The 57,671-nt window shown below is 60.7% G+C and carries 48 protein-coding genes and 1 pseudogene (1 of these 49 only partly in view); 21 read left to right on the top strand and 28 right to left on the bottom strand.

The features are described from left to right. The 8 genes from UCMB321_RS15595 to UCMB321_RS15565 form a co-directional block, all read right to left on the bottom strand. On the bottom strand, positions 1 to 11 hold the 5' portion of the coding sequence (locus UCMB321_RS15595) for an RHS repeat-associated core domain-containing protein (protein WP_052451247.1). The gene continues 4,708 nt to the left of window position 1, outside the view; only the first 11 of its 4,719 coding nucleotides appear in the window; the start codon lies at positions 9 to 11; the stop codon falls past the left edge of the window. Next, positions 8 to 778: a DUF4123 domain-containing protein gene (locus UCMB321_RS15590; protein WP_245220810.1), complete on the bottom strand. Its 771-nt coding sequence runs from the start codon at positions 776 to 778 to the stop codon at positions 8 to 10. Before UCMB321_RS15590 ends, UCMB321_RS15595 begins: the two co-directional genes overlap by 4 nt. Next, positions 768 to 2,798 carry a type VI secretion system Vgr family protein gene (locus UCMB321_RS15585; RefSeq protein ID WP_040068335.1) on the bottom strand — a complete coding sequence of 677 codons (2,031 nt, stop codon included), beginning with the start codon at positions 2,796 to 2,798 and terminating at the stop codon, positions 768 to 770. Before UCMB321_RS15585 ends, UCMB321_RS15590 begins: the two co-directional genes overlap by 11 nt. Before the next feature lie 144 nt (positions 2,799 to 2,942). Next, a complete protein-coding gene (locus UCMB321_RS15580; RefSeq protein ID WP_040068333.1) occupies positions 2,943 to 3,458 on the bottom strand; it encodes an Hcp family type VI secretion system effector in 516 nt (171 codons plus the stop codon). A gap of 90 nt (positions 3,459 to 3,548) precedes the next feature. Then, positions 3,549 to 3,842 carry a hypothetical protein gene (locus tag UCMB321_RS30735; protein WP_157015966.1) on the bottom strand — a complete coding sequence of 98 codons (294 nt, stop codon included), beginning with the start codon at positions 3,840 to 3,842 and terminating at the stop codon, positions 3,549 to 3,551. Positions 3,843 to 3,868: 26 nt separating this feature from the next. Next, positions 3,869 to 5,287: an efflux transporter outer membrane subunit gene (locus UCMB321_RS15575; protein ID WP_040068331.1), complete on the bottom strand. Its 1,419-nt coding sequence runs from the start codon at positions 5,285 to 5,287 to the stop codon at positions 3,869 to 3,871. Further along, positions 5,271 to 6,434, bottom strand: a complete 1,164-nt coding sequence (locus UCMB321_RS15570; protein ID WP_040068328.1) for an efflux RND transporter periplasmic adaptor subunit — start codon at positions 6,432 to 6,434, stop codon at positions 5,271 to 5,273. Before UCMB321_RS15570 ends, UCMB321_RS15575 begins: the two co-directional genes overlap by 17 nt. After that, positions 6,427 to 9,645: an efflux RND transporter permease subunit gene (locus UCMB321_RS15565; protein ID WP_040068326.1), complete on the bottom strand. Its 3,219-nt coding sequence runs from the start codon at positions 9,643 to 9,645 to the stop codon at positions 6,427 to 6,429. The genes UCMB321_RS15570 and UCMB321_RS15565 overlap by 8 nt, the downstream gene beginning before the upstream one ends. Positions 9,646 to 9,864: 219 nt before the next feature. On the opposite strand from UCMB321_RS15565, the gene UCMB321_RS15560 reads away from it, so the two are divergent. From UCMB321_RS15560 to UCMB321_RS15545, 4 genes are all read left to right on the top strand, one after another. Then, the gene (locus UCMB321_RS15560; protein ID WP_040068324.1) at positions 9,865 to 10,269 is read left to right on the top strand and encodes a PA0061/PA0062 family lipoprotein; all 405 of its coding nucleotides are present in this window, start codon (positions 9,865 to 9,867) and stop codon (positions 10,267 to 10,269) included. Positions 10,270 to 10,305: 36 nt separating this feature from the next. Then, on the top strand, positions 10,306 to 10,716 hold the full coding sequence (locus UCMB321_RS15555) for a PA0061/PA0062 family lipoprotein (protein WP_040068323.1): 411 nt from the start codon (positions 10,306 to 10,308) through the stop codon (positions 10,714 to 10,716). A 138-nt stretch (positions 10,717 to 10,854) separates the two neighbouring features. After that, entirely contained in the window at positions 10,855 to 12,390 is a 1,536-nt protein-coding gene (locus UCMB321_RS15550; protein WP_040068322.1) for a DUF7868 domain-containing protein, read from the top strand. 2 nt (positions 12,391 to 12,392) lie between these two features. Beyond that, positions 12,393 to 13,127 (top strand): copper chaperone, encoded by a 735-nt coding sequence (locus UCMB321_RS15545; protein WP_052451246.1) that lies wholly within the window; start codon positions 12,393 to 12,395, stop codon positions 13,125 to 13,127. Here UCMB321_RS15545 and UCMB321_RS15540 read toward each other — a convergent pair whose 3' ends face one another. From UCMB321_RS15540 to UCMB321_RS15530, 3 genes are read right to left on the bottom strand one after another with little or no spacing between them, the layout of a single operon-like run. Further along, positions 13,128 to 15,125, bottom strand: coding sequence for a hypothetical protein (locus UCMB321_RS15540; RefSeq protein ID WP_040068320.1), 1,998 nt, complete (start codon positions 15,123 to 15,125; stop codon positions 13,128 to 13,130). 16 nt (positions 15,126 to 15,141) lie between these two features. Next, complete coding sequence (locus UCMB321_RS15535) at positions 15,142 to 16,821, bottom strand: alpha-keto acid decarboxylase family protein (protein WP_040068318.1); 1,680 nt, start codon at positions 16,819 to 16,821, stop codon at positions 15,142 to 15,144. Next, a complete protein-coding gene (locus tag UCMB321_RS15530; protein WP_040068316.1) occupies positions 16,808 to 18,565 on the bottom strand; it encodes a flavin monoamine oxidase family protein in 1,758 nt (585 codons plus the stop codon). Before UCMB321_RS15530 ends, UCMB321_RS15535 begins: the two co-directional genes overlap by 14 nt. A gap of 155 nt (positions 18,566 to 18,720) precedes the next feature. Here UCMB321_RS15530 and UCMB321_RS15525 point away from each other — a divergent pair, with 155 nt between their 5' ends. Together UCMB321_RS15525 and UCMB321_RS15520 are read left to right on the top strand one after the other, a co-directional pair. Continuing rightward, positions 18,721 to 19,596 carry a patatin-like phospholipase family protein gene (locus UCMB321_RS15525; RefSeq protein ID WP_040068313.1) on the top strand — a complete coding sequence of 292 codons (876 nt, stop codon included), beginning with the start codon at positions 18,721 to 18,723 and terminating at the stop codon, positions 19,594 to 19,596. 116 nt (positions 19,597 to 19,712) lie between these two features. After that, a complete protein-coding gene (locus UCMB321_RS15520) occupies positions 19,713 to 21,359 on the top strand; it encodes a phospholipase D-like domain-containing protein (protein WP_040068312.1) in 1,647 nt (548 codons plus the stop codon). Between the two features lie 5 nt (positions 21,360 to 21,364). Here the strand turns inward: UCMB321_RS15520 and UCMB321_RS15515 are convergent, their stop codons facing one another. Then, complete coding sequence (locus tag UCMB321_RS15515) at positions 21,365 to 22,597, bottom strand: NADH:flavin oxidoreductase/NADH oxidase family protein (protein ID WP_040068311.1); 1,233 nt, start codon at positions 22,595 to 22,597, stop codon at positions 21,365 to 21,367. Positions 22,598 to 22,675: 78 nt separating this feature from the next. On the opposite strand from UCMB321_RS15515, the gene UCMB321_RS15510 reads away from it, so the two are divergent. Continuing rightward, a complete protein-coding gene (locus UCMB321_RS15510) occupies positions 22,676 to 23,101 on the top strand; it encodes a MerR family transcriptional regulator (protein ID WP_040068310.1) in 426 nt (141 codons plus the stop codon). A gap of 13 nt (positions 23,102 to 23,114) precedes the next feature. Here UCMB321_RS15510 and UCMB321_RS15505 read toward each other — a convergent pair whose 3' ends face one another. Next, the gene (locus UCMB321_RS15505) at positions 23,115 to 24,653 is read right to left on the bottom strand and encodes an MFS transporter (protein ID WP_040068309.1); all 1,539 of its coding nucleotides are present in this window, start codon (positions 24,651 to 24,653) and stop codon (positions 23,115 to 23,117) included. A 270-nt stretch (positions 24,654 to 24,923) separates the two neighbouring features. Between UCMB321_RS15505 and UCMB321_RS15500 the strand changes: the two genes are divergently transcribed. After that, entirely contained in the window at positions 24,924 to 25,808 is an 885-nt protein-coding gene (locus UCMB321_RS15500; protein ID WP_040068307.1) for a LysR family transcriptional regulator, read from the top strand. A gap of 208 nt (positions 25,809 to 26,016) precedes the next feature. Next, positions 26,017 to 28,098: a putative bifunctional diguanylate cyclase/phosphodiesterase gene (locus UCMB321_RS15495; protein WP_040068305.1), complete on the top strand. Its 2,082-nt coding sequence runs from the start codon at positions 26,017 to 26,019 to the stop codon at positions 28,096 to 28,098. A 3-nt stretch (positions 28,099 to 28,101) separates the two neighbouring features. On the opposite strand, the gene UCMB321_RS15490 is transcribed toward UCMB321_RS15495, so the two are convergent. Further along, complete coding sequence (locus tag UCMB321_RS15490) at positions 28,102 to 29,547, bottom strand: DHA2 family efflux MFS transporter permease subunit (protein WP_040068302.1); 1,446 nt, start codon at positions 29,545 to 29,547, stop codon at positions 28,102 to 28,104. A gap of 163 nt (positions 29,548 to 29,710) precedes the next feature. Beyond that, complete coding sequence (locus UCMB321_RS15485) at positions 29,711 to 30,211, bottom strand: contractile injection system tape measure protein (protein ID WP_040068300.1); 501 nt, start codon at positions 30,209 to 30,211, stop codon at positions 29,711 to 29,713. A 378-nt stretch (positions 30,212 to 30,589) separates the two neighbouring features. Between UCMB321_RS15485 and UCMB321_RS15480 the strand changes: the two genes are divergently transcribed. Next, positions 30,590 to 32,020, top strand: a complete 1,431-nt coding sequence (locus UCMB321_RS15480; protein ID WP_040068482.1) for a diguanylate cyclase — start codon at positions 30,590 to 30,592, stop codon at positions 32,018 to 32,020. Positions 32,021 to 32,498: 478 nt separating this feature from the next. Here the strand turns inward: UCMB321_RS15480 and UCMB321_RS15475 are convergent, their stop codons facing one another. Then, positions 32,499 to 32,765: a hypothetical protein gene (locus UCMB321_RS15475; RefSeq protein WP_040068298.1), complete on the bottom strand. Its 267-nt coding sequence runs from the start codon at positions 32,763 to 32,765 to the stop codon at positions 32,499 to 32,501. 324 nt (positions 32,766 to 33,089) lie between these two features. On the opposite strand from UCMB321_RS15475, the gene UCMB321_RS15470 reads away from it, so the two are divergent. Continuing rightward, a complete protein-coding gene (locus UCMB321_RS15470) occupies positions 33,090 to 33,875 on the top strand; it encodes a CHAD domain-containing protein (RefSeq protein ID WP_040068295.1) in 786 nt (261 codons plus the stop codon). A 101-nt stretch (positions 33,876 to 33,976) separates the two neighbouring features. On the opposite strand, the gene UCMB321_RS15465 is transcribed toward UCMB321_RS15470, so the two are convergent. Together UCMB321_RS15465 and UCMB321_RS15460 are read right to left on the bottom strand one after the other, a co-directional pair. Further along, entirely contained in the window at positions 33,977 to 34,159 is a 183-nt protein-coding gene (locus tag UCMB321_RS15465; RefSeq protein WP_040068293.1) for a hypothetical protein, read from the bottom strand. Positions 34,160 to 34,271: 112 nt separating this feature from the next. Next, positions 34,272 to 34,478 (bottom strand): hypothetical protein, encoded by a 207-nt coding sequence (locus tag UCMB321_RS15460; RefSeq protein ID WP_040068291.1) that lies wholly within the window; start codon positions 34,476 to 34,478, stop codon positions 34,272 to 34,274. A gap of 415 nt (positions 34,479 to 34,893) precedes the next feature. On the opposite strand from UCMB321_RS15460, the gene nspC reads away from it, so the two are divergent. Together nspC and UCMB321_RS15450 are read left to right on the top strand one after the other, a co-directional pair. Beyond that, positions 34,894 to 35,991 carry a carboxynorspermidine decarboxylase gene (gene nspC / locus UCMB321_RS15455; protein WP_040068289.1) on the top strand — a complete coding sequence of 366 codons (1,098 nt, stop codon included), beginning with the start codon at positions 34,894 to 34,896 and terminating at the stop codon, positions 35,989 to 35,991. 27 nt (positions 35,992 to 36,018) lie between these two features. Further along, complete coding sequence (locus UCMB321_RS15450) at positions 36,019 to 37,254, top strand: saccharopine dehydrogenase family protein (RefSeq protein ID WP_040068286.1); 1,236 nt, start codon at positions 36,019 to 36,021, stop codon at positions 37,252 to 37,254. A 201-nt stretch (positions 37,255 to 37,455) separates the two neighbouring features. Here the strand turns inward: UCMB321_RS15450 and UCMB321_RS15445 are convergent, their stop codons facing one another. The 6 genes from UCMB321_RS15445 to UCMB321_RS15420 all read right to left on the bottom strand — a co-directional run bounded on the left by UCMB321_RS15445 (position 37,456) and on the right by UCMB321_RS15420 (position 44,299). Continuing rightward, a complete protein-coding gene (locus UCMB321_RS15445) occupies positions 37,456 to 38,448 on the bottom strand; it encodes a LacI family DNA-binding transcriptional regulator (protein ID WP_040068284.1) in 993 nt (330 codons plus the stop codon). A 75-nt stretch (positions 38,449 to 38,523) separates the two neighbouring features. After that, positions 38,524 to 40,032, bottom strand: coding sequence for a glycoside hydrolase family 32 protein (locus UCMB321_RS15440; RefSeq protein WP_167337444.1), 1,509 nt, complete (start codon positions 40,030 to 40,032; stop codon positions 38,524 to 38,526). Further along, positions 40,029 to 41,174, bottom strand: coding sequence for an ABC transporter ATP-binding protein (locus tag UCMB321_RS15435; RefSeq protein ID WP_040068280.1), 1,146 nt, complete (start codon positions 41,172 to 41,174; stop codon positions 40,029 to 40,031). Before UCMB321_RS15435 ends, UCMB321_RS15440 begins: the two co-directional genes overlap by 4 nt. Before the next feature lie 27 nt (positions 41,175 to 41,201). Continuing rightward, a complete protein-coding gene (locus UCMB321_RS15430) occupies positions 41,202 to 42,044 on the bottom strand; it encodes a carbohydrate ABC transporter permease (RefSeq protein WP_040068279.1) in 843 nt (280 codons plus the stop codon). After that, positions 42,041 to 43,003 carry a carbohydrate ABC transporter permease gene (locus UCMB321_RS15425; protein ID WP_040068277.1) on the bottom strand — a complete coding sequence of 321 codons (963 nt, stop codon included), beginning with the start codon at positions 43,001 to 43,003 and terminating at the stop codon, positions 42,041 to 42,043. The genes UCMB321_RS15430 and UCMB321_RS15425 overlap by 4 nt, the downstream gene beginning before the upstream one ends. A 21-nt stretch (positions 43,004 to 43,024) precedes the next feature. After that, on the bottom strand, positions 43,025 to 44,299 hold the full coding sequence (locus UCMB321_RS15420) for an ABC transporter substrate-binding protein (protein WP_040068275.1): 1,275 nt from the start codon (positions 44,297 to 44,299) through the stop codon (positions 43,025 to 43,027). 165 nt (positions 44,300 to 44,464) lie between these two features. Here UCMB321_RS15420 and UCMB321_RS15415 point away from each other — a divergent pair, with 165 nt between their 5' ends. Next, entirely contained in the window at positions 44,465 to 46,030 is a 1,566-nt protein-coding gene (locus UCMB321_RS15415) for a carbohydrate porin (protein WP_040068273.1), read from the top strand. 122 nt (positions 46,031 to 46,152) lie between these two features. Next, positions 46,153 to 46,267, top strand: a pseudogene (locus UCMB321_RS31450) (carbohydrate kinase); the annotation flags it as partial. Positions 46,268 to 46,361: 94 nt separating this feature from the next. Here the strand turns inward: UCMB321_RS31450 and UCMB321_RS31445 are convergent. Continuing rightward, complete coding sequence (locus tag UCMB321_RS31445) at positions 46,362 to 46,676, bottom strand: LysR substrate-binding domain-containing protein (RefSeq protein ID WP_245220808.1); 315 nt, start codon at positions 46,674 to 46,676, stop codon at positions 46,362 to 46,364. Between UCMB321_RS31445 and UCMB321_RS31440 the strand changes: the two genes are divergently transcribed. The 6 genes from UCMB321_RS31440 (at position 46,653) to UCMB321_RS15380 (ending at position 53,520) form a co-directional block, all read left to right on the top strand. Further along, the gene (locus UCMB321_RS31440) at positions 46,653 to 47,387 is read left to right on the top strand and encodes a DMT family transporter (RefSeq protein WP_245220807.1); all 735 of its coding nucleotides are present in this window, start codon (positions 46,653 to 46,655) and stop codon (positions 47,385 to 47,387) included. The genes UCMB321_RS31445 and UCMB321_RS31440 overlap by 24 nt on opposite strands. A 564-nt stretch (positions 47,388 to 47,951) precedes the next feature. Next, positions 47,952 to 48,338: an ectoine synthase gene (locus tag UCMB321_RS30110; protein WP_084615053.1), complete on the top strand. Its 387-nt coding sequence runs from the start codon at positions 47,952 to 47,954 to the stop codon at positions 48,336 to 48,338. A 110-nt stretch (positions 48,339 to 48,448) separates the two neighbouring features. Continuing rightward, on the top strand, positions 48,449 to 49,735 hold the full coding sequence (locus tag UCMB321_RS15395) for an MFS transporter (protein WP_084615051.1): 1,287 nt from the start codon (positions 48,449 to 48,451) through the stop codon (positions 49,733 to 49,735). Further along, complete coding sequence (locus UCMB321_RS31235) at positions 49,732 to 51,267, top strand: class I adenylate-forming enzyme family protein (protein WP_040068269.1); 1,536 nt, start codon at positions 49,732 to 49,734, stop codon at positions 51,265 to 51,267. Before UCMB321_RS15395 ends, UCMB321_RS31235 begins: the two co-directional genes overlap by 4 nt. A gap of 48 nt (positions 51,268 to 51,315) precedes the next feature. Then, positions 51,316 to 52,308 carry a hypothetical protein gene (locus UCMB321_RS31230; RefSeq protein ID WP_040068266.1) on the top strand — a complete coding sequence of 331 codons (993 nt, stop codon included), beginning with the start codon at positions 51,316 to 51,318 and terminating at the stop codon, positions 52,306 to 52,308. Between the two features lie 165 nt (positions 52,309 to 52,473). After that, a complete protein-coding gene (locus UCMB321_RS15380; protein WP_167337443.1) occupies positions 52,474 to 53,520 on the top strand; it encodes an acyl-CoA dehydrogenase family protein in 1,047 nt (348 codons plus the stop codon). A gap of 102 nt (positions 53,521 to 53,622) precedes the next feature. On the opposite strand, the gene UCMB321_RS15375 is transcribed toward UCMB321_RS15380, so the two are convergent. The 3 genes from UCMB321_RS15375 to UCMB321_RS15365 all read right to left on the bottom strand — a co-directional run bounded on the left by UCMB321_RS15375 (position 53,623) and on the right by UCMB321_RS15365 (position 57,624). Beyond that, positions 53,623 to 55,023, bottom strand: coding sequence for an alkaline phosphatase family protein (locus UCMB321_RS15375; RefSeq protein WP_040068264.1), 1,401 nt, complete (start codon positions 55,021 to 55,023; stop codon positions 53,623 to 53,625). A gap of 60 nt (positions 55,024 to 55,083) precedes the next feature. After that, positions 55,084 to 56,418, bottom strand: a complete 1,335-nt coding sequence (locus tag UCMB321_RS15370; RefSeq protein ID WP_209437181.1) for a hypothetical protein — start codon at positions 56,416 to 56,418, stop codon at positions 55,084 to 55,086. A 150-nt stretch (positions 56,419 to 56,568) separates the two neighbouring features. Further along, the gene (locus UCMB321_RS15365; RefSeq protein ID WP_040068261.1) at positions 56,569 to 57,624 is read right to left on the bottom strand and encodes a hypothetical protein; all 1,056 of its coding nucleotides are present in this window, start codon (positions 57,622 to 57,624) and stop codon (positions 56,569 to 56,571) included. Positions 57,625 to 57,671 lie beyond the last annotated feature (47 nt).

Genomic DNA, 57,671 nt, shown 5'->3' with positions numbered 1-57,671 from the left:
ATGCGGTTCATCGTCTTGCCTCCCTGGCAAGGTACTCCGCGACCGCCAGTTCCCGGGACAGATAGGCGAGCAGGGCGGCTTGCCGGGTCGGGCCGGGCGCCGAGCGTTCCAGGAAGCGGGCGAGCTTGTGCCGCAGGTGGGCGACGGGCACGGCGTCATACAGCGCGGGGTGGTCTTCGCTCAGCCACTGCAGGCTGTTGTCGATCAGCGTTTCGGGACACTGCCCGGACAGGTGTTCCAGCAGCGCCGGCGGAACCTCCCACCAGGGATAGGTCTTGGCTTCGCGCCTGACCGAGTGGCTGAGGGCTCGTGCCTGGCCATTGATGAGATAGCGACTCAGGCCCGGCAGCAGCTCACTGGCCTCGGGACCGAGAAAGTCGAGGGTCGGCAGCCATTGACGGCCATCCCAGAAACGAAAGAACACCGGGTTGCCCGTCGGAAGCTTCACCTGGGTCAGGCCGCGCAGGTGCGCCATGAGCTGTTCCGGGGTGTTCGACGACAGCGCAAGCCAGCCCCAATCCCGGTATTCGGTGTCGGCGATCCAGGACAGAAACGGGCTTTGCACCCTGAGTTCGACGACATGGGGCATCACCTCAAGCCAATCGGCATAAGGTGTGTCTCTCCAGACCGGCAGGGGCGCCAGCGGGTTGCCGATCCTGCGCAAGGCGGCCAGTGGTCTGGCCTCGCTGGCGTCGCTGAGTATCAGATAGAGCCGCTCGTGAGGCGCCATCGGGGCCTGGGCCAACCAGCGCTCGGGTGTCAAAGGCTCAGCGCTCACAGACACCTGCCTTGCACTTCTCGCACTCTTCGCAGAACGCCGCGCCACGCAGCAGGGTTGCCAGTTGTGCCATGGACAAGGGCGCTGCGGGGAGAGGGCGGGTAACGGCCTGAAACAGACCGGGTAGCAGGGCGGCCACCCGGGTGCCAACACCCGGCACCGCCTTGGCATCTGCGTCCGGCTCCGGGCTCAGGGTGATGCCGTTGCCATCGATCTTGATAAAGCTGCCGCCGACCTTGAGGGTCAGTTCACTGCCGGCTTCGATCACCACCCGGGCAGCGCTTTTGAGGTGGATCTCCTCGTCGGCCTGGAGCAGATAGCTGTTGCCGAGTCGTACATGCCGGCTCTGGCCGATGTTCAGGTGATCGTCGGCCCGTATCTCGGTCTTGCGATCGGCCCGGGTGGTGCGATGTTCGTCGGCCTTGAGTTCGCGGTAGCTGGTGGCGGCCACGCTGTCGTGGCGTTCATGACCGACCTGGATGACCTGATCGTGTTCGACCACCTGTTGCCAGTCACGCTGGGCGCGCAGGTAGATCTGCTCCTGGCCCTTGCGGTCTTCGATGCGCAGCTCGTTGAAGCCGCCACCACCGGGTGAGCTGAGGGTCTTGAAGACGCTACGGGTCTTGTGGGCGGGCAGTTCGTAAGGCGGCCGGTTGAGTGCGTGGTACAGGCAGCCGGTAATCAACGGCTGATCCGGGTTGCCCTCGAGAAAGCTCACCAGCACTTCTATGCCGACACGCGGGATGCTCAAGGCACCATGGCCGTTCCCCGCCCAGGCCGAGGCGACCCTCAGCCAGCCACTGCTGGCCTCGCTGTGAGTCGCTGCCCGATCCCAATGGAATTGCACCTTGACCCGGCCATGGGCATCGCAATGGATCTCTTCTCCCGGCGGGCCGGTGACTACGGCTGTCTGGCTGCCGTCGATGCAGGGCTTCGGATGGGCCAGCGCGGGGCGAAAAGGCGTGTCGGCGGGCAGGGCGCGGAAGCTGTTTCGATAACCCTGCTGGAAACTGTCCGTCGTGTTGGCGCTGCTGGCGAGTTCCTCCAGGACTTGCGGTTGTCGGCCTTCGTGGCTGATCTCGGTCAGCAGCCAAAGAGCATTCCAGTCGGCATGCGGATGCTCGGTGAGCGTCAGCAGGTGCCCGCTCGACAGAGCCGGGATATCGCTTTGGCCGTGAGCTTGCCGGAAGGTGCAGCGGTGTCGCTCCAGGGCGCGCCGCGCCCGCTGCTTGCCTTGCTGCTGGTCGGTGCAGCGCGCCGGAAAGGCATAGTCTTCCAGGTCGGGAAGCTGTTCGCCGCAGCTGATATGTTCCAGAGGCCGAGTGGGATTGTCGAAATCGTAATCCCGATGAGTGACGCTTGTGCTGCGGGTTTCCAGGCGCACGCTGAAGCGGTTGATGGCTGCTGTCGGGGCTGCCAATCCGCTGTCTTTTTGGTAACGCCGAGGCGCTTGCGTTGGGAAAAAAGCCTGGTCGTCGCCGAACACCAGGGTGTGGCTGCCGCTGTCATGCTGGAAGTGGAAGTGCAGGCCTTCTTCTTCGCACAGGCGCTGGATGAAGTGCAGGTCGGACTCCCGGTACTGCACGCAATATTCCCGCGCCGGGTAGTGGCCGCTGAGGTGGAAGCGGTAGTGGTTGCCGAACAGACCGTGGTCGTTCAGCACCAGGGCGATGATCTGCGGGACGCTGAGGTGCTGGAAGATGCGCTGGTTGAGGCGATGTTCGAGGTCGGCAAGGCGTGGGCGCAGACAGACCTGGTAATGCGCCAGGCGCCTGCCGCGTGGCCCCTGGGCGACACGATAGAACTGTCCATGGATACCCGCGCCCGAGGTGCAGAGTCTGAGAAAGGCTTGCTTGTGCAGCAGGCTTTGCAGATCGAGGTCGCGCTCGCCCACCAGTTTCAGATCGAAGCTGAAGGGCTGGTTGAGCGCTTCGTGACCGGTGAAGGCGGCGACCTGCAGTGGGTGTTCGAAGTCCTCGATCGTCAGGCTGAAGTGAGGTTGATTGGCCGGCGCTGGCATGTGCTCCTCCTTGGAAAATGCTGTGGTGTGAAATCTGGGCCGTACGAAACCTTCGCCAGTGCCGAGGGGCCGCAGCGCGCCAAAAGGTTTTGAGGGAACGGCGCAAGGCGTCGCCGGCTAGGCCGAGCGACGCCCAGGTGGGAATCAGGACACTGGGGAGCGCCAGTCATTGGAGGCGGAGGTGCCCGCCACTTCGTGGGTCCAGGTGATCTTGCGGTAGCTGAAGTACACGTCTTCCAGATGGGTGAAGTGCGCCTGGTTCGGGTCCTGGCAATTGGGCATGCGCGATTTCACGTCGACGACGATGGCGTCTTCCAGTTCGATGGTGAAATAGTGCTCCTGGGTGCCGGAGGAGGAGGTGCGGTACCACTCCAGGCGGCATTTGGTCAGGGTTTCCCCGCTGGTCAGGGCGCTGAAGATCAGCGGCGAGGACTTGTCGAAGACCTTGCTGATCATCAGCGGATGGTGCACACGCTGGCCGGTCGGTTGTCCGGATTGCGGGTCGCGGGGGATGGTGATGTCGTGAGCGAAACCCTGGACCAGGATCTGGTCTTCATGACCTTCCTGGTAGATGTTTCCGACCGAGTCCTGGGTAAAGGTGCCCGCGGTGATCAGGCCTTGCTTGAGGCCTTGCAGGGTCAGGTAGGCAGGTGTTGGCATGGATGAATTCCTTGTCCGAAGAGGTGCTGTGTGCCATCAAGGGACGCTCGATGGGTTCACAGGTCTACAGATCAAGAGTTGTGCCTGTTTTTATTTTTTGTTTAAAAACATGTAGTTATTTTGTTTTTGCAGAATGGTTCTAGGTTTGGAGGGCGTTTCTTGAGGAAAGTGCGCAAGGTGTTGCGCATGATCGCGCAAGAAGTTGCCTGGTGGGTTGGAGGCCTTGTGTAGCAGGCATTGCAGAGCTGGATGAGGCGTTTTTAAGGCCAGGGATGGGGCAAAAGTTGCGCAGGCAGGAAATCGCCACGCGATCTGTGAGAGCCGGCTTGCCGGCGATGAGGCCAGCAAGCCTTGCATTGCCTGATCGGCCGCTATCGCCAGCAAGCCGGCTCCTACAGGGGCGCGCGCGTTCAGCCCTCGGGGCTCCAACCGCCACCCAACGCGGTCATCAGGCCGATGCTGGCCTGCAGCTGGCGGGTCTGCAAGGCCTGCAATTGCCGCTGCGCCTGCAGCGCCGCAGTCTGCGCCGTCACCACGTCCAGATAGTTCACCGCCCCGGCCTGGTAGCTGTTCATCGCCAGGGTCTGGGTGTTCTGCGCCGCACTCACGGCCGCCTGCTCATCCTGGACCTCCTGTTGCAAGTCGCGCAGTTGCGCCAGGTTGTCCTCGACTTCGCGCACCGCACGCAAGACTTGGCTGCGGTAATGGGCCGAGGCTTCTTCGAATTCGGCCTTGGCCTGATGCTCCTGGGCACTGAGGCGACCGCCGTCGAAAATCGGCAGGTTGACCAGTGGTCCCAGCGCCCAGTACCGGTTACCCGTCGACAGCAGGTTGCCGCTGCCCTGGGTCTGGCCGCCGAGCAGGCCGGTCAGGCTGAAATCCGGGTACCAGGCGGCCTTGGCCACGCCGATCCCGGCATTGGCGGCGAACACCCGCCGTTCCGCCGCGGCGATATCCGCACGCCGTTGCAGCAGGCCGCTGGGCAGGGCGCCGGGCACCTTGGGAATGGTCAGGAGCGCCTGGGTCGGCGGCAGTTGGAAATCACTGGCCGGCTCTCCCACCAATTCGGCAATGGCGTGTTCGGCCAGGTTGCGTTGGCCGCGCACTTCGTCCAGCTGCGCCCGGGCCTCGGCCAGCTGGCTCTGGGCGCGGGTCAGGTCGAGTTCCGAGGCGATCTGGCCCTGGTAGCGGTCGCGGGTCAGTTGCAGGGCCTGGGTGTAGTCATCCAGGGAACTGGTGAGAATCCGGTCCTGGGCGTCCAGGCCATTGAGCTGGACATACAAGGTCGCCAACTGCTGTTGCAGGCTCAGGCGCGCCACCGCCAGGTCGTCGCCGGAGGCCTGGGCCTGGGCGTCGCCGGCGGCCACCTGGTTGCGAATCCGCCCCCACAGGTCGAGGTCGAAGTTCAGGGCAAAGCCTGCGGTATTGCTGTCGTACACCGACGGCTGGGTGCTGCCGCGCAGCGGGCGATTGTCCGATTGGCGCTGGCGCAGAGGTTGCGCGCTGGCGCTGATCTGCGGGAACAATCCGGCATGCAACTGGCTCGCGTAGGCCTGGGCGCCGTCGTAGTGCGCGAGGGCGGCGGCCAGGTCCGGGTTGGCCTTGAGCAGGCGCTGTTGCAGGTCGTCGAGCTGCTTGTCCTGGAACAGCGTCCACCAGTGTTGTGACAACCGCTCGCCCGGTTGTGCCAGGTGCCAGGGGCCGTCGCTGGTCTGCTCGCGATAGTGTTCCGGCAGGTCGAGTCGGGGCGGCTGGTAGGTCGGCGCCAGGGAGCAGCCCTGCAAGCTCGCGATCAATAGCCAGGCGCTGCGCTTAAGCCTTGGGGACATGCTGGCCTCCGGCGTCGGCGAGTTTCACCGGGTCGCCTTCGCGCAGGGCGTCCGGCGGATTGTCGATCACGGTGTCGGCGGGTTTCAGGCCCTGGTCGATGACCAGGCGTTCGCCCAGGTCCAGGCCGATGTGGATGTCGCGCAGGTGCACATGGGACTGGGCGTCGAGCACGGCCACCTGGGTGCCCTGGGCGCGGAAGATCAAGGCGCTGGCGGGAATGCTGACGCCATGGGTGTCCGCCGGGATCGGCAGGGTCGCCTCGGCGTAGTCGCCCGGCAGCAGGGCGTTGTCCGGGTTCTCGGCGACGAACTGCGCCAGCAGGGTGCCTGAGCGCGAGTCGACGGCGGTGGAGTTGCCCACCAGTTTCGCGCTGAACTGCCGGCCAGGATGTTCCGGCACGCTCAGTTTTACTTCGAGACCGGGACGGATCACGCTGGCGTAGTTCTGCGGGATGGGCACGTAGAGCCGCAGTTGATGGGTGTCGGCGATGTCGAACAGTTCCGGGTCGCTGTCGCTGTCGGCCTTGATCAACTGGCCGATATCGGTGTTGCGGGCGGTGATGGTGCCGGCGAAGGGGGCGCGGATCGTCTTGTACGCTTCCAGCGCCGACAGCCGTGCGTAGTCGGCGCTGGCGGCTTCGGCATTGGCCTTGGCCGCGGCGGCGTTGGAGCTTTTTTCATCGGCTTCCTGGCGCGACACCGAATGGGTCCCCACCAGGTTCTGCCAGCGCGTAGCGGTGGTCTCGGCCAGGCGCGCATTGGCCTGTTCCTGCAGCAGGTGGGCATGGGCCTGGGCGACCTGCTGGTCGAGGTCCGGGCTGTCGATCTCCGCCAGCACCTGGCCGGCCTTGACCGGGCTGCCGATGTCGGTTTTCCAGTCCTTCAGATAGCCGCTGACCCGCGCATGGATCGGCGCCTTGCTCCAGGCTTCCAGGCGGGCCGGCAGGCGCAGGGTATCGCCGGCGGCGTTCTGCGCCGGCTTGAACACGCTGACCATGGGCACGGCGGCGGTTTCGGTCCAGGCGCTCACGGCCTGTTCATGGCGGGTCCGCGCGGCAATCCCGTTGGCGACCAGCAAGGCGGCCAGGGTCAGCCCGCCGACGCCCAGGTAAAGCAGGCGTTTGCCCGAGGGTTTGCGATCAGTCATGGGTGTTTTCTCCAGCTACGACGCGAATGGGCTGGCGGCCGTGCACCAGGCTGAACACCACGGGGACGAACAGCAGGGTGGCAGTGGTCGCCAGGATCAGACCGCCGATCACGGCGCGTCCGAGGGGGGCGTTCTGTTCTTCGGAAAGGGCCAGCGGCAACATGCCGATGATCATCGCCAGGGCGGTCATGCACACCGGGCGGAAGCGGGTGTAGCCGGCTTCCAGGGCGGCCTTGAGGGCATCGCCGTGTTCGGCCAGGCGTTCGCGGCAGAAGCTCACCACCAGGATCGAGTTGGCGGTGGCCACGCCCATGCAGAGGATGGCCCCGGTCAAGGCCGGCACCGACAGCGAGGTGCCGCTCAGGAACAGCATCCAGACGATCCCGGCCAGGGCCGCGGGCAGGGCGGTGATGATCACGAAAGGGTCGACCCAGGACTGGAAGTTGACCACGATCAGCAGGTAGATCAATACCACGGCGCCCAGCAGGCCGAAGCTCAGGCCGCTGAAGGCCTCATGCAGGGCGTCGATCTGGCCGTGCAGGCTGACAATCGCACCCTTGGGTCGCAAGGCGGAGGCATCGTCGAGGATCTTCTGGATGTCATGGGCCACCGCGCCGAGGTCCCGGCCTTGCACGCTGGCGTAGATGTCCAGGGTCGGCTGGATGTTGTAGTGGGTGACCACCGCCGGGCTCTGGACCCGATTGATGGTCGCCAGGCCGCCGAGGATCTGCGACTGGCCGTTGCTGCCGGTGACCGGCAGCGCTTCCAGTGACGGCAGGCTGTCCAGGCGGTATTGCGGAGTGGCCGCGACCACGCCATAGGAGACGCCGTTGGCCGGGTTGAGCCAGAAGGTCGGTGCCACCTGGGAGCTGCCCGCCAGCGAGGCGACCATGCTGTTGGTGACGTCGCGCTCGGTGATGCCCAGGCCTTTGGCGCGCAGACGGTCGACCTTCACTGCCAGCGACGGGTAGCCGACCGATTGCTGGATCCGCAGGTCGGCGATCCCCGGCACGTGTTGCAGGCGCCGTTGCAGCTCCAGGGCGAAGGTGCGGTTTTCCTCGGCACTGCGCCCGGAGATCTTCACGTCCAGCGGAGCCGGTGCGCCGAAGTTGAGGATCTGGCTGCTGATGTCCGCCGGGAGGAAGGCGAAGTGGCTGCCGGGGAAGCTTTCCGGCAAGGCCGTGCGCAGCTTTTTCACGTAGTCGGCGGTGGGCTGGTGATCGGCCTTGAGGGTCACCTGGATATCGCCGTCCTGCGGGCCGATGGTGCCGCTGCTGCTATAGGCCATGTCGATGCCGCTCAGCGGAATACCGATGTTGTCGACGATGTTGTCCAGTTCCTCGGCGGGAATCACTTCGCGGATCCGCGCTTCGATACGGTCGAAGGTGGCGGCGCTTTCCTCGATCCGCGTGCCCAGCGGCAGGCGCACGTGCAGGGCCAGGGCGCCGGCGTCGGTGGCGGGGAAGAAGTCCTCGCCCAGGCTCGGCAGCAGGCTGAAGGACGCCAGCACACAGGCCAGGAAACCCAGCAGGAAGCGCTTGCGGCAGCCCAGCGCCAGGGTCAGCAGGCCGTGGTAGACGTCGCGTACCGCGGAGAAGCCGCGCTCGAAACCCTGCTGGAAACTCAGTACGCCTTGCAGCAAGCGACTGCGCGGCTGGCTGTGCTGTTCGCCTTCGTGATGGTTGATGAATTCATCTTCGGGATGATGACCGCTGCCGCCCTCAACCACATGGGGCTTGAGCAGGAACATCGCCAGGGTCGGCACCAGGGTCCGCGACAGGATGAAGGAACTGGCCATGGCGAAGATCACCGCCAGGGCCATCGGCCGGAACAGGAAACCGGCAATGCCTTGCAGCATGAACATCGGCACGAACACGATGCAGATGCACAGCAGCGAGACGAAGGCCGGGCCGACGATCTGCTTCGCGCCGTCGAGGATCGCGTCCTTGACCGCCTTGCCCTGTTCCAGGTGCCAGTTGATGTTTTCGATGGTCACCGTCGCATCGTCCACCAGGATCCCCACCGCCAGCGCCAGCCCGCCCAGGGTCATGACGTTGAGGGTCTGGCCGGTGGCGGCCAGCAGGGCGATGGCCGAGAGCACCGCCAGCGGGATCGAGGCGGCGATGATCAGGGTCGAGCGCCAACTGCCGAGGAACAGCAGGATCATCGCGCTGGTCAGCAGGGCGGCGATGATGCCTTCGCGGGCAACGCTGCCCACCGACTGCTTGACGAACACCGAGGCGTCGCCCAGCAGTGAGGTCTTGAGTTCCGGGGGCAGGGTTTCGTTGATCAGCGGCAGCATGTTGCGGATGCCGTCGACGATCGACAGGGTGGAGATATTGCCGTTCTTCATGGCCGGCATCAGCACTGCGCGGCGGCCGTCGACCCGTACGATGTTGGTCTGTGGCGGCGAGCCGTCACGCACGTGGGCCACCTGGCCGATGGTGATCAGGGCGCCGTCGACGGTCTTGATCGGCAGGTCGTTGAGTTCTTCGATGACTTTCGGGCTGTTGTTCAGCAGCACGGTGTATTCGTAGGGGCCGAGTTTGGCGGTACCCACCGGAATGATCTGGTTCTGCGCGGCCAGGGCGTTGCCCACATCCTGCGCCGACAGGCCCTTGGCGGCCAGCGCCTGGGGATCGAGGTCGAGGGTGATCTGGCGTTGCTTGCCGCCCATCGGTGTCGGAATCGCCAGGCCCGGCACGGCGGTCAGCGGCAGGCGGATGTTGTTCTGCACCAAGTCACGGATCTTCGCTTCCGACAGGGTCGGGCTGGAAAACGCCATCTGCAGGATCGGCACCGTCGAGGCGCTGTAGTTGAGGATCAGCGGCGGGGTGATGCCCGGCGGCATCTGCTTGAGCACGGTCTGCGAGACGGCGGTCACCTGGGCGTTGGCGGTGCGGATGTCCACGCCCGGCTGAAAGAAGATCTTGACGATGCCCATGCCCGGCAGCGATTGCGACTCGATGTGTTCGATGTCGTTGACCGTGGTGCTCAGGGAGCGTTCGTAGGTGTAGATCACCCGGCCGGCCATGTCCTCGGGAGACAGGCCGTTGTATTGCCAGACCACCGCGACCACCGGAATGCCGATGTCGGGAAACACGTCGGTGGGGGTCCGCAGGGCCGCCAGCGGCCCGATGATGCAGATGAATATCGCCAACACGATAAACGTGTAGGGCTTGAGCAGTGCGGTCTTTACCAGCCCGAGCATGCCTGAACCTCCGGGGAGTGGAATTGCAAACACCGGCAGTCTTGCGTCTGGAACTTAACGTTCAGCTTTCACCAACATGAAGGGTTTTTTAGATAAGGACTGAAAAACCCTTCATGTGTGTTCATTTGTACAAGCCTCTCTACTTCGCCACTCTTGGCCTCGATCAGACGGACTTACCGTCCAGCGATACCGCCCTTGAATATGAGAGGAATTCATTCAATGACACTTAAACCACTGATGCTGATTTCGGCTCTTGGATTGGTTGGCCTGCTGTCCGCCTGCGCAGCGCCGGTACCCAAGGCCGATCCGAGCGAAGCCTGGATCGGTCTCGGGCAGGGCTCCAGTGATGACCTGCTGGCCGAGCGCGTGGATGGCAAGCGCGTCGACGACGGCCGCTATTTCGAAGTGGCGCCGGGCAAACACGATCTGAACGTGCTCCTGGTCCAGGGCGCCAACGGTAATAGCGAGCAGCCCGAGTGCACCGGCCAGGTGGAGTACGACCAGTTCAAGGCCGGCAAGCACTATCACCTGGTGGAGTCGGGAGCCGGTTCCAATGTCGGCGTCGCGCTGGTGAACGACCACGGCGCGACCGTGGCCCACTCCAGGAAATTTTCCTGCATCTGACAGCCAACAGTTTTTTCATCTTTGAGGTAGGACACCATGACATTCAAACCCCTGATGCTGCTTCCAACCCTGGGCCTGGCCTTTCTGCTGTCCGCCTGTGCCGGCCCCATGCCGAAGGCTGATCCGAGCCAGGCCTGGATCGGCCTGCAGGATGAAGCGCCGAACGACCTGCTCGCCGAGAAGGTCGATGGCAAGAAAATCGACGACGGTCGTTTCTTCGAGGTGGCCCCGGGGTCCCACAAGCTGGACGTGATGCTGGTGGAGATTCCCTCGGGCGACGGCAACCCGCAGGACTGCTCGGGCGAGGTCAGCTACAACCACTTCAAGGCCGGTGAGCACTACAAGTTGGTGGAGTCGAGCCTGGGCCAGGAAGTCAACGCCCGCCTGATGGATTCCCATGGCCGGCAAGTGGCCCAGACCGGTGACTTCCAGTGCATGCCGGGCTGAGGTGAAGGGCCTCTGATGTGCCGCAGGGACCGCCTGTCTACTTCGGCGGCGGTCTCGAGGCAGATTGATATCACCTGATCTAATGTTGCATTCGGGCCAGCAAGTCCCCGGCCCAATGGACTTTCAGGGAGAACGATCATGGCACATGTACGTCGCGATGTATGGAAGTTGGACCCGGGCTGGAACGAGACCTTGTTGTGGTATGCGCGCGCTGTTGAGGCGTTGCGCAAAAAGCCGATCACCGACCCTACCAGCTGGCTGTTCCTGGCGGCGATGCATGGCATTACCCGACCGCTCTGGGAAAGTGCCGGTTATGTGACTGCGCAGACAGTGTTTCCGCCGCAAGCCGAGCAGGACCTCTACTGGAACCAGTGCCAGCATCAGAACTGGTATTTCTTCCCTTGGCATCGAGGCTATCTGGCCTCGTTCGAGCAGATCGTGCGTGCCACGATCGTCGACCTCAAAGGTCCGGCGGACTGGTCGCTGCCTTACTGGAACTACAATGCCAGTGCCCAGGCCCAGGAGCTGCCGAAGTGTTTTGCCCAGCAGAGCTGGCCGGACGGCGCGCATAACCCGTTGTATGTCGAGCGTCGTTATGGGTTGGGCGTGACTCCGATTGTCGTTCCAGCGAAATATATCCGGCTGACGGCACTGCGCGATCATGTTTTTGCCGGCTCCGAAACCGGTGTCCCTCCCGGTTTCGGCGGGCCGGAGTCGCCCTTCATCCAACACGGCGTCGCCAACGGACTGCTGGAGTCCGAGCCGCACAACAACGTCCACGGCGTAGTGGGTGGCAGTTCAGGCGACATCCGGGGATTGATGAGCGTGCCCAACACGGCGGCGCTGGACCCCATTTTCTGGCTGCACCACGCCAATATCGATCGTCTGTGGGCGGTCTGGCTCAAGTCTTATGGCGGCAACCAGAACCCTGCCGATCCGGCCTGGCTGAACGGCCCTCTCGATTCAGGACGCCCTTTCATCGTGCCGCAAGTCGGAGGTGAACCCTGGACGTTCAAGGTGCGTGATGTGCTGGATACGCGCGCGCCCAAGCTGGACTATACCTATGAAGACACCACGGCTCCGCAAAGCAAACACCCTCTGCTTCAGCATCGTCTGTTGAATCTCGGAGCCAATATCGTGGCACCGGTCCCGGAGGCGCTGATGAGCCGCAATACCGATGTCGAACTGATTGGCGCCAACGCGTCTGTGCTCAATCTGTCAGGCGGTAGCGTCGACACCTCCGTGCAACTGGATAAACCCGGTTCGCGCAAAGTGCTGAACAGCCTGAAATCCACCGCGAACTTCTCCGTGAAAGCGCCGTCGCTGCCGGACCGGGTGTTCCTGCACCTGGAGAATATCCGGGGTAACAAGGACTCGGCGCTCTTCGAGGTCTACGTCAATCTGCCCCCGAACGCCGTTCCCGACGAGCATCCAGAGTTGCACGTCGGGACGATATCGCTCTTCGGTGTCGAGCAGGCCAGTCAGGCGGACGGTCGCCACGGCGGCCATGGCGTCAGCCATGTATTGGATATCACCGAGGTGGTGGATGCCTTGCATCTCGGCGGCGTCCAGGACCTGAACACACTGAACGTGCGGTTTGTGCCCGTTACGCCTGTCGGTCCCAAGGACCAGATCACGATCGGTCGAGTCAGTGTCTACCGCCAGGGCGATTGAGCATGGGGCGGTATCTGCTGCTTTTCCTGAGCAAGGGGAGCCGGCCCTGGCTGATACTGATCAGCCTGGCCGGTTGGGGTTGGCTGCTGGGCGGGGTGCAGAGGCTCTCGGGCCCGGCGTTCTGCGGCGCCTGGCCGTCCCTGGGGTACACCGCGAGCTGGCAGGGGATTGAACAGGTGCTGCTGTTCAATCCTCCGCAGGTCTTGTTGGGGGGCTGGACATTGATGCTGCTGGCGATGATGCCCTTGCTGCTGGCGCATCCGCTGGAGCATTTGTGGCGGGTCAGCCTGTCGAGAAGGCGCTGGCAGGCGCTGGGCCTGTTCGTGCTTGGCTTCGGCAGTGTCTGGACCCTGGCGGGGGTGGGGTTGTTGACGGTAGCGGTGGGCGTCCGGGTGTTGCTGGGCATCGAGCCGTTGACGGCTCTGGTCGGCGGCTTGCTGATCTGTTTGCTGTGGCAGGCCTCGCCTGCCAAGCAGCGGAGCCTGAACCGCTGTCATCACCAACCGCGTATTTCAGCGTTCGGTTTCGCCTTTCTCCGGGATTGCCTGAAGTACGGTGTCGTCAGTGCTGTCTGGTGCGTGGGTTCGTGCTGGGCCGTGATGCTGCTGCCGATGCTGGCCGAACAGGGGCATCTGCTGCTGATGCTGTTGACCATGGCCTGGATGGTGCTTGAGCGCTTGCAGCGCAACCGGGTGCCCCAATGGCGCTGGCCATTCAGGTTGCGCTTTGCCCGTTGATCAGTAAGGTGCCGCGCTGATGGTCGCATTGCGCCAGGCATTGCGCAGTTGTTCGTCGAGCAGTGTCGGTACCGTCTTGCCCGGCTGTTGTTGCAGGCTCAGCTTCAACCCGTTGAGCGAGCGACCACTGAGGCGATTGCCCGCCAGATCCTCACGAAAGACCTTTTCGGCTTCGTCCGCCTTGCCTTGCTCCAACAGCGCATAGCCCAGGGATTCGCGCAGGGTGTAATACCAGTCCGGCGGCTCGTTGTAGCTCAGCGCATCCTGAAGGGCGACCGCCTTGCGCCAGGCACCGATGATCTGCTCCTGGTTATTACCCTGCAGTGACTTGAGGTCCGTGGCCAGGGCCTGCGAAGGGTCCTTGCCGAAGACCTTGGCGGCGGTTTCCCGCAATGAGGCCAGGTCGAGCTTGCCGTGGCTACTGGCCTGGGCCTTGTTCAGCAGGATCAGGTTGGCGATGCGGAACAATTCCACCGCCTTGTTGTTGCCGTAGCCGAGGTCCGCTTTGCGTTTCAAGGCGTTCGTCACCGCCTGCCAGTAGTCCTTGAGCGCGTCGTCGGCCGCCGCGTTGTCCAGGCCGTCCTGGGCCAGTTGCCGGTAGGCCTTGGCATAGGCGTCCATGACCTGGGTGTAAGGCGCGGTCAAGGGCTGCCAATCCTTGTCGGCCTGGGTGCAGGTCTCGTTGATGGTCTTCAGGCCTTGTTCGATCTTCGGCTTGATGCGCTCCAGTGCCGTCCAGTCCTGGAAGCGCACGGCGAAGTAATAGGGCACCGCATAGAAGTAGTCGGTCTTGGTGCGGATTTCGTCGGGGTACTGTTTGCAGAGAAAGTCCAGCGCCGAATAGCGCGTGGTGTTTTCCACCAGTTCCTCGGCCATGTTCATGGCTTCGTTCTGGCGGCCCTCGATGGACAGGGTCCAGGTCAGGAAGTGGATGTTGTGGCCCAGGTAGTGCAGCGGGTAGGGGCTCTGCGGGTCGACCTGATGAGCGTAGGCCCGGTCCACCGAGACCGCCGTGTAGTTGGCGACGCTGGCCAGGGCGTTGTTGCCGGTGCGCTGGTAGATGTGCGAAGCCATGTGCACCAGGTGTCCGATGGCCGGGTTCTGCTCGCGGAAGCGATTGGCCATGGGCAGCCCGCTGTCGGGGAAGGGCGACTCCTCGATGGCGTGAATGTAGAAGTGATTGGCACCACTGTGCAGTTTGTCCTGCACCAGCACGCGGTTGAGCACTTGCAGCGCCTCATAGGCCGCCGGTGTCGGGTGGACTTCATTGGAGACCGCTGCCTCGCCGTCCCACCACTTCCAGGGGGTGAGGTTGAGCAGCGCGTCGGCGTAGAGGGTGGCGGCATCGAGGTCGTCGAAATAGGTCTGCGACAGCGCTTTCATGGCATCGGCGTAGTGCTGTTTTCCAGCGCCGTCGAGGCTGACCTGGCCGTCCTGCAGGGTGTAGACGCTCAGGAACGCCTTGGCGTAATCGACTTCACGTTGCAGCTGCTGTTCGGTGAAGCGCGCCTTGGCGGCCGGGTCCTTGAGACGCTCATTGGCGTGTTCCAGGGCGATCTGCGCCGAGCGATAGGCCAGCTGGTCGCAACCGAGGGTGGCGTCGCTGTTGATATTGGAGTTGGCCGACAAGGCAATGCCCCAATAGGGCATGGCTGAACCCTCGTCGAAACGGCTGGCCTGGTAGAAGGCCCGGATCGCTTCGGAGAAGTTGAAGCCGTATTGCAGGGCGATGCCCTGACTATAGAAGGCTTCGACCTGATCGGCGTCTTTCAGGCTGACCATGGGGTAACGCGTGTCGCCCAGGCCTGAGAGCAACTGGCCCGGGTCAGTGTCCCGCGGGCTGACGCATTGGTGCAGGACTTCCAGGTAGGGCGTGTCGGGCGAGACCGGGGTGAAGCGCTTCACGGCTTCGGCCGTTTCGGGGCCGTGGGTATGGGCCTGGGCCACGGACAGGCCGGTGAGCAGCAGGGCAGCGACAGCAAGACGCAATACAGCCATGTAGTGATTGCTCCGTTCAGGACGCGAGTCGTTCGATCTGGGGCGCGAGGTCTTTCTGCGGGATGACGACCTGGACCAGCACGGTCTCGTCGATCACCAGCAATTTCAGCAGCAGTTCGCGCAGCTCACCCTCGGTCGAGACCCTGTAGCCCCTGGCGCCGAAGCCCTTGGCCAGGGCCAGGTAATCCCAGCTCGGCAGGATGTCGAACGGCGCGAACTCCCCGTGCTCCTTGAACGCGTTGATGTTCACGAACGCCTGCTCGATGGCATAGACCTCGTTGCTCATGACGAACACCACGGCATTCACGCGGTTGCGCACCAGGGTCGAGAGCGATTGACACATCATCATGAAACCACCGTCGCCGGCGACCACCAGGGGCCGGCGCCCACCGCCCATGGCCACACCGAGGGCGCAACCGGTCTCATGACCGAGGGAGCCCCAGATCGCATCGGCGACAAAGCTGTTTTCGGGCATGCCCATGATATTGCTGGCGGCGTACAGCGCCGAGCTTTCCCCGAGGATCAGCGCACTGTTGTCCCACAGGCGTTGCTCCCGGGCGAAGTCGGCGAGGGTGTCGAGGAACCGCTCGTAAGTCAGCGGCGTGTCGTGGTCGGTCGCCCCGAGCAGTGGCGAGAGGGGCTCGCGCGGGTGCAAGGGCAGCGGGAAATTCTCGTCCAGCCCGAGTGCGCTGGTCAGGGCGCCGAGGTACTGCGGCAGGGGAACATGGGGGTAGTACTGCAAGCCGGTACGGGCCTGTTGGGTGTTGACCAGGATGATCTGGCCGAAATCTTTCTTCAGCAGTTGCAGGTAGTCGTCGGTAAAGATCACCCCCAGGGCCAGGATGCAATCGGTCTGGTCCACCAGGTCCTGGGTCCACAGCCGCGAGGCGGTGCCGGCATAGGTGCCGATGAATTGCGGGTGGTTCTCGTCGACAACGGTCTTGGCTTCCAGCGAGGTGGTGAACGACAGGCCGCTGGCTTCGATCAGGTGCAGCGCCTGCTTTTGCAGGCCGAAACGGGCGATCTCGATGCCGAGCATGATCAACGGTTTTTTCGCCTCGCGCAGGCGTTGCACCGAGGTCTCGACCGCCGCGTCCAGCGATTGCAGATCACAGGCGGCCGGCACGGCGCGGAGTTCGCCTTTCGGCTCTTCGCAGGGTTCGCCCCAGACGTTCTGCCAGGCTTCCAGGTAGATCGGCCGGCGCTGGCTGATGGCGGCGACCAGCGCCCGGTCGATCAGTGCCGGTGCGGTGCGGCTGTCGTCCAGCAGTTCACAGGCCACCGTGATGTTCTCGAACACCTTGCGCCCGACTTCCAGGTCGCCGGTGGAGTGGTGGAACAGGACGTCCTCGGACCAGATGATCTGGCGGTTCTTCGCCGACGGGCTGGCGCTGATCACCACCACCGGGTTGCGCTCGACATAGGCGCCGGCAATCGCATTCATCGCGCTGAAGGTCCCCACGCCGTATTGCAGCGACACCGCGCCGATCCCGGCGTAACGGGCGTAACCGTCGGCGGCGTAGGCGGCACTCAGTTCATTGACTTCGCCGACCGGCCGGATATCGGCGGATTGCTCCAGGGCGTCCATGAACCCCGACACGTAGTCGCCGGGTACCTGGAACACCTTGTGGACACCCAGTTGATGGAGCCGCGCCAGCAGGTAGTCGGCGACGCTGAAGTCCTTATTCGTTGCCATGGTCGATCCCCTTGTAGGCAAACTGGGTCACTTCGTTCAGGGTGTCCGCGCAGTCCTTGCAGGCCGGGTGCCGGCCCGGTTCCAGGGCGCAGCCGTCGGGTGTCGGTACCGGCAGCAAGGCGTAGTGCTTGGGTAACCACGCCGGGCGCTTGAGCCCGAAGAAGTCCTGGAGTGTCGATTCGGCCACGGTCAGCGCGCCTTCGACCCAGCCCTGGCCATAGGAGTAGGCTTCGCCGACGATATGGATCTGCTGCTTTTCCACGGGGCGGCGCATGCGGCAGATGATCTGGTCGATGCGGTAATTGGCTTTCCATTCATGCCAGCCGCCGCCGTACGGGTCGGCGTCCCAGGCGTGATAGACCGCCGAATAGGGACGCGGCAGTTCCACCTGGTCATGGACCTGGGCGACCTGCATCTGCGCCACCCGGACCATCTCGTCGCTGACGGTGAACTGGGTCCTGGGCACCACCGGCTCGGCCTTGAGCAGGCCGGCCAGGTTGGCGGGCATGTGGCCAACGAACGGCGCGCCGTCTTCCAGGCCCTTCCAGAACGGTACGGTGCCGATGTCGTTGTAGGAGGCCATCAGCAACGAGTTGAGCGTCGGTTCGCCGCCTTTCTGCTCGCATTCGGTGCCCATGTAGTAGATCTGCCGCACCGGCAGGTCGGTGACCGAGCGCCCGGCCACCAGTCCGAGCGAGCGCCACCAGGGCTGTTCGTAGGCGAGGAAGAGCTTGAAGGCCGACTGCATCAGCACCGAGCCGAGATTGTCCTTGAGCCAGGGATCGCTGAAAAACGGCGAGTCGATCAGTTCCAGTGAGCGGCGTGGCATGGCCAGGATGATTTTCCTCGCCTTGACCACGGACTGGCCAGCGCTGTCGTGGGTACTGCCATCCACCGTGGTGGTGGCCTGGAAATGCAGGCGGTAGGGGAAGTCGGCATCCTTGGCGTAGCTGATGGCGGTCAGCCGCTGGTTCATGTGCACCCGTTGCTTGCCCGGCAATTGTCCCGGCAGCTTGGCGAAGCTGGCGGCGAGCGTCAGGGGCAGGCTCTGGAAACCCTTGGTCAGGGTCAGGAACTCGGTGGTGTCCTTGTATTCGGTGGCCGGCAGCTGGGTCACGGCGCTGGCATTGGCGACGTTGGCGTCATAGCCGCCGGCGTCCTTCATGAACTGGTAACCCTCGTTGCTCATCACCCGGTAGAGCAGGTTCCAGAAGCCATACTTCCAGATCTCCTTGCCGAACACCGAGACCTGCATCTGTTGGCACAGGCTGAGCTTGTCGAACCCCGGGTACACGTAGTTCATCACCTTGACTTGCAGGTCCTCGGGGCCGAAGCCGCGCTCGGACCAGGCCAGGTCGTAGGGGATCTTTTCCGGGGCTTCGACGAAGTCGCGATAACGGAAGCGCTTGCCGCGCAGGTAAAACAGGTTGTTTTTGGCGTAGACCGGCTTGGGCGCGCCCATGGGGAAATCCTGGCTGGGCAGCTTGAGGTGCTTGACCAGGCTGTCCACCAGCACATGGCCGTCGGCGCCCGGGATGTAGCGCATGCCACCGACCTCGGCGACTACATTGGGCAGCCCGGGTAGGTTGATGCTGAACAGGCGTCCGCCGATCCGGTCGCTGTATTCGAACAGGGCGATGTTCTGTGTGTCGCCATGGATCTGTTGCAGACGCCAGGCGCTATAGCTGCCTGAGACGCCGCCACCGACCACGGCCACGTCAAGTTCCAGTTCTTGCGACTTCATGGCGAACTCCATTTCGAGGAGACAGAGGAACCGAGCATTCCGTTCGCGCCAAGTATTGTCGAGTTTTGCCGAAATGCTAGTTTGCCATCACGTTGATTTCCAAGCCGCCAGCTATGCTCCTGTATGACTGTCATCGAGTACGAGCGAGGCCCGCCATGCCCACTGTCAAGACTGCCCTGGTGCTCGCTGGGGGCGGTAGCCTCGGCGCCGTCCAGGTGGGCATGCTCAAGGCCCTGGTGGAGGCCGGGGTGAACTTCGATCTGGTGATCGGCGCCTCGGTGGGCGCCATCAACGGCGCCTACTTCGCCGCACGACCTACCGCCCAGGGTGTGGAGGAACTGGCGGACTTCTGGCGCGGTTTGCGCAAGGGCGATGTGTTTCCCCTGTCGTTGCTCGATACCCTCGGCGCGCTGATCAATCGGCGCGGCTTTCTGTTGCAGGCCACGGCACTGGAGCGACTGGTCGCGCGTGCGTTGCCCGTGGACCGGATCGAAGACACGGTCCTGCCCCTGCATATCGTCACCACCAACCTGCTGACAGGCGCCGAAGAGCTGTTGTCCAGCGGCAGTGCGGAACAGGCGCTGCTGGCCAGCGCGGCGATCCCGTTGGTATTTCCTTGCGTGAGGATCGGCGAAAAACTGTTGATCGACGGTGGCGTGGCGAGCAATACCCCGATCGCCAGCGCGGTCGACCTGGGGGCCAGGCGCATCGTGGTGGTGCCTACGGGCTTTGGCTGCGCCTGCCCGGAACCGCCGGCGGGGCTGGTCGCCCTGGCGCTGCACACTTTGAACCTGATGAGCATGCGGCAACTGGTCCGCGATATCGAACTCTACACGGAGCGGGCGGATATTCATGTGGTGGCGCCGCTGTGCCCCCTGGGTATTTCGGTCTTCGACTTCAGCCAGACCGACGCCTTGTTGCAGCGCGCCCATGAGCAAACCTGCGCCTGGATCAAGGACGGGGGGCTGCTTCGTAGCGGGGTGCCCGATTCGCTGCAGGCCCACACCCATCCCTCGGCGCACGGGCACTGAGGGGCTGACGGCCTGACATCGAAAATTTCATGGAGCAAATCGACGCGGGAAGCACCTGGCGTCATAAAAATTCGCTACGCTCGCCTACCACAGCAAACAGCTCAAGGATGTGATGCATGCGCGTACTTCAGACCAATCCCCAGGACGATTTCCGGGTCAAGGCCTATGCCGGGACCAGCGGTGTGTTGCTGGCCATCGACCTGGCCGAATCGCGGCGGGCCGGCCTGCTCGGTTTTGCCATCGAACGGCAGGAGGGCACCCGGCCCTGGGAGTTCCTGTTCAACAGCCTGACGTTCCCTGGCAAGGAGCACACCTTTCCCCAGTACCACGCGACCCCCAGCAACCTGGCGCCGTTGCAGAAATTCCGTTGGGCCGACTACAACGTCGAGCCCGGGACCACCTGCAACTATCGGGTGCACCTGGCCTACGGCACGCCCGACGCGCCTCAGTTGGGCGAGTCACTGGCCGTGACGGTGACCACCGACAATGGCCTGCCCAAGGGCCAGCGGGTGATCTTCAACCGCGCGGTGGCGGCCAGCCAGGGTTTCGAACGCAAGTTTCCCGAGCTGGACAAACTGATCAGTACCCAGAAAAACCTACCCATCGAAGCCTGGCCCGATGCGGCGCGCCTGTGGCTGGAGAACGGCCTGCTGGAAGAGCTGCTGGGGTTTATCGCCCGGGCGACGGACGTGCAGTGGGGCCTGGATATCGCCATCTACGAATACCAGTTGCAGGCGATTGTCGATGCGGTGAACGCGGCGCAGCAACGCGGCGTGCGGATTCGCGTGCTCTACCACGCCAAGGTCGGTGACGAGGACACCACCCTGAACGAGCAGAGCCTGGCGCCGATTCCGGCCGAGAGCAAGCGCGGGCGGGTCACCAGCAATATCTTCCACGACAAGTTCATCATTCTCAGCCAGCGCGATGCCGGTGGCGAGTACCGGCCTGAAGCGGTGCTCTGCGGCAGCACCAACTTCACCGCCAACGGTGTGTATCGCCAGGCCAACGTGGTGCATGTGCTCGATGACGTCCGCTTGGCCACCGAGTACACCCAGGTCTTCGAGGAGATCTGGGCCGCCCCGACGGATGTGGCGGCGACCCGCAAGTGGATCACCCAGAACAACCCCATGGACCCGAGCCAGCCGTTGTTCGCCGGGTTTTCCCCGCGCACCGGGCAGGGCGACCTGAAGGAGTTCGTGCAGATCATCACGGCGGCGCAAAAGGACGTGCTGTTCGCCACGGCCTTCACCTTGCCCCAGGAGATTCTCGACGCCTTGCTCGGCAAGCCCCATGACGATGTGCTGCGTTTCGGCCTGCAGAATACCGCCAGCAGCATCTCCGGCATTCACGCCGACCGGACCGACGATTTCGTCGCCACGGCCTTGCTCAATACCGGGCTGGAAGGCTGGATCAAGGAAGGTCTCCTGGGCCAGAAGGGCAACCTGCTGGTGCATACCAAGGCCATCGTCACCGACTTCACCACGGATGCGCCGACCATTATCAGCGGCAGCCACAACCTCAGCGTCGGCGCCAGCGACGGCAACGACGAGAACTACCTGGTGATTCGTGGCGACGTCGATCTGGCCGATCGTTATGGCCTGGAGATCCTGCGCTTCTACGAGCATTACCGGTTCCGCTATTACGCGAAGAAGCTGGCGCTCAAGCAGGTCCAGCCGCTGTCACCGGACAACAGCTGGAGCGACGGCTACTACCAGGAGGGCGACTTGAAGATGCTCTCGCGGTTGCGGTTTGCCGGGCGCTGACAGGGTCAGGCGCCCAGGTTCTTCATCGCCGTGCGGTACTGCTTCGTCCGTCGACCGATAAACAACCGATCCAGCACCAGCGCCCACACCGCCGAGACCTCGGGGTGGGGGCGCCGGCCCTTGCTCAGGCGCTTCAACTGGTACTTGACCACCGCCATGCTTGCCAGCGATGCCAGCGGCTTTTTCTTCCAGTGGATCGGCGGCAATTGCGGATGGCTGTCGCGGCCTTCGCGCCAATGCCGGGGCAGGTGCGGTTCCACGGCCAGCGCGGTACCGATACCGGCCATGGCGATGCCGCTGTCCAGCACCTGCTCGACGATGGGCAGGCGCCGAATGCCGCCGGTGACCATCACCGGCATCATCGCCACCTTCGCCAGCTCACGGGCCATCTCCATGAAATAGGCTTCCCGTGCCAGGGTGCGACCATCCCGCGCTTCGCCCTGCATGGCCGGTGCCTCGTAGCTGCCGCCCGAGAGTTCGACCAGGTCCACCGGCAAGGCATTGAGCCATTCGATCACCTGGCGGGCATCGTCCGCATCGAAGCCGCCGCGCTGGAAGTCCGCGGAGTTGAGTTTGACCGCCACGCAGAAGTCCGCTGAAACAACGGCCCGGACCGCCTTGACCACCGACAGCAACAGCCGTGCGCGATTTTCCAGCGAGCCGCCCCACTGGTCGGTACGTCGGTTGCTCAGCGGCGAGAGGAACTGGCTGAGCAGGTAACCGTGGGCCGCATGGATCTGCACGCCAGTGAAACCTGCCTGCTCGGCGAGACGGGCGCTGTTGGCGAAGCGCCCGATCACCTCTGCGATATCGCCTTCGCTCATGGGCCGCGGCTCGGCGAACATTTTCGAGAACCCGCCCAGGTCCAGCGCTACCGCGGACGGTGCCCAGGCGATCTGGCCCAGATTGGCCATGGTCTGGCGCCCGGGATGGTTGATCTGCATCCAGAACTGCGCACCCTTGGCGCGGCCGATGGCGGCCCACTGGCGGAATTTCTCCAGGTGACGATCGTCTTCCAGCACCACGCCGCCAGGTCCGGTCATGGCGCGGCGGTCGATCATCACGTTGCCGGTCAGCAGCAGCCCGGGTTCGCCGTCGGCCCAGGCACGGTAGAGTTCCAGCAGGTGAGCGGAGGGCGTGTTATCCAGGTCGGCCATGTTCTCTTCCATGGCGGCCTTGGCGATACGGTTCGGGACCTGAACGCCATTGGGCAAGAGCAGTGCTTGAAAGGGTGACATGCTTGACTCCGGGGTGGTGGGGAGTTCAGGCTAAGCTTAAACCTAACTTTAATGTCAAGCGTCCATTCGAGGCCCCTTATGAAAATCGGTGAACTGGCCCTGCGCAGCGGCCTGGCGGCGTCGAAGATCAGGTTCTACGAAGCCCAGGGGTTGATTCGCAAGGTACAGCGCCAGGCCAATGGCTACCGTGAGTACCCGGCCGAGGTGTTGCAGACGTTGTCGATCATCCAGTGTGCGCAGCAGGCGGGTTTCAGCCTTGAGGAACTGCGGGCGTTGGTGCCGGGGGCCGAGGCGGAGAGCCTGGATCATGAGGTCATGGTCGACAGCCTGGAGCGCAAGATCGACCAGATCGAAGCCATGCAGGCGCGCCTGGCCCATAGCAAGTTGCAGTTGCTGGGGATCGTCAACAGCATCCGCAACCGGCCTGAGGGGACCAGTTGCACGGAAAATACCGAGCGGGTATTGGCATCGCTGCAGTCCACGTCGTCACGTCCGCCCTTGTAGCCGCGTCTCGGTTCTATTCATGGGCCAGTGAATAGGAGCGGGTGACGGGGAGGGGGTGGCGCATCAGACTGCCCACCGCCAATGCCCCTGACAACGCCAGCAAACCCGCCACCCAGAGCACCGTGCCGAAGCCGCCGATGAAGGCCGCGCGGGCCAGGGGCTGGACCACCTGGCGCGCGGACTCCGGCAGCCCTGCCATGGCCGCCGGCATGTCCCCGGCGACGACCCGCGAGGCAATCGCCCGGGCCTGGTCGAGCCAGGGCGCGGCCTGTGCGGCGAGGCTGGCGTGGAGCAATTGCTGGGTATGGCTGGCCAGCAAGGCACCAAACACACCGATGCTCAACATGATCGCGCTGAAGCGCATGGTGGTGCTCATGCCCGAGGCCATGCCGGACCGTTCCCGGGGCACGCAGGCCATGATGTTCTTCTGGGTGTCGCCGTTGAGCAGCCCGGCGCCGGCGCCGGTCACGGTAATCGCCAGGGCGAACGGCAGGTAGGTACCGCTGCCGACCGCCCAGGCACTGAGCAGGTTGCCGCAACCGACCAGGGTCAGGCCGCCCGCCATCATCGTCGCCGGGGCGAAGCGCGAGGCCAGTCGGATACCGATGCGCGGGCAGATCAGCATGGCCAGGGCGAACGGCAGCATGCCCAGGCCCGAAGCCACGGCGGAAAACCCCAGGCCGTTCTGCAGGTAGAACGGCAGCAGGGTCATCATCACCTGGGCACAGCCGGCATAGGCGAACATTCCCAGCAGGGCGCCGATAAAGCGCGGATGGCGAAACAGTTGCAGATCCACCATCGGCCGTTTCTGCAACTGTTCGACCCACACGAACAGGCCCAGCAGTGCCGCGCCCCCCAGTAGCCGGGCGTAGGTCAGCGGGTTGTTCCAGCCGATGCGGTTGGCCTCGATCAAGCCCCAGATCAGGCACAGCAGCGCACCACTGAAGGCCAGGCTGCCCCAGGGATCCAGGCGGGCCGCCTGGCTGTCCCGGGATTCCGGCACGGCGTGGCGGACCATCGCCATCAGTGCCAGTCCCACGGGCAGGTTGAGGTAGAAGATCCAGCGCCAGCCCAGGTACTGGGTGATCAGTCCGCCGACCGTGGGCGCGGCGGTCATGGCCACGCCCATGCAGGCACCCCAGAAGGCCCAGGCCTTGGCCCGTTCGGTCTCGTCATGAAAGGTGTGGCCGATGGAGGCGAGGGCGGAGGTCAGCAGAAGCGCGGCGCCGACGCCCTTGATGGCGCGGGCGATATCGAGGAACAGGCTGTCGGGTGCCGCGCCGCAGCCCAATGAGGCGAGGATGAACAGGGTCAGGCCGCAGAGCAGGGTCCTGCGCCGGCCGAAGCGGTCGGCGATGCTGCCGGCCGGCAGCAGCAGGGCGGCGAAGGCCAGCATGTAGGCACTGACGACCCATTCGATATCGGCGAAGTTGGCCCCCAGGTCGCGGGCAATGCTCGGCAGGGTGACGGCGACGATATTGGTGTCGAGGACGATCAGCGAGCAGACGCCGGAGGCGGTCAGCAGCGTCAGTCGTGGGCTGACCTGGCTCATGCTCGGACCTGCGGCGCCAGCGTGGAGATGGCGGCCTTGACTCGTGTGCGGGGCAGATCCGGGTCATGGATTGCCTGGTGGGCAATGGCAGGTGACGAGTCGGCCGCGGCCACCCGCGTCAGGTCCAGGCAAGCACAAGATAAGGGGATCAAGGATTTGACGCGCATGGTACAAGCTCTCTACTGTGACGATGGAAGCAGCTTATCGTGGGCCTTGCGCGGTTTTGTTAGGTGGGCTTCGGCACTTCATTACCTTTGAGCTAATACGCCTATGGAGATCCGTCATTTCCGCTATTTCCTGGCGGTGGCCCGGCAACGCAACTTCACCCGTGCGGCTGAGCAACTGGATATCGCGCCGCCAACCCTGAGCCGACAGATCCAGGACATGGAGGCCGCCCTCGGCACCCGGCTGTTCCTGCGCGGGCAACGCGAGGTCAGCCTCACCGAAGCCGGCGCGGCGTTGCTGCCGGAAGCCGAGGCGACGGTGCGCCAGTTCGAGTTCGCCCAGCGCAATGCGCAACGGGCCGGGCGCGGTGAAGTGGGGCATATCGAACTCGGTTATGTGGCGTCGGCGGTGTACTCCGGTGTGTTGCAGCGCCAGGTCAAGGCCTTCAGCCGTGAGTTCGCCGAGGTCAGCCTCACCGTGCGGGAGAGCCCGATGGCGGTGTTGCCGGGACTGATCGCCGAGGGGCGTTTCGATATCGGTTATGTGCGTTCGCCCATGTCCTTGCCCGAGGGCGTGGACGCGGTGCGCCTGAATGCCGAGGGGTTTGTATTGGCCGTGGCGGACGATGCCTGGTTGTGTCGCCTGAAACGGATCGGCGCCGAACACTTGCAGAACGAGACCTTCATTCTCCCGGAGCAGATCAGCGGCACCTTGCAGGTGGCCGCCCAGGGCGGTTATGCGCCGAAGCTGGGACCACAGCCCGGCGGGTTGGTGGCGGTGATCGCGGCGGTGTCCCTCGGCCAGGGGGTGGCGGTGGTGCCCGAGTCGGTGGTCGGGCATGTGCACCTGCCCAATGTGCTGTATCGACCGATCCACGACTGCGAGGCGAGTTCCTGGCTGTCGTTGATCCATCGGCGCTTCGAAAAGGCCCCGGCGGTGGCGCGCTACATCGAGCGGGTCAAGCGTGAGTTTCCCAGGGATGAGCCCTGATCCGTCCTCAAGTCAGGCTGGCGCGTAACGAATAAATCCTGCCGTTGGTCGGTCTTTCCGGGCCCCCGATCTGTACGGCAGGCAAGCCATGCTGAATAATGGCAAGTGGCCAATATTTCACCGTGCGCTTCATGAGGAAGCAGGTACAATCCGTGGTTTTTTTCATCGAGCCTGGGGGGCGTCCGGTTCGATGTCTTAGAGATTTGTCATGCTTATTGGTAGCTACTCCCTCGCGCTGGTCTTTATTTCTCTTTGTGTGGCGATCCTCGCCTCTTATACCGCATTGGACCTGACCGGGCGCATTGCCACGGCGCGCGGTTGGGCGGTTCATCTGTGGATGGCCGGCGGTGCCCTGGCGATGGGCGTGGGCATATGGTCCATGCACTTTATCGGGATGCTGGCGTTCAGGCTGCCCATCGAGCTGGGCTACGACGGGCCACTCACGCTGCTGTCGCTGCTGATCGCGATTCTTTCCAGCGGCTTTGCCCTCTGGCTGGTCAGCCAGCCCCGCCTGCCAGCGCTGCAGTTGGCATTCGGTGCCCTGGTCATGGGTGCCGGTATCAGCGCCATGCATTACTGCGGGATGGCGGCGCTGAAGATGCAGCCCGGCATCGACTACGACCCCACCCTGTTCGGCGCCTCGCTGGCGATTGCCGTGGTCGCTTCCGCGGCGGCCTTGTGGATCGCTTTTCGGCTACGGCGTAATACCCCCTATGTCCGCCTGGCCCGTAGTGGGGCGGCGGTGATCATGGGCCTGGCGATTGTCGGCATGCACTACACCGGCATGGCCGCGGCCAATTTTGCCCAGGGCAGCTTTTGCGGGGCGGCGGGCAGCGGCCTCTCCGGCAAGGGGCTGGACAGCCTGGTGCTGGTGACCAGCCTGGCGGTGCTGTCCATCGCGCTGTTGATCTCAATGCTCGATGCGCGGCTCGAAGCGCGGACCGCCATGCTCGCCGACTCGCTGAGCCAGGCGAACCGGGAGCTCACCCATCTGGCGCTGCATGACACCCTGACCGGCTTGCCGAACCGGGTGCTGTTGGCGGACCGGATCGACCAGGCGATGCACAAGGTCATGGCCGAAGGTGGCTGCTTCGCGCTGATGTTCATCGATCTGGATGGTTTCAAGCCGGTCAACGACGCGTTCGGCCACCACATGGGCGATCAATTGCTGCGTGAGGTCGCCCTGCGCCTGCGTGACGGCTTGCGCAGCCAGGACACCCTGGCACGTATCGGCGGTGATGAGTTCGTGTTGCTGGTGCAACTGGCCGAGCCGGACGATGCGCTGCAAGTGGCGTCGCGTCAGGTCGGCCTGATCTCCCGGCCGTTCCGGCTGGCCGAACACGAGCTGCAGATCTCCGCCAGCCTCGGTATCGTGCTGTACCCGGGTAACGGCCAGACCGCCGAGGAGCTGTTGATGAACGCCGACGCGGCGATGTATCACGCCAAGGGCTCCGGCAAGAACGGTCACAGTTTCTTCGATGCCTCGATGAACAGCAACGCGCGCAAGCAGTTGCAGTTGTTGCAGGACCTGCGCCAGGCCTTGGAACAGCGGCAGTTCCGTCTTTATTACCAACCCAAGTTCGACGCCCTCAAGGGCACGCCGGTCGGTGCCGAGGCACTGCTGCGCTGGGAGCACCCCGAGGAAGGGCTGTTGCTGCCGGACAAGTTCATCGCCCTGGCGGAAAAGACCGGCCTGATCATCGCCATCGGCGATTGGGTACTGGACGAGGCGTGCCGGCAAATGCGCCTGTGGTATGAGCAGGGCTACCAGCACTGGCGTATCGCGGTGAATCTCTCGGCCCTGCAGTTTTGCCATGCGGGCCTGGTCGACAGCGTGGCCGGCGCCCTGGCCCGGCACCAGTTGCCGGCCAACAGCCTGACCCTGGAGATTACCGAAACCACGGCCATGAGTGACGCCGATGCAAGCATGGCGGTGTTGCAGAAACTCTCGGACATGGGGGTGGACCTGTCCATCGACGATTTCGGCACCGGTTATTCGAGCCTGATGTACCTCAAGCGTCTTCCGGCCAACGAGCTGAAGATCGACCGGGGTTTTGTCCGCGACCTGGAGCATGACACCGACGATGCCGCGATCGTCTCGGCGATTGTCGCGCTGGGGCAGGCGCTGGGGCTGCGGATCGTCGCCGAAGGGGTGGAGACCGACATGCAACAGACCTTTCTCACCCGTCTGGGGTGCGACTCCCTGCAGGGCTACTTGCTGGGGCACCCCTTGCCGGCGGAAAGGTTCATGGCCGATATAGGTCGCCTCAAACAGCCGGTCGCGAGCTAGGCCCTAGGCCTCGACACCCCCCAGGCTTTCACCGGTCTTGTCGCGCATCATCACCGCGGCCAGGCCGGCGCCCAATGCGGAAAACACCGCCCCCACCAGGAAGGCGACCTGATACCCGTCGTTGAGCGCCGACAGTGCCGGCACGCCCGCCACCAGGTGCAGTTCGGTGCGCGCCGCCGCCAGACTCGCCAGCGCCGCCAGCCCCAGTGCGCCGCCCATCATGAAGGCGGTATTGACCATGCCCGAGGCCAGCCCCGACTCGGACGGCGCGACATCGTTCATCGCTGCCAGCAGCAGTGGATTGAACGCAATGCCCGCGCCCAGGCCCAGCAACAGCATGCCCGGGAGAACGTTGCGCAGGAAGTGGCCGTCGACCGGCGCCTGGGCGAACAGCAACAGCCCGAGGGTCGCCAGGGCCAGGCCGGCGGCCAGCGGCAGGCGAATGCCGAAACGCATCACCAGCTTGGCCGAGATCCCCAGTGAGAACACCGCCATGATCAGGTTGGCGGGCAGGAATGCGAGCCCCACCTCCCAGGGCGTGTAGCCCAGCACCAACTGCATGTACAGCGCCGACAGGAAGAACCAGGCGAACATCGCGGCCGCCCAGAGCACGCCGACGATATTGGCGATGGCCAGGTTGCGCAGGCGGAACAGGCGCAAGGGCATCAGCGGGGTTTTCACCCGGGTCTCGATCATCAGGAAGAGCAGTAACAGGCCGACGGCAATCAGCAATAGCATGACGGTGTGCAGCGAGCCCCAGCCCATCTCGTTGCCATTGACGATGGCGTAGACCGCCAGCATCAGCGAGACGGTCACAGTGACCGCACCGGCCACGTCCAGGTCGCGGGACAGATGCTGGTTGAGGGTTTTCGAGAGCAGGCGCAGGGACAGTGCGATCACCGCCACGCCGATCGGCAGGTTGACCAGGAAGATCCAGTGCCAGCTCAAGGTGCTGGTGAGCACGCCGCCGAGCAGGGCGCCCAGGCTGCCGCCGCCGGCGCAGACGAAACCGTAGACGCCCATGGCCTTGGCCCGGTCGGCCGGTTCGCTGAACAGGTCCATGATCAGTGACAGGGCCACGGCGCTCACCACGGCGGCGGCGAGGCCTTGAAGGGCCCGGGCCCAGATCAGCATCTCCTGGTTATGGGCCAGGCCGCAGGCCAGCGAGGCGAGGGTGAAGAAACCGATGCCAAGCAGGAACAGGCGTCGATGCCCGTAGAGATCGCCCAGGCGACCACCCAGCAGCAGGAAGCCGCCGAAGGTCAGCATATAGGCGTTCACCACCCAGGCGAGGGAAGTTTGCGTGAAGTGCAGGTCGGTCTGGATCGACGGCAGCGCGACGTTAACGATGGTGGTGTCGAGCACGATCATCAACTCCCCGAGGCACAGGACGATCAAGGCGAGCCAGCGGTGGTCCGACTTGGCTGCGGGGGAGGCAGGTGAGGTCATGAGGGGGTTCTCGTGTGAGGGCCGGTGAGTTTAGGTCGCCGGCCAAGCACGGCTCAATAGAGAAAGTGTAGGGAGGTTGTTAAGGGAGCAGGGGGACGGCTGATGATCGGAAAGCGTAGATCGAAGACTATGCCGCCGTGGACATTCGAACTGACCGCAGCCGTTATGGTTTCCAGGTGACGAACAGAGGCTTGTCCATCCAGCTGTGCCTGATAACCGAGAAACTGAAGGGCGAGTGCGCCAATAGGACGTCGTAAGGGCGCGGCTTTACTGTCATTTCCCATCGATCATTGGCGTTCGCCAACAACCCGTCCCTCACCAGCCAGTTGCCCCTGAAACCGTCGATGCTCATCGCGCCGATCGCTGGCCTATTATCGATGATCATACTCAACAGCTCGAAGCAGGTCTCGTGCTCGGCATCGGTGATGTCAGACGTTGACTCAAGGGGCTGGTCTGGAGGTAGACCGCAGAGCAGTTTATTGAGCGTCAGGTGTTGATCGAGCGTTTCGGTTTGTCCCGTAACAAGAAACTGCAGGACATGCACGGCTCGGTGTTGTGCGTTATTGCTAACGAACGCACCGGCTTCGGTCAGCAGGTCAAGACGTGAGAACAGTGGATTGAAAAAACTGTGTAGGAGAACAAGGCCGGCGTTATTGATTTGCATCGTGACTTCCCTAAAGGCCAATCGATGAGTGGAAACGTCTCGGAGAATTGAACTGTACCTGGTTTTTCCAGGCTGGGCTCAAGCCAACCTGTTGAACCGAATGGCCTTCAGGCGTGAAAGCCGTTATGGAGCCGCCACCTTCCATGGTACGGGCGACCAGCAGGATCCGGGTGTGGGAGAGCGAGATATTCGTTGTCGGTTAATTTTTCATATGCGTTTTTTCGACTTCAGCAGCGGAAAGTGGTGGGTGGTCTACAATGGCAAAATATCAAATCGCCAGATGTTTGCATGATGATGTGGGGGGGGGCGCTGGCATGTCGGTGATTCTGGAGTGGGCACCGGATCGGAGCGGACAAAATGGATTTGCGTGAGGGGGTTATGGATAATTCTGTCGCTACCGGCGAGCCGCCTGAGGCTATCCATCTCATAATTAAATTTTATACCTGCCTGCTGCTGGCAGGGTTTGCGTTTGTTCCGGCCTATCTGGTTGGCTACTTGTATTTCTTTCAGGACCCGACCCTTTTATTCGAGGACCACACGTTCCATATCATCGCGATCACGGCCGCCACCCTGGAGGGTTTGTTTGTTACTTACGTCACCTGGTGCTGCTACCAGTCATCGGGAGATCCGCTGCTGCGGTGGATGACATTGGGGTTTCTCGGTTTTGTGATGATCTATGCCTTGCATGGCGCGTTCACCGGGCTCGCCCATTCCCATATCTGGCTTTTCCTGCTTTACGGACCGGCCTCTCGACTGGTCATGGCGATTCTGCTGTTAGTCGGCATGCTGTCGTACCATCAACCACCTGATGCCGCGGACCAACGCACGAAGCCCCGCCCGTGGTTGACCTGGATCGGGCTGTTCCTGCTGGTTGACCTGGCAGTGGCATTCGTTGCGAACTCGCAGGTCGCCGGCCATCCTGCAGTACGCCTCTCGCTGGAAGGTGGTGCCCTCGTTCTTTCCACATTGAATGTGGCAGTGGTCCTGTTGCGCCGTTTCCGTTCACCACTGATGGTCATTTTTGCCATCTCGGTCACCGCGTTCGCGTTGTCATCCCTTGCATTCATCCTGGCGCGCCCTTGGAACCATATGTGGTGGCTCGCCCATGCGATCTTCGCCGCCGGATTCTTCTTGTTGAGCTATGGGGTAGCGCAAGCGTTCCTCAGCACTCGGTCGTTCTCGAAGATTTACAGTCAAGGGGAACTGATGGTGCGTCTTGCCGAGTCGATGGCATACGCGGAAAGTGCCCTGAAAGAACTCCAGCGAACCAATCAGGAGCTCGACCACCTTGCGGCGACCGATCCACTGACAGGCGCTGATAATCGGCGTCGTTTCATGGCGCGGGTCGATGCCGAAATTGATCGGGTCAAGCGTGGCGGCGCTCCGTTCTCCGTGTTGGCGCTCGACCTGGACAATTTCAAGTCCATCAATGATCGCTACGGGCATCAGGTTGGCGATGACATCCTGAAGAGGTTCGTGCAGGAATGTCTCGATTCGATCCGGCCGTATGACGGCGTAGCTCGAGTGGGTGGGGAAGAGTTCATGATACTGCTGCCCCAGACTTCACTCGAAGGCGCGCGGGTAATCGCCGAGCGTCTGCGAAGCGCCGTTGCCACTACTTCTTTCAATTTCAGCCAGCAGCGGATAACCGGGGTCACAGTGAGCATCGGCGTATCGCAATCTGGACGCGACGGGGACTCCATTGAGGAGATTCTGCGTGTAGCCGATCAACGCCTATATGACGCGAAACACCAAGGCCGTAACCGTGTGGTCACTACCGTCAAAACCAACCTGCAGCCTCTGCCCTGATCATCTATCGCCTGATCGTCCCAGTCGACGATACGGCTGGCCGCTATCCTTGAGCGTTTCAACTAGGGTGATCAGCCCCCATCGCGCGCGGTCACCTTAAGACTGGCAATAGGTCTACGCTAGGTTTCGCTACGCGCTGGCACGACAGGGCCAGCTTTTCAGCAATGCTTCGAGCTCAGCATCGTCTATCAGCCCTACTGGATATCGCTGCAATAGCGCACCTCTGTACTCAGCCGTTTGCACCACCGGCATTTGATTCCTCCGTGATGCACCGATCATTCTCTTCCGTGAGCCTGTGTTCGCAGTTAAACGGCGAATTTTTTTCCGGCATTCTGCGTTCATAAGCCCCCCCTCCAGCGTGTTGGCGAGGGAAAGCTACGGGGCTTGTGTGACAAAAATAAGTCAGGTGGGTGATATCAGATTAGTGGCGTTTCTCTAAAGCCAAGCAGGCCCTACAACAACGCTGGGGGCTGTCATTTCACCCTCCTTGAGCTGCAGCAACCTGGTGTTGAATCGCGTCGAGATATTGAGATTTCAGTTGGTCGGCCAGCGGACCGAGTATCGGATTGGCCTTAAATCCCACCAGAAGCGTATCGATGATTGCAGCGACCCTCTCGGTGGCTGTGTCGACGCTCGAAGGGACAGAGGGATCAAAGCAGATGGCCTCCAGTTCCACGTCGAGCTGCTTCAATACCGGCTCAGCCGCCTGCATTTGAGCGCGAACTACGTCTAGCGTTGAATGCATAGCTACATCCTTGGGGGCGGTAACGTCACGATTCCATTTGGGTCAGGTGATCTTGAAATTGATCAGGGCTCGGAGCGAAAGGAGCCGGTCACCTGCTGACATAAAACTGAAATCTGATTGTAGGCTATTCGTGAGCACGCGTTGTGGCCATCTCCCTTGCCGATAGTGCAAGGCGCTCTGGATGTGTTGTTTTTGTGGGTAAGGTTTTGATTTTGAAGAGATACAATCGAACCGGAAAGCACATTTTGATCGATGTGCAGGTGCGGGTAGGGCTTCAGGCCTCTGCTAACCTCATCGTATAACCTCTCAATGAGAAGTCGCGAAATGTCATTTGTAGACACGTTCGTGGTTGAGATATTGACCCTTCAGGTCGCGGTGTATCACGCGCATGCTCGCTTGGAATCCCGTACCGACCGCGAAGCTTTGCACGATCTGAGGGTGGCCGTCAGACGTATCAGGAGCTTGTTGAGGCCATTTCGGTCAATGAATGTGGTTGTCGCTTTGAGCGAGGCTGCGGCAGAGTTTGGAAGGCAGACGACGCCGACCCGCGACCTGGAGGTGATGATTCAGGAGCTTGAGGAGAGAGGATTCGCGAAGCTGGTGAAACCCAGATCGTCTCGATTGGGCTCCAGCTATGACGACATCGTTAACGGCTCGGCCTTCAAAAACCTACTGATTCAACTGGATGATTGGCCGTCGGGCTTTCGTTTGGCTGAGGTCAAAGGCGAGCTGAAGCATATTCAGCCTCAAATCAAGAAAACGCTGAGAAAACAGATCGATCGATTACATGCTGCCGTGGATGACGTTCAGTTTGATCGACACCAATTGAGAATACTGGTCAAACGAACCCGTTATCTGACCGAAGCATTCCCCGAGCTATCTCCCTTGTCGAGGGATGCCGCGCTATCACTCAAGGAGCTGCAATCAGCATTGGGCTCCTGGCATGACCACTATCAGTGGTGCCAAAAGGCTTTGGTCGAAACCGACCTGCAGCCGCTGGAGCAGACCTGGTTGTCTTCCGCGACCACCGCCCTGGAGAAAGCCGACACTCAATTGGTAGACCTGGCGCAGCGACTGCCAAAACGATCAGGCAAAAAAAAGCTGCCTTAGATGGCAGCAGGGAAAAGAGCACACGTTCGATGTGTAAGGTGAGTATTGCTGTCGATGGGTTACAAAATGATGACGTATTGGTTGGGGGTTGAGATGACTCCTCAAGATGGCTCCGCTACTGGTCTGTTAATGCTGATAGGCAAGGGGTGTGGCGCATTGATGCGATCTTTCAGCTTTTCCACGAAGGCTTCGGCCTCCGCGTAGCTACGAAATTTGACGCGCCAAGCGTCCATCACGACAAGCCAGCCAGCGTTTGTGTCCGCTTCTTCAATACTGATCAGCACCTTTGGAGTCCTTTCATGAGGTGGATGGACCAATGCCGAGCTCGGTCTTCAGTGTTCATACCTTCAATCGCTTCCCAAGCGGAGCCTGTCATTGGCGTTGATCGTTTCCATCTTACGGTTTCTTCAGTGATTCGATTCCCTTTCTGATGGTGTCGGCGTTCAAGTCGAGCGTGGCGATGGCTCCAAGAACATGACTGGAAACGCCGGTGGACCCTCTCTGGTCTATCCACATCCCTATCGACTCGATGGCGTCAGCCAGCGCGAGCTGGTTTTCATGCAGTTTTTCGAGCAGGTCAGGCAGTTGAGAGTCGGTTGGCATGGCAATATTTCCTCAGGGGAAATGTAAGCCTAGCAGCGTCAGAGTGGGTGTGCCGGTACGTCTAGAGGTTGTGGTTCAACTGAGTTGGACATTACCTTGGGTTGCTTATCTCAGTTTGAGCAGGTGTCAGGCAATCGCCCTCAAATGAACGTTGTCAGCGTCTGATGCTGACCGCTTGCTCATCCAGCACCGAGTCCATCTTCAGCTGTGCCAGCTCAATCAAATGCACCACACCCATCGCTACCAAACGATAGGGTGGTGGCTGTACGCAGGGAGTTCTCTTGCAGGTCGCCGAAATAACCGGCCTCTCCAGTGCAGGATGACTTCACGAACTGCGCTTTCTGCTCTTTCGATATGCAGTCAGTGAAGGCACAATGCGCATCCTTTTTTGACTGGCCTTGCCGGAGGCCTCGAAATGATCAAGACACCGTACTACCTCATCGACAAACAAAAGCTGCTGGCGAACATGCAGAAGATCGCCTACGTGCGCGAGCAGTCCGGGGCCAAGGCCCTGCTGGCACTCAAGTGCTTCGCCACCTGGTCGGTGTTCGACCTGATGCAGCAATACATGGACGGCACCACGTCGTCGTCGCTCTACGAGCTCAAGCTCGGTCGACAGAAGTTCGCCGGCGAGACCCACGCCTACAGCGTGGCCTGGGCCGACGACGAGATCGAGGAGATGCTCGACAACTGCGACAAGATCATCTTCAACTCCATCAGCCAGCTGCAGCGCTACACCGAGGCATCAGCCGGCAAGGTGCGCGGCCTGCGGGTCAATCCGCAAGTGAGCAGCTCGGATTACCTGCTGGCCGACCCGGCGCGCCCGTTCAGCCGCCTGGGCGAGTGGGACCCGGCCAAGATCGAGCAGGTCATCGAGCAGATCTCTGGCTTCATGTTCCACAACAACTGCGAGAACAGCGACTTCGGCTTGTTCGACCAGATGCTGTGCGCCATTGAAGAGCGCTTTGGCCATCTGCTGCACAAGGTCGAGTGGGTCAGCCTCGGCGGCGGCATCCATTTCACCGGTGAAGGCTACGCGCTGGACGCATTCTGCGCTCGCCTCAAGGCCTTCTCGCAAAAATACGGCGTGCAGGTCTACCTGGAACCGGGCGAAGCGGCCATCACTCAGAGCGCGTCGCTGGAAGTCACCGTGCTCGACACCCTCTACAATGGAAAGCACCTGGCAGTCGTGGACAGCTCCATCGAGGCGCACATGCTCGATCTGTTGATCTATCGTCTGAACGCCAAGCTGGCGCCCAGCGAGGGCGAACACACCTACATGGTGTGCGGCAAATCCTGCCTGGCCGGAGATATTTTCGGCGAGTATCAATTTGATCGCCCGCTGGCCATCGGCGATCGGCTGTCGTTCGTCGACGCAGCGGGTTACACCATGGTCAAGAAGAACTGGTTCAACGGGCTGAAAATGCCGTCCATCGTAGTGAAACAACTCGACGGTAGTGTCGAGGTGGTTCGTGAGTTTGGTTACAACGATTACATGTCCAGCCTTTCGTAAGCTGGCAGAGAAGGAGAAATAGAAAAATTGAAGAAGAACGTACTTATCATTGGTGCAGGAGGTGTCGCCAAGGTGGTGGCCCACAAGTGCGCGCAGCACAACGATGAACTCGGTCGTATTGCTATCGCGTCGCGCAACATCTCCAAATGCCAGGCCATCATCGACAGCGTCAAGGCCAAGGGCAGCCTCAAAGTGCCCGCCGATATCCAGGCCTTCTCGCTGAACGCCCTGGATGTCGAAGCGACCAAGGCGCTGATCCTCGAAACCGAATCGCAGATCGTCATCAACGTCGGTTCCGCCTTCCTCAACATGTCGGTGCTGCGTGCCTGCATCGATACCGGCGCGGCCTATCTGGACACCGCCATTCATGAGGAGCCAGGCAAAATCTGCGAGACGCCGCCCTGGTATGGCAACTACGAGTGGAAGCACCTCGAGGAATGCCAACAGAAGAACATCACCGCCATCCTCGGTGTGGGTTTCGACCCGGGTGTGGTCAACGCCTATGCAGCGTTGGCGCAGCAGCAGTATTTCGACCGCATTGATTCGATCGACATTCTTGATGTCAATGCGGGTTCCCATGGCAAGTATTTCGCCACCAATTTCGACCCGGAAATCAATTTCCGCGAGTTCACCGGACAGGTGTGGAGCTGGCAGAACAGCCAGTGGACCAGCAACACGATGTTCGAAGTCAAACGCACCGACGACCTGCCAGTGGTCGGGGCGCAGAACCTGTACCTGACCGGCCACGATGAAGTGCACTCGCTGTCGAAGAATCTCGACGTGCCCAATGTGCGTTTCTGGATGAGCTTTGGCGAGCACTACATCAATGTGTTCACGGTACTCAGGAACCTCGGCCTGCTCTCCGAGCAACCGGTCAAGACCGCCGAAGGCCTGGAAGTGGTGCCGCTGAAAGTGGTCAAGGCCGTGCTCCCTGATCCAAGCTCGCTGGCGCCCGGCTATACCGGCAAGACCTGCATTGGCGATCTGGTCAAGGGCACCAAGGATGGCCAGCCACGCGAAGTGTTCATCTACAACGTGGCGGACCACGAGCAAGCCTACGCCGAAACCGACAGCCAGGGTATTTCCTATACCGCGGGCGTACCACCGGTGGCGGCCGCCCTGCTGGTCGCGCGTGGAGAGTGGGACGTGGAGCGCATGGCCAACGTCGAGGAGTTGCCGGCTGAGCCGTTCCTCAAGGCACTGGATGTAATGGGTCTGCCGACCCGCATCAAGGACGAGAATGGAGACCGTCCCTGGAACTGAAATGCCTGAGGCCTCCACACCAGGTGTGAGTCTCGTTTCTCGTTCCGTGCACAAGAACGCCGCTCTTTGAGCGGCGTTTTGATTGGTGTAGTTTGTTTGGCGGGTGATTCTTGATCAAAATACAACAGAAAATGCCAGCCCCCTGTCGTGCCACCGGTGGCTGGATTATGGATCGCGGTTTTCCCCGAATTAACTAATCCTTTATATCGATGCCCTGGCAACCAATGGACAATCAACTGGCTGGGCTCCTGATACGTCTAGGGCTCCGATCAGGTGCCGGGCAGCCCTGCGACCGATCTCGTAGTACGGCAGTTGTACCGTTGTCAGCGGTGGGATGAACAGTTCAGCGATACCGATCATATTGTCATAGCCGAGCACGGCGACATCATTGGGAATTTTCAGCCCGCGGCCCAGCAACACCTGATAGGCACAAAAAGCAATACGGTCGTTGCCACAGATCAGAATGTCGAATTGGGGACGACTATCAATGATGTGCCGGTCGAGGATGGCTGCGGTTTCACCATAGGCGTCATGGTCGGAAAGGTCATATTGCAGGAGTGGGTCAGGCAACAGCCCGAATGCCTGACAGGCACGCTGCATGCCTCTTTGTCGCAGACCCCAGGCCAGGCTCTGCTTTGGAAGATTGATAAACAGAGGGCGCCGATAGCCTTGACTTAATGCGTGATGTACGGCTCGATATTGCCCCATTTCGTCGTCGGGCACATAACTAACCAGGCGACTGTCATCCGCCAGGCAATTGGCGAGGACCAGGGGAGTGCTCTTCAATCGCTCGGGAATGCACACCTGGCGCAACCCCATGGCGCTGAAGATCAACCCGTCGGGACGGTGCGATAACATCAGGTCGATGTTTTGGTCGGTGGGCGGGTTGCTTAACAGGTTGAGGATAAATACATTCCAGCCTGCTTGCTGCGCGGTCTGTTCGATGGACAGCAGCAGCTCGACGGCGAACGGTGTTGTCGCGGTGTCCAACGCGAACACACCGATGGTTCGAGTCTGAAGGTTGTCGCCGCGAATCCTTCGCGCCGATAGGCTCGGCACGAATTGCAATTCGTCAATGGCGCGACGCACCCGTTGATAGGTTTCGGGGCTCAATTTTTCCGGATTGTTGAGCGCTCGAGAAACCGTCATCAGGGATACGCCGGCTAGCTGTGCAACGTCTTTCACTGAAGTCATGCGAGGTGAAACCGGTCAGGTTGATGCAGAATCATGACACATGGACTGCGCTTCTCGCGACTCGAATGACGCGGTTCATAGCCATCCCGAGGCGAGTGGCCATGCCCTGGGAATGGAGACACGCCCACCACTTCCGCTTGCAAGGAGCTTCACACCCAGACTACTGGGCTGTGGGTAGAGGCGGCTGCTTAGGCTGAAGCGCCCGTTTTCGTCGAACACCTCAATGGACGAGCGATCAAGGAACACACGCAGTGCCAGCCGCTCTTGTGTTGGGTCTATCGACACGCTGCGCTGACCTGTGGCTTGCGCATCCGCACCCGAGCGGCTACGGTCAAGCACCAGACGCTGCAGCGACGCATCGTAGTAGAGCAGGGTTTCTTCATGGCCATCGTCGCTGCAGCGCAAGGCGATTCCCAGGTGGCCGTCGGTGCAGCCTAGCAAATCCAGATGCACATGGATTTCGAGCATATCGCCTTTCACTTCCGGCACCCACCGGGTTCCTGACCCCTCCCACCAGGGCGTGTCCGGCAATGGCGCCTTGCGTAGAGCGGTGAGCTCCCGTGCCGGATACACGCAAAGGCGATCTGCGCGCAGTTCAAGTTCGCGCGGCAAACTGAGCATGCCGCACCAGTGATGGGCGTTGCTCGGCATCGGGCTTTCCCACATGTCCAGCCACGCCCATACAAGGCGCCGACCATCGGCGGCCAGTTGTGTTTGCGCCGCATAGAAATCGTGACCGTTATCCAGTTCGATAAAAGGCCCTCCATTGAAGCGCCATTCGCTGTCCCGTCGGCCCACTCGATAACCGGTCTGGTACTTGTTGAGCCGTTCGTAACCTTGAGGCTGCATGCCCTGAGGGGAGTAAAGCAGTACATCCTGCCCATTCAGCCGAAACAGATCCGGGCACTCCCACATATAGCCATCGCCCTCGTTGCCGCTGGACACATAGGCAAGGAACTCCCAGTCGTGCAGGTCCGTGGAGCGGTACAGCGGCAGCAGTGGCACGTCGCCCAGGCGTGCGCCGGCAATCAGGTACCAGCCGTCATCCTCCCTCCATACTTTGGGGTCACGAAAGTGCATGATGGTGTCTTGCGGCGCGGTCTCGATGACTGCGCCATGCTTGGTGAAATGGATGCCGTCGATACTGGTGGCCAGGCACTGCACTTGACGGATCGAGCATTCGTCACCCACTTCTCCCAGCCAGGTGTGTCCGGTGTAGATCAGCGCCAAGGTATCGCCACACACCACCGCGCTACCGGAAAAACAACCGTCACGGTCGAAGTCATCACCGGGTGCCAGCGCAATGGGCAGATGCTGCCAATGAACCAGATCGGCACTCTTGGCATGCCCCCAATACATCGGCCCCCATTTCGCCTCGAAGGGGTAATGTTGATAGAAAACGTGATATTCGCCACGAAAGTACACCACTCCGTTAGGGTCGTTCATCCAGCCCGCCGGGGGAGCAATATGATAACCGGGTCGATAATCGTGGATGACGCGAGACAGGCCGTCACTCAGTGCACGCTGCGCAAGCTCAAGGGTAGCGGACATTGGGTCGCTCATGGAATTCAAGGACAAGGTCATAGGGCGCCTGCTCGTACCGAGCGCAGAGAGACTCCATCTGGCAGGGTTTCAATGGTTTGTGGGGGGCGCCTCAAGGCCGTGCCGTCGGCATCGAACAAGTGCAGATTACCGATGTCCAGCTGCAGCTCGACCCAATCGCCGACCTGCCATCCGGCGTTGACCGCACAACGACAGACCAGTGGATCGTCCTGCCCGATATCGAGGTGCACATAGGTTTCGCTGCCCAGGTATTCGACGCCGGTCACGATGACGCCAACGGTTCCATCCGCCGCTTTGAGCGATACATGCTCCGGGCGAACCCCGAGGCTTAGTAGAGTGTCCACTGCCAGGTTTGAGCTGTCGAAGGGCAGGGAGGTCATACCCAAAACCGGGGTATCGACCAGGCTGGTTTCGCCTGGGGCATGCAGGCGCGCCGCCAGAAAGTTCATTCTGGGCGAGCCCAGAAAACCGGCGACAAAGCGGCTGGCCGGGTGCTCATAGAGTTCGCGCGGTGAGCCGACCTGTTCCACGCGACCGCCATTGAGCACGACAATTTTGTCGGCCAGGGTCATCGCTTCCACCTGATCGTGAGTGACGTAGATCATGGTCGAGCCCAGTCGGGCATGCAGCCGGGCGATTTCGTTGCGCATCTGCACCCGCAAGGATGCATCCAGGTTGGAGAGCGGCTCATCGAACAACAAAATGTCCGGCTCCCGCGCCATGGCTCTGCCCATGGCCACACGCTGACGCTGCCCTCCAGACAGTTCTTTTGGCTTGCGTTGCAGCAGTTTGTCCAATTGCAGTATTTGCGCAGTTTTCAGTACCCGCTCGCGCAAGCTGATCTTTTCAGTCTTGGCCAGTTTGAGACCAAAACTGATGTTGTCGTAGACGCTCATGTGCGGGTACAGCGCATAAGACTGAAACACCATGCCGACGCCACGCTCGCGCGGCTCCAGGTCGTTGACCCGCCGCCCGTCGATCAGCAGGTCGCCGGCGCAGATCGAATCCAGTCCGGCGATCAATCGCAGCAGAGTCGACTTTCCGCAGCCCGAAGGGCCAACGAACACCACGAATTCACCTGCAGCGATCTCCAAGCTGACGTCGCGAAGAATCCGCGCGCCGCCCAATTGTTTGTTCACGTTGCCTAGCTTCAATTTGATCACGATGCTGTTCCTTGTATTTGTTGGGCATCAACCCTTTAACGCGCCGACAGTGAGACCGGAAACGATTCGGCGCTGGAATATCAGCACCAGAATCACCAGTGGGACGGTGACCAGCACCGATGCGGCCATCAACATCCCCCAAGGCAGCTCATGAGGACTCCCGCCGGAAATCAAGGCGATGGCGACCGGCACCGTGCGTTGCGTGTCTGTGAGGGTGAAGGTCAGGGCAAATAGGAACTCGTTCCACGCTGCGATAAAGGCCAATAAGCCAGTGGTGACCAGTGCGGGCCAGAGCAGCGGCAACAGCACACGGGTAAGTGTGACCCAGGGCGAAGCGCCATCCATGATTGCCGCTTCTTCCAGTTCATGGGGCAGTTGCCCCATGAACGTGGTCAGCACCCAGACGGTGAAGGGCAGGGTGAAAATCGTGTAGCTCAGGATCAACGCCCAAGACGTGTTGTACAGACCCAAGGCGCGGATCACTTCGAACAGCCCCGACAGTACAGCGACCTGGGGAAACATTGAGACGCCAAGAACCATCATCAATACCGTGCCACGCCCACGGAACTTCACCCTGCCCAAGGCATAGGCGGCGGTCAGGCTGAGAAACAGCGCCAGCGTCACCACGCAAAGCGCAACCACCAGCGAGTTACCGATAGCTCTCAGGAATGAGGATTGGTGGAGTACCGCCGCGTAATTGGAGAAGTCGGGACTGTCGATCCAATAGCTCACCTCGAACAAGGCGCTGGATGGCTTCAGCGAAGTCACGATGGCGTAGTAGAAAGGGAAGACCGCATACAGCAGCAAAATCCCGATCAGACACCAGAACCCGAGGCGCAACAGCGCCTTTTTGAGTAGACGCTGGTTCATGAGCGAACCTCCAGTTGGCGGCGTCCGAGGTAGAGATAAAGCATGGCGATCACCGCCACGACCAGAAACAGCAGAGTTGAGGCAGCGCTGCCGTAGCCAACGTCCTGGAACTCCACCAGGTGCTGGCGGGCATAGACCGACATACTCATGGTGCTCGAAGAGTTCGAGGTCAGCACATAGATAACGTCGAATACCCGCAGGGAATCGAGGATGCGAAAGATCGCCGCCACCAGCAATGCAGGCATCAACAGTGGAAGCGTGACACGCCAGAACACCTTCAGCGGATGAATGCCATCGACCCTGGCGGCTTCGTAGCAATCGCTCGGCAACATCTGCAAGGCAGCCAGCATCAGCAGCGTGACAAAAGGTACGGTCTTCCAGACGTCGACGATGATGACCGCCCACATCGACAGATCCGCCTCTGCCGTCCAGGCCAGAGGAGCGTCAATCAGGCCGAGGCTCAGCATCAGATGGTTGATGATGCCGAACTGGTCGTTAAGCATCCATGACCAGATCTTCGCTGAGACAATGGTAGGAATCGCCCAAGGAATTAGAATCAACGCACGCACCAGGGAGCGGCCTGTGAACTTGATGTTCAGCAACAACGCCACCAGCAGCCCCAAGACGACCTCCAGTCCCACCGACACCACGGTGAAATGCAACGTGTTGCGCACCGCGTTCCACCACTGTGGATCGACCAGGATGCCCGACCAGTTGGAACCGTTGTGGAATAGATAATTGCTCAAGCCTACGAAGGATCCGCCACTGGTGTCCGCCAGGTTGGCGTCGGTCAGGCTGAGCCAGAATGTCCGCAGCAGCGGCCAGGCCGCCACCAGGGCCAGACACAACAACATCGGTGTCAGAAACAGCCAGGCGGCGCGTACTCGACGACGCTGTATAGGCGTTTCTCTGGTGAGCAGGCGCTCGTCACAGGGGGCATGTGTAGTAGAAACAGACATGGTGATTTCCTTCCTTGTGGCTTACCAGTTCCGGCGTTTGATGCGGGTGAGTTCACTTTCCAGTTCAGCCAGCGCCTGATCGACAGGCAACTCACCTGCCAGCACGGCATGCACTCGATCGAAGAACGCATTGGAGACCCGTGGATAGCGATCGGCGGCTATCGATGCGGGGCGCATGACCCCATCGTTGAGAATGCTATGGAGTTGGCTGTAATAAGGCATTGCCGTGAGCAGTTCGGGATCTTGATACAGCGACTCGATAACCGGGTTATAGGCGCCTATCAGAGCACGATGTTTTTGCTGTTGGGCACTGGTCAGGTAGCTCACCAGCTCTGCGGCAAGTTTTGGATGGGCGCTGTAACGCGAGACCGCCAGGCCCCACCCACCGAGGGTGGATGCATGGTTGCCGGTCTTGCCACCCCGGGGCAGGGGAGCGACCCCTACTTTGTCTTTTACGGCACTGTCCCGGCCCTGCACCAGGGCCCAGGCATAAGGCCAGTTACGCATGAACAGCGCATTTCCCGACTGGAATACGCCACGTCCTTCTTCCTCGGTGTAATTCAGTACACCACGTGGGGAGATATCTCCCACCCAGCTTTTCGCCAGGGTCAAAGCAGCTCTTGAGGCCTGGCTGTTAACCACGATGTCTCCTTGTGGATTGATCAGCCCACCTTCCGGTTGGCTGCTGATCCACTCCAGCGCATTACACGTCAGGCCCTCGTAGGCGCGTCCCTGAAATATATAACCCCACACATTGGAGTTGCCGGCGTTGCGTTCGGCCTGTTGAACATCCCTGGCGGTCGCGGTCATTTCCTCCCACGTCTGGGGAACCGGCTTGTTGTACTTTTCGAGCAAGTCCTTGCGGTAATACAGCAGACCCGAGTCGGTGAACCACGGCATCGTCACCAGCCGTCCGTTTACCGTGGCGTTATCGACCTGCGCCTGGAAATAGCCTTGGGTAGCGTTGGCTGGAAGCACCTCGCGCAGATCCATCAGATGTTTGGCCAGCATCCCCGGCCACACCATATCGATTTGAATGATGTCGATGTCGGTGGACTGCGCACTGAGGATCTGTTGGTAGAACGACAGCCTCTCGGTCGCCGAGTTAGGCGTGGAAACCACCTCGACATTGTTGCCGGTCTGTTTCGACCACGCCTCGACAGCCTCCTTGCAGAGTTGTAACTCTGCACCCACCGCACCGCACGAGATCGTCAAATCGGCTGCGCTCGAGACGGATGGAAGTCCGGCACAGAGGGTGAGTAGCGCTGCTGGAAGGAGAGTTTTTAGTCGTTTCATAAAGCCCTCTTTATTTTTGTTTTTAGAAAAGTTAACGTTACCATCGCCAATGTAGCAGCGTATTCGGGATCTGGCACCCTTTTTTCGTCGACTCGGACAATTCACGACTCACGGAAAAAGGCTGGCCACCCGAGCAAAACAATAAAAACAAGACAGGAAATTCAAATGCAGAAAGCATCAAGCTGGCTACTCGCAGGCGTGCTCAGCACATCGGTGGCAATCGCTCAGGCCGATACTTTGGAAGAACGCATGAGTGCGTTTGAAGCTCGTGCAAGCGCAGCGGAAAAGCGTGCGGCTGCAGCCGAGCTGCAAACCCAGGCGCTCGCGAGGGAGTTGCAGCAAATCAGACTCACCAATCCCGCCTTGCAGCCCGCGGCGCCCACAGCGGCAGCCATTCCGACGCCTACTTTGGATGCTCGAGTGGAAAAACTAGAAGCCCGTCAGCAGAGCATGGAAAAGCAGGGCGGTACTGAACACCTCACTGACGGATTCAGCTTCAAAGGCTACGCCCGCTCCGGATTGCTGATTGACGAAGGGCTTGGTGGCGGTCGTGGAGGGCCTTATATAACCCCGGCCGGTTCAGTGGGTGGTGCCGTTGGGCGACTCGGTAACGAAGACGACACCTACGTGCGCATGGACCTGTCGAAAGAAATTTATGCGCAAAACGGTACCCGTTCCAAATTCACGGTCTCCATCGCCGACGGTGTGGAGACTGCCAATGACTGGACGGCCAACGAAAGCAAGCTGAACGTGCGTCAGGTATTTACAGAGCTCGACCATCTCGCCGCGTTCAAGGGCAACTCAGTGTTCGAGAACTCCACCCTGTGGGCAGGTAAGCGATTTGATCGAGATAACTTCGACATCCACTGGCTGGACTCGGACGTCGTCTTTCTGGCCGGCACCGGGGGTGGAATCTACGATGTGCAGATGAACAAGGATTGGCGCTCGAATTACTCCCTGATTGGGCGTACCTATGGGGATTTCAGTAAAGGCGGTATTGATGCAAATGTACAAAGCTACATTCTGACCTCCAACCAGTTCTTCGATGAGGGTCAGTGGCAGTGGATGTTCAATGCCATCGGCTCAAAGAAAAACGATTTCGGTACCCGCACCAACCAAGCGGGGTTGACGCCGGCAGACTCCGGTTTACACAGCATGCTGGCTAATCACCAGAAAAACTTTTTCGGCAGGGAAGGCTTCTTCAAAACGGCGCTGCTCTATGGGCAAGGTCTGGGGGCGGAGGTCAAGAATATTGGCTCGGATGGCGAGCTGATCAGCGATGCCCGCGCTCTGCGTCTGGCGCTTTACGGCGAGACACCCGTTGCGCCAGGCTGGCGCATAGGCCCCAGCTTGCTGGCCGAACAAAGCAAGAATAGATACGTCAAGGGTGACGACTACCGCTGGCTGACCCTGAACATGCGTTTGGCCAACGAAATCAACAGCAATTTCGAGATGGCCTACGAAGTGAGCTGGCAAACCATGAACCTCGACCCCAAAGGCTATCTACAACGTAATGCGGTCAACGGTAACTTCTGGAAATTTACTGTCGCCCCGACATTCAAGCCTGACGTTGGAGATCTTCTCACGCGCCCCGAATTGCGAGTGTTTGCAAGTTTCATGAATTGGTCTTCCGATCTGGACAGATACAGTACCTCAGGCTCCTTCGGCAAGACGGACTTCAACGCCGGAGGTGTATGGCAATACGGTATACAAATGGAAACCTGGTTTTAATATTTGAACGCGTCGGCCAACACGCCTTCAGCACGCCTGTCGGCTGTTGTTGCAAACAGTGATGTCGGTCGAAGCTGATCAGCCAGCAGTTATCCCTACGACAAAAAAATGAGGAAATGACGATGGAATTGCCTTGCGCAGTAGTGTTTGGCGAAGCACTGACCGACCTTGTCCAAAGCACTCCTAGACATTGGAAGGGCTACCCACGTTGCACGAGCGTTAAGTCGCTTGGGTGTTAAAGTCGAAGCGCAATACATCTCCCAATCCTGATCCCTCGTCGCCCCCGCCATCCAATCTGCTGGTGACAGGTCTGTAGCAGGGCGGCATCCCGTTAGGCAGGCCCCAATCTTTTCGCGCACCAATCCCATGCCGCATCCGCGGCCTTTCTCGGCGACGATGATCGCTTGCGGACGAGGAAATAGTCGGGCTCGATGAGGGCGGTCGTATTCGTCACCTGCACCAGCCGGCCGGCCTTCAGGTCGGCCGCCACGAAAGCCCGGCATGCCAGAGCGACGCCCTGGCCGGCCAGGGCGGCGTCCAGCGCCAGTGTCGTTTGGTTGAACACCGCTCCCGAGAGCTCGCCGCCGGATGACAGGAACTTCGGCCAGTGGTCATGGGCATCATGCACAAGCGCCAGCGTACGCAACTGCACTTCGCGGTGATGTCGGTGCTGGCGACCACCCTCTATTACTACGGGTTCGTGGCTGGGACAGCCTTGCTTCCCACCAGTGTCGCCGGCCTGTTGAGCGGTTCGATCCCGATCTTCACTTTCCTCTGTGCGCTGCTGTTCCTGCGTGAAGAACGCCCGACCCGCCGCATGGCGGCGGGTATCGCCCTGGGCTTTGCGGGAATCGTCCTGAGTGCGCGCCCGTGGGAGGGGGCGAACGGTGTACCGCTGCTCGGGGTGATCTGGATGATGGTCGGGACGCTGAGCCTTGGCGCTTCCTTCGTCTATGCTCGACGCTACCTTTCGCCGCTGAACCTTGCGCCGCTGGCCCTGGCCACGTGGCAGGCAGGGCTTGCAGTGCTGACCCTGCTGATCCTGACTGATTTCCACGGCATCACGGCGATTTCGGCGGATCTTCATGCCACGCTCGGCGCGATCATCGGGTTGGGCATGCTCGGCACGGGTGGGGCGTTCCTGATCTACTACTACATCATCCAGAAGCTCGGCCCGGTGCGGGCATCCGGCGCGACCTATATCGCCCCTGTCGTGGCTGTCATCATCGGTGCGGTGGTGGGGGAGCCAGTCACGGGCATCGAGCTGCTGGCACTGGCCCTGATTCTTGGCGGGGTGGTGCTGGTCCAGACCGGGCAGCGCAAGGTCACAGCGCCCAGCGTGAAGTTGGCCCGGTGATGGGTGTGAAGCGGCGTTGGTAACGCTGCTGTCGCTTCAATATCCTGATGAGACAGTGAGTCGTGTTGTCGTGCAATGCTCGTTGAGCCCATTCACTCTTTGCTTGATCGAGTGTGGTCGCGAGTAGATAAATGCGCTCATCCGGTATGTAAATTATTTTGCTGTCGCCAGGATTGAATCGAGTCTGAAAAAAGCCATTGACACTCATAAAATGTTACAAGTAGGATTCTGATTCTTCAGGAGCGACTATTGGGTCAGGGAATGACTAGTCCGCCGTAATGGCATGCGTGCTATAAGCACGTTCTTCGACATGGCTCCTGCATTTTGCTTGGAGAGCATCCCTGTTATCTGGTTGTGTTTGCCTCTGAGCGAGGCAGCATGGTTCATTTTGTCTTGCGAAAGATAGCGCTACCTCGGCAGTGAAATGTGCGTTTGGCGATCAGCTGATTTTTTGTGGTGTGTTGGGTTGTCTGGGCCTTACCTAGTTGACGCTAACCGATGCAGCCGCTCTGTTTGCCTCGTACTTTTGAGGTGGGAAATTCATATATTCACAAGGAACTGAATATGTTTGTTCGTAGCATCTCCGATGTTGAAAAAACCGATTTTTTCGTCGAGTGGGGCTCAGGAACCAGCCATCGCTTGCTGACAGAGCGGGACGGAGTCGGTTTTACTATCTGCCATACCGTGGTTCGAGCCGGTACCGAGTCGCTGCTTCATTATCGCAATCATCTTGAGGCCTGTTATTGCATTGGCGGCGAGGGCGAAATCGAAGATATGGAGGGCACCGTCCATACAATCCGTCCAGGAGATATGTATGTACTGGACAAACATGATTGTCACTATCTGCGCGGCGGAAAGTTCACGGACCTTATCCTGGTCAGCGTTTTCAATCCCCCTCTTGTCGGTACCGAGCGCCACGCTATTAACAACCAGAGTGCCTCTTCGTATTGAATTACGCAATGGGCTGCCTGTTTGACGAAGCCAGTTGTTTCGAACCAACGAGTAACAAGACGATATGGGTTTCTTTCGGACCAGTTGAATGACTGTGCGGAGTTGATGATATGAAATTGTTCAGGCCATTGCTCCATCGGCCCGTAGCGTTGCTGTGGGGAGGGTTGGCACTATCCTCCATTGGTGACGAGCTCTTCGCGATTGCCATCGCCTGGATGGCAGTACAGATCGCCGGTAGCGATGCGAGCTGGCTCAGTGCGTTGCGCGGTGGGGCGGCGCTGGCAGGGGCGCTGCTGGGGGGAATCTGGGCCGAGCGCTGGGACCATCGGCGCACGATGATCGGTGCCGACCTGGTGCGGGCCGGACTCGCCTTGATTCCGATGCTGGCCTGGGCGCTGGGCATCATGAGCCTGTGGATGCTGGCGGTGCCGGTCATGCTCATGATGATCGTCAACTCCCTGTTCGAACCGGCCTTGCGTGCCAGCCTGCCACGGATTGTCGCGGCGCCGGACCAGTTGCAGGCGGTCAATGCACTGTTTGACGCGATCATCCGGGTGGCTCGGGTGATTGGGCCGATGCTGGCGGCGGCCATTACTCTGCTGATTCCGCTTGAGCATCTGTTTACCCTCAATAGCCTGACATTCCTGGTCTCGGCCTGGGCGGTGATGAAGCTGAGCAAGGCATTGCCTCGTCAACCGATCAAGCTGACTAGCCGGCGCGCCGCCTTCACCGCCGGTTGGCGCAGCCTGGTCGGCCGCCGACGGATGCAGGCGGTCTATGTGTGTGCCGGGTTGGGCAACGTCGCCTGGAGCCTGGGTATTTCGATCGGCATGGCACTGGCGGTGGTCAAGTACGACATCCAGGGCTTCGGTGTCCATGGATTTGCTGCCTATGGTCTGATCATGGGCGCCTATGGTTGCGGCAACCTGATCTCTATTTTTGTCGTCGGCAACCTGACTCTCCGTCGCCTGTATGGTGGTTTTACGTTCGGCTCCGTGGTCAACGGCCTGGGTATTGCGACCATCGGTGCGGCGGTGATGTGCCTGCCGGCAGAGTACGTCCTGGCCGGCATGATGTTCGGTGCCGGTCTGGCCGCGCTCGGCGGGCCGCTGATCGACATTTCGTTCATCCTGCTCATTCAAACCACTTTCAGGCAAAGCGAAATCGCCGGGTTGGCCAGACTGCGCTTTGCCGCGCTGGGCGCCTCTATTCTCATTGCCGGGGCCTGCGGCGCGGCACTCTATGCCCGGTTCGAAACCGGTATGGTCATTGTCGGTAGCGGGATTTTTGAAGTTATCGTCGGTGCGATTGTATTGCTCGTTCCCAAGGGCAACGAAGCCGTCTACACGAGTACGGGCGAGGCGCCTCTGATGGATGGCAACGAGGTAACCCAATGAGACCTTTTCATGAATATGTGAAAAACCACGCCCAGCATACGCCGGATAAGGCCGCACTGATCGTCGCCGGGCAGCAGCTCACCTATGCTGAGCTGGACGAGCTGGCCGATGCAGCGGCCCAGCACCTGCTGGCAACGGGGATGGTGGTGGGGGACCGAATCGCTCTGCATGCTCCTACCTCCCTTGAAACCATTGCCTGCGCGCTCGGGGTGATGAAGGCCGGATTCGTGCTGGTCCTGATGCATTACGGCATTGGTACCGAGAAACTCATCCATCAGCTCAATGATATCAAGGCAAAGACCTTGATCGTGCCGGCAGGTGCAAACCTCGATGAACTGACGGGGAAGGTCGATGTACAGTTCGTCCTGCACATGGGCGAGCGATTCTGCCCGGGCCAGTGGCGCACCACCGAATTCGATGGCGTGCGTGAGGTCTTTGCGCTGTGCGATGGGGCGCTGAACAGTGCAGAGGTTTGCACCATTTTCCATACGAGCGGATCGACGAAGGACGCCAGGGGTGTCGCGGTCAGCAACCGGAACATGCTGGCGGCCTACGATGCGGTATCCAGCTATCTAGGTAGCTTCGAGGACTCGGTCGTACTGAATTTCTCACCCCTGCATTTCGATTATGGCTTCTACAACATCATGATGCCTTTGCTCGGAGGCGGGCGTTCGGTGACCGAGAGTGCGCTGCCTGAACGACCCGAGCAGATGCTTGAGCTGATTCGGCAGTATGGCATCACTGCTATGCATATCCTGCCGCCCGCTGTTCACTTCCTGTTACAGGCTGAACCGGACGCGTTTCAAGGCGAAACACTCAAGTCCCTGAAATACATCGCCAGCAGCGGGCAAGCGCTGCCAGTCAAGCATATACGTCAATTACGAGCGTCCCTTCCACATGTTGCTGTTTACTCCATGTATGGCCTGACCGAGTGCAAGCGAGTCGCGTATCTGCCGCCGGAGCAGCTCGATCAGCGTCCCGGTTCGGTTGGCAAGCCGATTCCCGGGGTCAGGGCGTTCCTGGTTGATGAAGACCTGCAACGGATCACCCAACCTGATCGGGTAGGCGAACTGGTGGTTGCTGGCGATCTGGTGATGCTCGGTTATTGGAACAAACCGGAGCTCACCCGGCGTGTGCTCAGAAACGATCTGTTCGGCGAGGCGCGGGTCTATTTCACCGGTGACCTGTTCAGAATGGACAGCGAGCAGTACCTGTATTTCGTCGGCCGCAAGGACAACGTCTTCACCCGGCGCACGTTTCAGGTCAATCCCAGGGAAATCGAGCAGGTCATTCTCTCGCACGCCGCAGTCAGCGAGGCCGTCGTGATCCCCCTGTCGGATGAGGTGGCCGGACACGTCCCCAAGGCCTGCGTAGTCCTGAAAAAAGGCTGTGAGTTGTCGGCTGACGCGCTTGTCCAGTACTGCGCTGCGCAGTTGGATTGGTACATGGTCCCCGCCATCGTGAGTTTTTATGCGGCGTTGCCGCGCAACCTCAATGGCAAGACAGCGGCGAATCTACTGACGGCCGACTAATGGCTGCAGCGCTCACTGAACATTCAATGTGTAAACGGAATTACAGAAATGATCACCGATTCGAATCCTGACTTTGTCGATTCTGCGATGAACCAACTGGCCGACTATTTTGATGACCTGGCCAGAGGCAAGGTCCAGGTGCCCAGGCAGCCTGTGACAACGAGAATACGCGAACAGATTCAGGATCAGGAGGTGCTGGCCTACCATGACCTATTGGTGGCGCAGACCGGCCCGCTTTTTGCGCATTTTCTGGCCAGTGTGCCGGGTATTCTGGAAGAGCTTTCCCATGTCGGGGTGACGCTTGCCCGCTACACCCATGAGCGGCGTAAGCAGGACGATCGCGCTTTCACCTTGTGGGAGATTGATGCGTTTGATGGGAGTAGCGGCAGGGCGTTGGCAAAATACGCCAAGGGGGCAATTCGGACACTGACCAACTCGCCGAACAAGGCAAACCAGATCCATTTCGACGCCCATGCCGACAAGGAACTTTGCGCCTTCCACTCAGGGTCGTTTCTTCAGGTGAGCCGCGAGATCGTGGCGCAGGCATTGGATTCGCAGGGGCTGTTTCGTGGGGTTGACTATCTCTATGAGATGGCGGCTTTCCAGTTCTATGGACGAAACAGGGACGAGCATCTGAGAGGTGTTTCGAGTTTTCTGCGCGAGGATGGCCTCGCATTCTTCCTGGAGAAGCTCAATCAGCCGGAGATTGACGAATACCATCGGCGGGAACGGGTAAAGGATGAACAGCACAAGTCTCATTACTTTTCCGAGGAGGAAATAGCCTGGAAAAAGAATGCCATGTTGTCGCAGATGAAGAACGGCCAGATCCTTTTTTCCGATTTCGTCGAAGCGGCTTCCCGCTATTTTTCTCATGTCTATCTCATCTGGAATGGCACCAACTTCTATGAGTTTGTTGCTTCCAACAACGAGAGAAGCATCACCCAATTCATCGAGCTACTTGGCCAGCCCATTATCCCCAACGGCTTCTGCTTCGAGCATCCGGTTGTCAGGGTGCTCTCACAGCCCGCGGCTGGTTGTTAGGAGACGATATTGATGGATTGGATGACAGCGTTACCCCAGGGGCATCATGAAACCTGTGATCGAGCGAGAGCGCTCCTCGGGCGGTGGCGAGCACTGGCTGCCGAAACTGAGCGGGCACGCTGTATTTCGCAGCAGACCGTGGACGACTTGCTTGTCGGGGGGCTTATGCAACTGGTCGTGCCAAGACGTTATGGTGGCCTGCAAAGCGATTGGCCGACCCTGGTTGAAGCCTCCCGAATTGCCGCGCGGGCTTGTCCGTCGACCGGTTGGATGATTGGCCTTGTGGGCAGCCATGCAGCGATTGTCGGACGTCTTCCTTCCTTATGCCAGGACACGGTCTTTGCCGATGGGCCGGGGCAAATCATTGCCACTGCGTCCGTGTCCAAAGGTGTTTCGATCCTGAAGGTCGACGGTGGTTTTCGTCTCAGCGGGACTTGGTGTTTCAGTTCGGGGATCGATCATGCCCATTGGGTGGTGTTGTCTGGCAAGGATCCTCGAGATGCATCGCTTGGCCAAACGCTGTTATTTACGCTGCGAAGAGAGCGGGTTCAGGTCGAGGATGTCTGGCACGTCGCTGGAATGTGCGGTACCGGATCAAAAGATCTGCGATTGGATAATGTCTTTGTGTCAGACGCGTGGGTGGTTTTGCAGTCCGAGTGTTTCGGGTCCGCACCGGTTGGCGCTGGGCATAATCCGGGCGGCTATCTGTTTGATGTGGAGTTCATTCCGTATCTGGGCAGCCTGCATATCGGCCCCGTCCTTGGTTGCGCGGAAGGAGCCTACGACGATTGCGTTGCAGCGCTGCGAAATCGCGAGGTCACTAAGGAAAATGCTGCATCAAAGACTCGGCCGATACGATTGGAGCAGCTTGCGGAGTGTGCGGCGCAACTGAGCTGTGCCAGGCACCTTTACCACTCCATTGCATTTCTACTCCACAGCGCAGGTGTCGCGGGCAGGTCGCTGTCTCTGCAAGAGCTGGTCACACTCAAGCGCGATCGTGCCTATCTGGTTCGACTGTGCGTGCAGGCCGTTCAACAGCTTGTGTGGCAACTAGGGACAGGGGGGATTTTTGATGCGAGTCCGGTGCAACGCCACTGGCGGGACCTTCAAGTGATGGCCTCCCATATGGATGTGAATTGGGACAGTGCCATGCTCGCTTATGGCGATTTTGCGATGGATCATCACCCATGTGATCCGGCTAAGGCGGAGTAGCTCAGGTCCACCTCTCGGCCCTGTCGCTTTTTGGGGCGACGGGGTCATGCCGAGAATTTGAGTCCATCTGCACTCGCGGGGGCGAAGGCTTTCGCACGGAGCCTAAGAATGTGCGTGAGTGATCCTTCTTGTGAAGAAATCAACGGCATGTTGCCGAGTACTCATCGTCTGCAGTGTCGCTGCCGGGTCGAGTCCGAAGCGTCTTGCGGAACCTGTGACCAGGCTTTTTTGAAGATCATTGAGCGCCGCAGTCAGCGACGGCTGCGCGAAGGTGGTGGCGGTCGGCGCCGATATGGAGGGTAAATCGGCACGAGCTGTACTCAGGGTGAGCAACTGGTTGAGCGTCGGCGCCGCCGCAATCCGCTTGCTGGTGAGCATGTTCTTCGCCGGGATGCCGACCCAGTCCCGCAAGGTGGCCAGAATACTGGTGTGATCGTAGGGTGCACTCGAGGTGTCCGACCTGAAGACGGTGCCAGCCTGGATGTAGGGTGAAATCACCACTGTTGGCACCCGTACGCCAAAACGCCTGAAGTCGAAGCCGTTACCCTCCGCAGAACGGGCCTGGTCAGGTGGAACGGCATTGAATGGCGGGGTGACGTGATCGAAACAACCGCCGTGCTCGTCGTAGGTGATGACCAGCAAGGTCTGGTTCCAGCCCGGCGAGGTACTGACAGCCTTCCAGATTGAATACAGGAAGGCTTCGCCCGCTTGAACATCATGAGGGGGATGCTGGTCGTTAGGGTCGGATAGAAAGCTGGGCTCGATAAACGAATAGCGGGGCAACGAGTGGGTTTGACACGCATCCAGGAAAGCGGAAAAGCCCCTGAAGTGGGGATTGAGCACCGGGTCCCATAATTTAGGGAACATCGTCCGGGTCAGGGAGGGGGTCAGGATGGTGTCGCTGTAAACGCTCCAACTGCAGCCAATCGATTCCAGGACGTTGAATATGGTCGGCACATTCCAGGCGAATGGGTCGGGAGGCGTGCCGTTGTCGACATGGCCATTGGAAGTGCCGGCGTGAACAAAAGCACGGTTAGGCCACGTCTGGCTGGGTACGGAGGCGAACCACGCATCGGACACCGCATAGGCGCGGGCCAATTGCGCCAACACAGGCAACTGCGCCGGGCTGTAACACTGCATGATCTGATCGGGGTTGGGTGTTTCCGTGGTGGCGTAATTGTCCACGAAACCCATGGGAGGCGTGTTGTCAGGGCTTACGGGACCGTCTCTGAACAGCTGGTAGGTGACGTTGGCAAAGGTTTCCTGCGGATCGGGATCTGGAATCTGAAAGCCGCTGGCATTCGGCGTCACCGCAATATGACGCGCGGGGGTGGCGTCCGAGCGAGGGTTGAACATGCCGGGGCGCAGGCCGTCAAACTGAGGGGCACTGGTCGTCGGCAAGACATGCGACGGCGGGCTGTCACTCGGATAGAGCCAGCCCAGCATCGTATCCAGTGAGCGGTTTTCCAGCATGACAACGACGACATGTTCAATCTGATTCATGGTGTTCACCTCCAGTGACCAACCACCTGTCTTGCGAAGTCGCGATCCGACGCCACCCCTTTACAGCCCGATATCGGGCGGCGTTATCCGTGCCAGCATCGCCGTGTACTCTTCGGCCGCAATTTGACGAAATTTCATTTTGGTAACGGCCTGGCGCTGGGCGTCATCTTCGCTGGGGAAGAGGCGGGCGGCAGCGTTTTCGACGATCAGATCGGGTGTCTCGATCAACGGAAACCCGGGGGAATCCATGCTTGGCCCGGCGGTGAGCGCCTGCACCAGCAGATAGACGGGGACGACATCCGCCAGTCCCACGGGAAGCAGTCTGGCTGCGTTTTCCCCCAGATGGCGGCGCACGATGGCCTGGGAGCCCAGGCGCAAGGTGAACCTGAAGGGGAATCCGGTACGGATTGAAAGCAATACCGGATCCGCCGTGGCGACCTGCTCGATGGAGCTGATGCCCTCTGCTTCCAGCGTCGCCACCACCGGTAGTGTGACGCCTTCAAGGACCAGTAGCTTATCTGAACTGCCGTCCTGCTTTTCCTGACGGGTGATCTGTGGAAAGCCCATCCTGCGCACGATCTTCATGAGCGAATCCACCGGCAGGGTACCCAAGGCGAAGGCCGTGACGATATGGGCGCCATCTCCCCGGCCAGCATTGGCGATCACCAGGGCGAGGGGGATGGCCAGAAACAACCGTAGGGAATACCAATACACATCGGAAGTGTTCAATGATTTGCGCCGGATACTCAACACCGAGTCGCTGACGACAAACATGAACGCCCCCGCCAGTGAACTCACCACCAGTGAATGGTCAAGATCATAGAGGCAAGCGATTTGAAACGTGGACAAGCAGTTCTGAGTGACATAGTTACAGGCAACTAAAGCGGCCGCTGCATAAACCACCGCCAGGAGAATGATGAACGGCACGGCAAAGGGCACCAATCCATATTGTTCGTGGTATATCCGCGCGAACAAACGTTCGCAGAGTATCGGGTTTTCATCGGCGCAGACTCGCCAACGATCGCCTGGAGCATCCTGACCCAGTTTTCCTTCGTCCTGGAGGGAATGGATGAGACTAGGCGACCAGAAACGTTGCAGATAGGCCGCCAGGGCGCCACCTTTCAAGCTGTTCTGGAATTCGTTGTAGCGGGAAAACCAGCCCAGGCTCAGGAACAGGATGAGCGGAGTGCCGACGATCACCGTGGTGAAGGCTGCGAGTAAGGCCGCCAGCAATAAAACGTTCTCATCGAGTTCGGCCACCACCCGCATGAACCACAGACCTGTCATATTGATCAGCAACAGAGTCCCGGCAAGGATCAGAGCCCGTCCCCGTGGTTTGAAGTGCGACTCTTTGAACAGCTGAGTTCGGGTCCTTTTGCCATTGGATTCTTCCATGGAGTTACTCCTCGGTCTCCTCCAGAAGTAAAGCGCGAACCTTCGGGAAGTATCACTACGAATAACACTAGCAACGGAAATTGGATCGTCGAGTCAATCATCAACGTGGGCTAGGTCGTTTTCGAATAGTCCCAATTTCGAACGGGAAACCTATAGCTGTATCCGGCGCAGTCGGCCGGTCAGGGCGGCGATACCATTCTCCGGCGTGGGCAGCGGGCGACCGGGTAACCCCATGCCTTCGCTCACCAGCACCGCACCGGGTATCAGGCACAGGTTGGACGGTGTATCCAGGCCGCGGGCAAGGACAGTGATGTGTGCGGTCTGCAGATTGCAGCTCAACAGGCGGCCACTGAAGCGCGCGAAGCCGCCATGCAGTGGCTCTCCCGCCCAGTCCTGCGGCAGTGGCTGCAACAGCCGGTCGCAGAGTTCCAGCACCAACAGGTTGCCCTCCGGGCACAGTGCCAGGCCAGTGGGCAGTTGCAGGCCGCAAAGCACACTGTCGATCTGCCCGCTGCCAGGCCAGGCCCGTATGACCTGGCCCGCCTTATCGGCAAAGTCGATGCCCTTGCGTGCCGGGGAGCGGTGCAGTTCCCCGGAGAACAGGCTGATCAGCACGGCCTCGGTCGCCGGTTCGTACACCAGGGTCACGGGCACGGCGTCCTGGCCCTGATCCAGGTCGGGCAGTTGGGCCAGGACCCGCTCACCCTGTGCGTCGGTGAACTCCACGAGCTGGTTGGTATCGGGCTTGACCGCCAGCCAACTGCGGCGCGTCGGGTGGTAACACAGCGAATTCAAATTGCCGCGGCTGCTGAAGACCGGCTCGGGCGGGGTGTATTGCAGATCCAGTATCTTCGAGCCCTCGACATAATCCGTCTGGCTGACCAGGTAGCGCCCGTCACCGCAGGCAATGTCCGAAAGGCCCATGATTTCATCCCGCAGCATGCGTGCCTGCAGGTTCATCGAGCGAAATCCCTGCGCGAGGATTTCGGGGGGTAGATAGGCGCCGGGTTGTTGCGGATCGGGTCGCCGCCGGCTGATACGACCGCTGAAGGTCTGTTCCGGCAGACCGGACCCGGCCTCAACCAGCAGCAGGCTGCCATCGGCCTCCACACACAGGCCGCGCGGGTTCAGCAGCCCCTCGGCGATAAGGCTGTTGGGACGCAAGGTTTCGGTAGGCTGGGCGGGGATAGGAATGGCAACAGACATAGGTACTCTCCATGTTCAAACTGGGGTGAGTAATTACGGCTGCATGG

This window comes from Pseudomonas batumici (assembly GCF_000820515.1).
Lineage (GTDB): Bacteria > Pseudomonadota > Gammaproteobacteria > Pseudomonadales > Pseudomonadaceae > Aquipseudomonas > Aquipseudomonas batumici.
Note: the sequence above shows the minus strand (reverse complement) of the source record. Positions and strands in the feature narration are given on the sequence as shown.

Coding starts and splice junctions, on each gene's coding strand:
- UCMB321_RS15585 (WP_040068335.1), bottom strand. CDS start 2,798: ATGCCAGCGCCGGCCAATCAACCTCACTTCAGCCTGACGATCGAGGAC.
- UCMB321_RS15580 (WP_040068333.1), bottom strand. CDS start 3,458: ATGCCAACACCTGCCTACCTGACCCTGCAAGGCCTCAAGCAAGGCCTG.
- UCMB321_RS15575 (WP_040068331.1), bottom strand. CDS start 5,287: ATGTCCCCAAGGCTTAAGCGCAGCGCCTGGCTATTGATCGCGAGCTTG.
- UCMB321_RS15570 (WP_040068328.1), bottom strand. CDS start 6,434: ATGACTGATCGCAAACCCTCGGGCAAACGCCTGCTTTACCTGGGCGTC.
- UCMB321_RS15565 (WP_040068326.1), bottom strand. CDS start 9,645: ATGCTCGGGCTGGTAAAGACCGCACTGCTCAAGCCCTACACGTTTATC.
- UCMB321_RS15560 (WP_040068324.1), top strand. CDS start 9,865: ATGACACTTAAACCACTGATGCTGATTTCGGCTCTTGGATTGGTTGGC.
- UCMB321_RS15555 (WP_040068323.1), top strand. CDS start 10,306: ATGACATTCAAACCCCTGATGCTGCTTCCAACCCTGGGCCTGGCCTTT.
- UCMB321_RS15550 (WP_040068322.1), top strand. CDS start 10,855: ATGGCACATGTACGTCGCGATGTATGGAAGTTGGACCCGGGCTGGAAC.
- UCMB321_RS15545 (WP_052451246.1), top strand. CDS start 12,393: ATGGGGCGGTATCTGCTGCTTTTCCTGAGCAAGGGGAGCCGGCCCTGG.
- UCMB321_RS15540 (WP_040068320.1), bottom strand. CDS start 15,125: ATGGCTGTATTGCGTCTTGCTGTCGCTGCCCTGCTGCTCACCGGCCTG.
- UCMB321_RS15535 (WP_040068318.1), bottom strand. CDS start 16,821: ATGGCAACGAATAAGGACTTCAGCGTCGCCGACTACCTGCTGGCGCGG.
- UCMB321_RS15530 (WP_040068316.1), bottom strand. CDS start 18,565: ATGAAGTCGCAAGAACTGGAACTTGACGTGGCCGTGGTCGGTGGCGGC.
- UCMB321_RS15525 (WP_040068313.1), top strand. CDS start 18,721: ATGCCCACTGTCAAGACTGCCCTGGTGCTCGCTGGGGGCGGTAGCCTC.
- UCMB321_RS15520 (WP_040068312.1), top strand. CDS start 19,713: ATGCGCGTACTTCAGACCAATCCCCAGGACGATTTCCGGGTCAAGGCC.
- UCMB321_RS15515 (WP_040068311.1), bottom strand. CDS start 22,597: ATGTCACCCTTTCAAGCACTGCTCTTGCCCAATGGCGTTCAGGTCCCG.
- UCMB321_RS15510 (WP_040068310.1), top strand. CDS start 22,676: ATGAAAATCGGTGAACTGGCCCTGCGCAGCGGCCTGGCGGCGTCGAAG.
- UCMB321_RS15505 (WP_040068309.1), bottom strand. CDS start 24,653: ATGAGCCAGGTCAGCCCACGACTGACGCTGCTGACCGCCTCCGGCGTC.
- UCMB321_RS15500 (WP_040068307.1), top strand. CDS start 24,924: ATGGAGATCCGTCATTTCCGCTATTTCCTGGCGGTGGCCCGGCAACGC.
- UCMB321_RS15495 (WP_040068305.1), top strand. CDS start 26,017: ATGCTTATTGGTAGCTACTCCCTCGCGCTGGTCTTTATTTCTCTTTGT.
- UCMB321_RS15490 (WP_040068302.1), bottom strand. CDS start 29,547: ATGACCTCACCTGCCTCCCCCGCAGCCAAGTCGGACCACCGCTGGCTC.
- UCMB321_RS15485 (WP_040068300.1), bottom strand. CDS start 30,211: ATGCAAATCAATAACGCCGGCCTTGTTCTCCTACACAGTTTTTTCAAT.
- UCMB321_RS15480 (WP_040068482.1), top strand. CDS start 30,590: ATGGATAATTCTGTCGCTACCGGCGAGCCGCCTGAGGCTATCCATCTC.
- UCMB321_RS15475 (WP_040068298.1), bottom strand. CDS start 32,765: ATGCATTCAACGCTAGACGTAGTTCGCGCTCAAATGCAGGCGGCTGAG.
- UCMB321_RS15470 (WP_040068295.1), top strand. CDS start 33,090: ATGTCATTTGTAGACACGTTCGTGGTTGAGATATTGACCCTTCAGGTC.
- UCMB321_RS15460 (WP_040068291.1), bottom strand. CDS start 34,478: ATGCCAACCGACTCTCAACTGCCTGACCTGCTCGAAAAACTGCATGAA.
- nspC (WP_040068289.1), top strand. CDS start 34,894: ATGATCAAGACACCGTACTACCTCATCGACAAACAAAAGCTGCTGGCG.
- UCMB321_RS15445 (WP_040068284.1), bottom strand. CDS start 38,448: ATGACTTCAGTGAAAGACGTTGCACAGCTAGCCGGCGTATCCCTGATG.
- UCMB321_RS15440 (WP_167337444.1), bottom strand. CDS start 40,032: ATGACCTTGTCCTTGAATTCCATGAGCGACCCAATGTCCGCTACCCTT.
- UCMB321_RS15430 (WP_040068279.1), bottom strand. CDS start 42,044: ATGAACCAGCGTCTACTCAAAAAGGCGCTGTTGCGCCTCGGGTTCTGG.
- UCMB321_RS15425 (WP_040068277.1), bottom strand. CDS start 43,003: ATGTCTGTTTCTACTACACATGCCCCCTGTGACGAGCGCCTGCTCACC.
- UCMB321_RS15420 (WP_040068275.1), bottom strand. CDS start 44,299: ATGAAACGACTAAAAACTCTCCTTCCAGCAGCGCTACTCACCCTCTGT.
- UCMB321_RS15415 (WP_040068273.1), top strand. CDS start 44,465: ATGCAGAAAGCATCAAGCTGGCTACTCGCAGGCGTGCTCAGCACATCG.
- UCMB321_RS31440 (WP_245220807.1), top strand. CDS start 46,653: ATGCACAAGCGCCAGCGTACGCAACTGCACTTCGCGGTGATGTCGGTG.
- UCMB321_RS30110 (WP_084615053.1), top strand. CDS start 47,952: ATGTTTGTTCGTAGCATCTCCGATGTTGAAAAAACCGATTTTTTCGTC.
- UCMB321_RS15395 (WP_084615051.1), top strand. CDS start 48,449: ATGAAATTGTTCAGGCCATTGCTCCATCGGCCCGTAGCGTTGCTGTGG.
- UCMB321_RS31235 (WP_040068269.1), top strand. CDS start 49,732: ATGAGACCTTTTCATGAATATGTGAAAAACCACGCCCAGCATACGCCG.
- UCMB321_RS31230 (WP_040068266.1), top strand. CDS start 51,316: ATGATCACCGATTCGAATCCTGACTTTGTCGATTCTGCGATGAACCAA.
- UCMB321_RS15380 (WP_167337443.1), top strand. CDS start 52,474: ATGCAACTGGTCGTGCCAAGACGTTATGGTGGCCTGCAAAGCGATTGG.
- UCMB321_RS15375 (WP_040068264.1), bottom strand. CDS start 55,023: ATGAATCAGATTGAACATGTCGTCGTTGTCATGCTGGAAAACCGCTCA.
- UCMB321_RS15370 (WP_209437181.1), bottom strand. CDS start 56,418: ATGGAAGAATCCAATGGCAAAAGGACCCGAACTCAGCTGTTCAAAGAG.
- UCMB321_RS15365 (WP_040068261.1), bottom strand. CDS start 57,624: ATGTCTGTTGCCATTCCTATCCCCGCCCAGCCTACCGAAACCTTGCGT.